58 protein-coding genes (1 of these 58 only partly in view) are annotated in these 56,187 nt (G+C 58.9%); 23 read left to right on the forward strand and 35 right to left on the reverse strand.

What is annotated here, in order from left to right; all coding sequences use genetic code 11:
* Positions 1 to 671, forward strand: a 671-nt coding sequence (locus tag AK821_RS29590; RefSeq protein WP_161806664.1) for an RHS repeat-associated core domain-containing protein, incomplete at its 5' end; no start/stop codon positions are given.
* A gap of 2 nt (positions 672 to 673) precedes the next feature.
* Positions 674 to 1,030 carry a hypothetical protein gene (locus tag AK821_RS19505; protein ID WP_064391175.1) on the forward strand — a complete coding sequence of 119 codons (357 nt, stop codon included), beginning with the start codon at positions 674 to 676 and terminating at the stop codon, positions 1,028 to 1,030.
* 75 nt (positions 1,031 to 1,105) lie between these two features.
* Here the strand turns inward: AK821_RS19505 and AK821_RS19510 are convergent, their stop codons facing one another.
* Together AK821_RS19510 and AK821_RS19515 are read right to left on the reverse strand one after the other, a co-directional pair.
* Entirely contained in the window at positions 1,106 to 2,896 is a 1,791-nt protein-coding gene (locus tag AK821_RS19510) for a bifunctional diguanylate cyclase/phosphodiesterase (protein WP_064391176.1), read from the reverse strand.
* A 133-nt stretch (positions 2,897 to 3,029) separates the two neighbouring features.
* On the reverse strand, positions 3,030 to 5,114 hold the full coding sequence (locus AK821_RS19515; RefSeq protein ID WP_177330965.1) for a carboxy terminal-processing peptidase: 2,085 nt from the start codon (positions 5,112 to 5,114) through the stop codon (positions 3,030 to 3,032).
* A gap of 137 nt (positions 5,115 to 5,251) precedes the next feature.
* Here AK821_RS19515 and AK821_RS19520 point away from each other — a divergent pair, with 137 nt between their 5' ends.
* A complete protein-coding gene (locus AK821_RS19520) occupies positions 5,252 to 6,214 on the forward strand; it encodes a zinc-binding dehydrogenase (RefSeq protein WP_064391178.1) in 963 nt (320 codons plus the stop codon).
* A 144-nt stretch (positions 6,215 to 6,358) separates the two neighbouring features.
* Here AK821_RS19520 and AK821_RS19525 read toward each other — a convergent pair whose 3' ends face one another.
* The 6 genes from AK821_RS19525 to AK821_RS19550 form a co-directional block, all read right to left on the reverse strand.
* The gene (locus AK821_RS19525; protein WP_064391179.1) at positions 6,359 to 7,012 is read right to left on the reverse strand and encodes an HAD family hydrolase; all 654 of its coding nucleotides are present in this window, start codon (positions 7,010 to 7,012) and stop codon (positions 6,359 to 6,361) included.
* 34 nt (positions 7,013 to 7,046) lie between these two features.
* Positions 7,047 to 8,036, reverse strand: a complete 990-nt coding sequence (locus tag AK821_RS19530) for an ABC transporter ATP-binding protein (protein WP_064391180.1) — start codon at positions 8,034 to 8,036, stop codon at positions 7,047 to 7,049.
* Positions 8,033 to 8,833 carry an ABC transporter permease gene (locus tag AK821_RS19535; protein ID WP_064391181.1) on the reverse strand — a complete coding sequence of 267 codons (801 nt, stop codon included), beginning with the start codon at positions 8,831 to 8,833 and terminating at the stop codon, positions 8,033 to 8,035. The genes AK821_RS19530 and AK821_RS19535 overlap by 4 nt, the downstream gene beginning before the upstream one ends.
* On the reverse strand, positions 8,820 to 9,656 hold the full coding sequence (locus AK821_RS19540; RefSeq protein WP_161806665.1) for an ABC transporter permease: 837 nt from the start codon (positions 9,654 to 9,656) through the stop codon (positions 8,820 to 8,822). The genes AK821_RS19535 and AK821_RS19540 overlap by 14 nt, the downstream gene beginning before the upstream one ends.
* A 5-nt stretch (positions 9,657 to 9,661) precedes the next feature.
* Positions 9,662 to 10,468 (reverse strand): alkaline phosphatase family protein, encoded by an 807-nt coding sequence (locus AK821_RS19545; protein WP_064391183.1) that lies wholly within the window; start codon positions 10,466 to 10,468, stop codon positions 9,662 to 9,664.
* Positions 10,469 to 10,648: 180 nt separating this feature from the next.
* The gene (locus tag AK821_RS19550) at positions 10,649 to 11,716 is read right to left on the reverse strand and encodes an ABC transporter substrate-binding protein (protein WP_064391184.1); all 1,068 of its coding nucleotides are present in this window, start codon (positions 11,714 to 11,716) and stop codon (positions 10,649 to 10,651) included.
* A 349-nt stretch (positions 11,717 to 12,065) separates the two neighbouring features.
* Between AK821_RS19550 and AK821_RS19555 the strand changes: the two genes are divergently transcribed.
* Positions 12,066 to 12,779, forward strand: a complete 714-nt coding sequence (locus AK821_RS19555; protein ID WP_064391185.1) for a UTRA domain-containing protein — start codon at positions 12,066 to 12,068, stop codon at positions 12,777 to 12,779.
* 566 nt (positions 12,780 to 13,345) lie between these two features.
* Here AK821_RS19555 and AK821_RS19560 read toward each other — a convergent pair.
* From AK821_RS19560 to minC, 8 genes are all read right to left on the reverse strand, one after another.
* Positions 13,346 to 14,680, reverse strand: a complete 1,335-nt coding sequence (locus tag AK821_RS19560; protein WP_064391186.1) for an amidohydrolase — start codon at positions 14,678 to 14,680, stop codon at positions 13,346 to 13,348.
* Between the two features lie 66 nt (positions 14,681 to 14,746).
* On the reverse strand, positions 14,747 to 16,900 hold the full coding sequence (locus AK821_RS19565; RefSeq protein WP_064391187.1) for a mechanosensitive ion channel family protein: 2,154 nt from the start codon (positions 16,898 to 16,900) through the stop codon (positions 14,747 to 14,749).
* A gap of 77 nt (positions 16,901 to 16,977) precedes the next feature.
* A complete protein-coding gene (locus AK821_RS30940) occupies positions 16,978 to 17,154 on the reverse strand; it encodes a hypothetical protein (protein WP_163004785.1) in 177 nt (58 codons plus the stop codon).
* Between the two features lie 166 nt (positions 17,155 to 17,320).
* Positions 17,321 to 18,610: a M18 family aminopeptidase gene (locus AK821_RS19570; RefSeq protein WP_007919200.1), complete on the reverse strand. Its 1,290-nt coding sequence runs from the start codon at positions 18,608 to 18,610 to the stop codon at positions 17,321 to 17,323.
* Between the two features lie 176 nt (positions 18,611 to 18,786).
* Entirely contained in the window at positions 18,787 to 19,422 is a 636-nt protein-coding gene (locus tag AK821_RS19575) for an RluA family pseudouridine synthase (RefSeq protein WP_007960625.1), read from the reverse strand.
* Between the two features lie 169 nt (positions 19,423 to 19,591).
* A complete protein-coding gene (gene minE / locus AK821_RS19580; protein ID WP_003223146.1) occupies positions 19,592 to 19,846 on the reverse strand; it encodes a cell division topological specificity factor MinE in 255 nt (84 codons plus the stop codon).
* Positions 19,846 to 20,658 (reverse strand): septum site-determining protein MinD, encoded by an 813-nt coding sequence (minD, locus tag AK821_RS19585; RefSeq protein ID WP_007913953.1) that lies wholly within the window; start codon positions 20,656 to 20,658, stop codon positions 19,846 to 19,848. Before minD ends, minE begins: the two co-directional genes overlap by 1 nt.
* A gap of 169 nt (positions 20,659 to 20,827) precedes the next feature.
* Positions 20,828 to 21,565 (reverse strand): septum site-determining protein MinC, encoded by a 738-nt coding sequence (gene minC, locus AK821_RS19590; RefSeq protein WP_064391243.1) that lies wholly within the window; start codon positions 21,563 to 21,565, stop codon positions 20,828 to 20,830.
* A 117-nt stretch (positions 21,566 to 21,682) separates the two neighbouring features.
* Here minC and AK821_RS19595 point away from each other — a divergent pair, with 117 nt between their 5' ends.
* Positions 21,683 to 22,615, forward strand: coding sequence for a lipid A biosynthesis lauroyl acyltransferase (locus AK821_RS19595; protein WP_064391188.1), 933 nt, complete (start codon positions 21,683 to 21,685; stop codon positions 22,613 to 22,615).
* 35 nt (positions 22,616 to 22,650) lie between these two features.
* On the forward strand, positions 22,651 to 23,808 hold the full coding sequence (locus AK821_RS19600; protein WP_064391189.1) for a patatin-like phospholipase family protein: 1,158 nt from the start codon (positions 22,651 to 22,653) through the stop codon (positions 23,806 to 23,808).
* An 88-nt stretch (positions 23,809 to 23,896) separates the two neighbouring features.
* Here AK821_RS19600 and AK821_RS19605 read toward each other — a convergent pair whose 3' ends face one another.
* The 8 genes from AK821_RS19605 to puuE all read right to left on the reverse strand — a co-directional run bounded on the left by AK821_RS19605 (position 23,897) and on the right by puuE (position 32,064).
* The gene (locus AK821_RS19605; RefSeq protein WP_064391190.1) at positions 23,897 to 24,682 is read right to left on the reverse strand and encodes an outer membrane protein OmpK; all 786 of its coding nucleotides are present in this window, start codon (positions 24,680 to 24,682) and stop codon (positions 23,897 to 23,899) included.
* A 373-nt stretch (positions 24,683 to 25,055) separates the two neighbouring features.
* Positions 25,056 to 25,841, reverse strand: coding sequence for an outer membrane protein OmpK (locus tag AK821_RS19610; protein ID WP_064391191.1), 786 nt, complete (start codon positions 25,839 to 25,841; stop codon positions 25,056 to 25,058).
* 163 nt (positions 25,842 to 26,004) lie between these two features.
* Positions 26,005 to 27,363 (reverse strand): nucleobase:cation symporter-2 family protein, encoded by a 1,359-nt coding sequence (locus AK821_RS19615; RefSeq protein WP_064391192.1) that lies wholly within the window; start codon positions 27,361 to 27,363, stop codon positions 26,005 to 26,007.
* Between the two features lie 166 nt (positions 27,364 to 27,529).
* Complete coding sequence (locus AK821_RS19620; protein ID WP_064391193.1) at positions 27,530 to 28,846, reverse strand: urate hydroxylase PuuD; 1,317 nt, start codon at positions 28,844 to 28,846, stop codon at positions 27,530 to 27,532.
* Between the two features lie 51 nt (positions 28,847 to 28,897).
* A complete protein-coding gene (locus tag AK821_RS19625; RefSeq protein WP_034151759.1) occupies positions 28,898 to 29,401 on the reverse strand; it encodes an ureidoglycolate lyase in 504 nt (167 codons plus the stop codon).
* A 141-nt stretch (positions 29,402 to 29,542) separates the two neighbouring features.
* Positions 29,543 to 30,538, reverse strand: coding sequence for an allantoicase (gene alc, locus AK821_RS19630; protein ID WP_064391194.1), 996 nt, complete (start codon positions 30,536 to 30,538; stop codon positions 29,543 to 29,545).
* 87 nt (positions 30,539 to 30,625) lie between these two features.
* Positions 30,626 to 31,141, reverse strand: coding sequence for a 2-oxo-4-hydroxy-4-carboxy-5-ureidoimidazoline decarboxylase (gene uraD, locus AK821_RS19635; protein ID WP_064391195.1), 516 nt, complete (start codon positions 31,139 to 31,141; stop codon positions 30,626 to 30,628).
* A complete protein-coding gene (gene puuE / locus AK821_RS19640; protein WP_064391196.1) occupies positions 31,138 to 32,064 on the reverse strand; it encodes an allantoinase PuuE in 927 nt (308 codons plus the stop codon). Before puuE ends, uraD begins: the two co-directional genes overlap by 4 nt.
* Before the next feature lie 421 nt (positions 32,065 to 32,485).
* On the opposite strand from puuE, the gene uraH reads away from it, so the two are divergent.
* Positions 32,486 to 32,839, forward strand: coding sequence for a hydroxyisourate hydrolase (gene uraH, locus AK821_RS19650; RefSeq protein WP_008080901.1), 354 nt, complete (start codon positions 32,486 to 32,488; stop codon positions 32,837 to 32,839).
* 182 nt (positions 32,840 to 33,021) lie between these two features.
* Here the strand turns inward: uraH and AK821_RS19655 are convergent, their stop codons facing one another.
* The 3 genes from AK821_RS19655 to AK821_RS19665 form a co-directional block, all read right to left on the reverse strand.
* Positions 33,022 to 33,648 carry a LysE family translocator gene (locus tag AK821_RS19655; protein ID WP_064391198.1) on the reverse strand — a complete coding sequence of 209 codons (627 nt, stop codon included), beginning with the start codon at positions 33,646 to 33,648 and terminating at the stop codon, positions 33,022 to 33,024.
* A gap of 88 nt (positions 33,649 to 33,736) precedes the next feature.
* Positions 33,737 to 35,086 carry an NCS2 family permease gene (locus AK821_RS19660; RefSeq protein ID WP_064391199.1) on the reverse strand — a complete coding sequence of 450 codons (1,350 nt, stop codon included), beginning with the start codon at positions 35,084 to 35,086 and terminating at the stop codon, positions 33,737 to 33,739.
* 298 nt (positions 35,087 to 35,384) lie between these two features.
* A complete protein-coding gene (locus tag AK821_RS19665; RefSeq protein WP_064391200.1) occupies positions 35,385 to 35,831 on the reverse strand; it encodes a MarR family winged helix-turn-helix transcriptional regulator in 447 nt (148 codons plus the stop codon).
* Between the two features lie 82 nt (positions 35,832 to 35,913).
* On the opposite strand from AK821_RS19665, the gene AK821_RS19670 reads away from it, so the two are divergent.
* A complete protein-coding gene (locus tag AK821_RS19670) occupies positions 35,914 to 37,080 on the forward strand; it encodes an aminotransferase-like domain-containing protein (RefSeq protein ID WP_064391201.1) in 1,167 nt (388 codons plus the stop codon).
* A 158-nt stretch (positions 37,081 to 37,238) separates the two neighbouring features.
* Here the strand turns inward: AK821_RS19670 and AK821_RS19675 are convergent, their stop codons facing one another.
* From AK821_RS19675 to AK821_RS19695, 5 genes are all read right to left on the reverse strand, one after another.
* Positions 37,239 to 37,610 (reverse strand): glutaredoxin family protein, encoded by a 372-nt coding sequence (locus tag AK821_RS19675; protein WP_064391244.1) that lies wholly within the window; start codon positions 37,608 to 37,610, stop codon positions 37,239 to 37,241.
* Positions 37,611 to 37,714: 104 nt separating this feature from the next.
* A complete protein-coding gene (gene folE / locus AK821_RS19680; RefSeq protein WP_003204506.1) occupies positions 37,715 to 38,260 on the reverse strand; it encodes a GTP cyclohydrolase I FolE in 546 nt (181 codons plus the stop codon).
* A gap of 77 nt (positions 38,261 to 38,337) precedes the next feature.
* A complete protein-coding gene (locus AK821_RS19685) occupies positions 38,338 to 38,895 on the reverse strand; it encodes a Smr/MutS family protein (protein ID WP_064391202.1) in 558 nt (185 codons plus the stop codon).
* 74 nt (positions 38,896 to 38,969) lie between these two features.
* A complete protein-coding gene (locus AK821_RS19690; protein WP_007914024.1) occupies positions 38,970 to 39,290 on the reverse strand; it encodes a hypothetical protein in 321 nt (106 codons plus the stop codon).
* 130 nt (positions 39,291 to 39,420) lie between these two features.
* Complete coding sequence (locus AK821_RS19695) at positions 39,421 to 40,011, reverse strand: cysteine hydrolase family protein (protein WP_007914026.1); 591 nt, start codon at positions 40,009 to 40,011, stop codon at positions 39,421 to 39,423.
* Between the two features lie 238 nt (positions 40,012 to 40,249).
* Here AK821_RS19695 and prmB point away from each other — a divergent pair, with 238 nt between their 5' ends.
* Positions 40,250 to 41,158 (forward strand): 50S ribosomal protein L3 N(5)-glutamine methyltransferase, encoded by a 909-nt coding sequence (gene prmB / locus AK821_RS19700; protein WP_064391203.1) that lies wholly within the window; start codon positions 40,250 to 40,252, stop codon positions 41,156 to 41,158.
* Positions 41,159 to 41,278: 120 nt separating this feature from the next.
* Here prmB and AK821_RS19705 read toward each other — a convergent pair whose 3' ends face one another.
* Positions 41,279 to 42,070, reverse strand: coding sequence for a hypothetical protein (locus AK821_RS19705; RefSeq protein WP_064391204.1), 792 nt, complete (start codon positions 42,068 to 42,070; stop codon positions 41,279 to 41,281).
* A 102-nt stretch (positions 42,071 to 42,172) separates the two neighbouring features.
* Positions 42,173 to 43,123, reverse strand: coding sequence for an alpha/beta hydrolase (locus tag AK821_RS19710; protein ID WP_064391245.1), 951 nt, complete (start codon positions 43,121 to 43,123; stop codon positions 42,173 to 42,175).
* 130 nt (positions 43,124 to 43,253) lie between these two features.
* On the opposite strand from AK821_RS19710, the gene aroC reads away from it, so the two are divergent.
* The 5 genes from aroC (at position 43,254) to mtnC (ending at position 47,473) form a co-directional block, all read left to right on the forward strand.
* Positions 43,254 to 44,345 carry a chorismate synthase gene (gene aroC / locus AK821_RS19715; RefSeq protein WP_008080929.1) on the forward strand — a complete coding sequence of 364 codons (1,092 nt, stop codon included), beginning with the start codon at positions 43,254 to 43,256 and terminating at the stop codon, positions 44,343 to 44,345.
* A gap of 31 nt (positions 44,346 to 44,376) precedes the next feature.
* Positions 44,377 to 45,522, forward strand: coding sequence for an MFS transporter (locus tag AK821_RS19720; protein ID WP_064391205.1), 1,146 nt, complete (start codon positions 44,377 to 44,379; stop codon positions 45,520 to 45,522).
* Positions 45,519 to 46,145, forward strand: a complete 627-nt coding sequence (locus AK821_RS19725; RefSeq protein ID WP_034151739.1) for a methylthioribulose 1-phosphate dehydratase — start codon at positions 45,519 to 45,521, stop codon at positions 46,143 to 46,145. The genes AK821_RS19720 and AK821_RS19725 overlap by 4 nt, the downstream gene beginning before the upstream one ends.
* Positions 46,146 to 46,239: 94 nt before the next feature.
* Complete coding sequence (locus AK821_RS19730) at positions 46,240 to 46,785, forward strand: 1,2-dihydroxy-3-keto-5-methylthiopentene dioxygenase (protein WP_064391206.1); 546 nt, start codon at positions 46,240 to 46,242, stop codon at positions 46,783 to 46,785.
* A 4-nt stretch (positions 46,786 to 46,789) separates the two neighbouring features.
* Positions 46,790 to 47,473: an acireductone synthase gene (gene mtnC, locus AK821_RS19735; RefSeq protein WP_064391207.1), complete on the forward strand. Its 684-nt coding sequence runs from the start codon at positions 46,790 to 46,792 to the stop codon at positions 47,471 to 47,473.
* A gap of 190 nt (positions 47,474 to 47,663) precedes the next feature.
* Here mtnC and AK821_RS19740 read toward each other — a convergent pair whose 3' ends face one another.
* A complete protein-coding gene (locus AK821_RS19740) occupies positions 47,664 to 47,942 on the reverse strand; it encodes a DUF3509 domain-containing protein (RefSeq protein WP_008080936.1) in 279 nt (92 codons plus the stop codon).
* Positions 47,943 to 48,332: 390 nt separating this feature from the next.
* Between AK821_RS19740 and AK821_RS19745 the strand changes: the two genes are divergently transcribed.
* The 9 genes from AK821_RS19745 to AK821_RS19785 all read left to right on the forward strand — a co-directional run.
* On the forward strand, positions 48,333 to 50,171 hold the full coding sequence (locus AK821_RS19745; RefSeq protein ID WP_064391208.1) for a long-chain-acyl-CoA synthetase: 1,839 nt from the start codon (positions 48,333 to 48,335) through the stop codon (positions 50,169 to 50,171).
* 97 nt (positions 50,172 to 50,268) lie between these two features.
* Positions 50,269 to 50,787: an ankyrin repeat domain-containing protein gene (locus AK821_RS19750; protein WP_064391209.1), complete on the forward strand. Its 519-nt coding sequence runs from the start codon at positions 50,269 to 50,271 to the stop codon at positions 50,785 to 50,787.
* A 131-nt stretch (positions 50,788 to 50,918) separates the two neighbouring features.
* Entirely contained in the window at positions 50,919 to 51,449 is a 531-nt protein-coding gene (locus AK821_RS19755; protein WP_064391210.1) for a hypothetical protein, read from the forward strand.
* A 71-nt stretch (positions 51,450 to 51,520) separates the two neighbouring features.
* On the forward strand, positions 51,521 to 51,712 hold the full coding sequence (locus AK821_RS19760) for a PLDc N-terminal domain-containing protein (RefSeq protein WP_007914053.1): 192 nt from the start codon (positions 51,521 to 51,523) through the stop codon (positions 51,710 to 51,712).
* 230 nt (positions 51,713 to 51,942) lie between these two features.
* Positions 51,943 to 52,818, forward strand: a complete 876-nt coding sequence (gene speE / locus AK821_RS19765) for a polyamine aminopropyltransferase (protein ID WP_016982904.1) — start codon at positions 51,943 to 51,945, stop codon at positions 52,816 to 52,818.
* Between the two features lie 207 nt (positions 52,819 to 53,025).
* A complete protein-coding gene (locus AK821_RS19770; protein ID WP_064391211.1) occupies positions 53,026 to 53,259 on the forward strand; it encodes a hypothetical protein in 234 nt (77 codons plus the stop codon).
* 210 nt (positions 53,260 to 53,469) lie between these two features.
* Positions 53,470 to 53,817, forward strand: coding sequence for a ribonuclease E inhibitor RraB (locus AK821_RS19775; RefSeq protein WP_008080948.1), 348 nt, complete (start codon positions 53,470 to 53,472; stop codon positions 53,815 to 53,817).
* A 501-nt stretch (positions 53,818 to 54,318) separates the two neighbouring features.
* Positions 54,319 to 55,728 (forward strand): circularly permuted type 2 ATP-grasp protein, encoded by a 1,410-nt coding sequence (locus AK821_RS19780; protein WP_007914061.1) that lies wholly within the window; start codon positions 54,319 to 54,321, stop codon positions 55,726 to 55,728.
* Between the two features lie 12 nt (positions 55,729 to 55,740).
* A protein-coding gene (locus AK821_RS19785; protein WP_007914063.1) for an alpha-E domain-containing protein crosses the window boundary here: on the forward strand, positions 55,741 to 56,187 show its start. The gene runs 504 nt beyond the window's last position; the window shows 447 of its 951 coding nt (coding positions 1-447); the start codon lies at positions 55,741 to 55,743; its stop codon lies off the right edge, out of view.

The following is a 56,187-nucleotide window of genomic DNA, read 5'->3' on the forward strand; positions in this document are numbered from 1 at the left end:
GGTATTACGACCCGCGGTTGGGAAGGTATCTGACGCCGGATCCCATCAAGTTGGCCGGTGGGTTGAATCAGTACCAGTACGTGCCGAATCCGACGGGGTGGGTGGATCCGTTGGGGTTGAGTTCCAATTGTCCGCCGCCGAAACAACCATGTCGTCCAATGCAGTATGGAGCTGGTAGTGCAATTGCGGACGAGGGTGGCCCTCCAGTGCCTAAGATGACAGTGCAAGAACGGAGGGGCAGAATTGATGAGCTGGCTGAAGAAAACGCATACCGACGTTTACATGAAATGGAGAATCCACAAAATGGAGAGCATTTTTTAGAAAAACACGGCGCCCAAACAACTCTGCAATCTCAATTTGAAAGAATTTCGTCAGCGAAGAATCCAACGACTGGTGTCGTAGAGAAATATATCGGTGGATCAAAAGACGGAGAGCTTAAAATTCCAAGTGCGGCTACTCATTTTCTCAGTCATAGGGATCAATTGAATGCTATTTATAGAGCGAAACTAATACTTCGTCAGACCAATCTTCAAACCTCGAGAAGGCCTATGGATATGGGGAGTATAATTGGGGAAGGTTATACGAAAGAGGGAGTTTATGGGCAGCAGAGGAAAGCTGTTGTTATTCTCAAGGCAAACGGTCGCACCGTAACTTCTTATGCGGATTTTTAATAATGAAAAATTTATATGAAATTGTAGATATAAAGAATCTGCTGTTTGTTTTTGATATCGAAAATACGTTTGATGTCGAGCGAGAGCGATTGATAGTTGAAAAAAACGTAAACGACTCTCAACAGTTAACGGCACTGTTCGATGTTTTGTTAAAGCCTGAATTTTATGAGTATACCGATGCCGAGCAAGAGTCTCTCATATGTACAATCGATCATTTTTTGAAGGCGGATGATAATTTTGATCGTGTATTTAATCGAATGACGACATATTTTGATGATGAGATCGTGGATAGGCCCAGCTTTATGAGGGTTTTGCTGGAGTGTTTGAAAAAATATCGAAATGGAAAAGACTCTGGCTAATCAAAATGTGAGATGAGAGAGCGGGCCCCTTCGCGGGCAAGCCCGCTCTCTCAGGGATTTGTGTCGCTCCAGAAATCAGCGTTGGCCCATTAGCTGCGACTGGCACAGGTCGGGCGCGGTGAGACTATCAATCACATGCACGCTATACCCCGGAACATTCTTCGCATGATGCTTCGCCTGCGATGCCATCTCAGCGAGCTGACTGGCGTCCAGTTGTGCGCAGGCCTCGGGGTGTAGATGCACGACGCCAATGGACAGCGACAACAGCGCAAACTCCTGGCGCACCCCTTGGCGATTCGGGGCGATGAAGCAGCCCGCGTCGAGGTGTTCAGTGCGATAGAAGCGCCGGCATTGGCTCTGGAAATCATCAAGCAATTGGTTGAGGCGTTTGCGCCAGTCTTCGGGGCCGAGGACCAGGAGAAAGTCGTCGCCACCAATGTGGCCAACGAAGTCGCGGGTAGGGTCTACGCGTTCGTTGAGACAGTGCGCCAGACACAGCAACACTTCATCGCCGCGACCGTAGCCGTAGATGTCGTTGAAGGGTTTGAAGCTGTCGATGTCGACGTAGCAGATGACCGACTCGCGGCCTTGTTGCAGCAACCGCGTCAGGCATTGCTGAATCGGCACATTGCCCGGCAACAAGGTCAGCGGGTTGGCGTAGCGAGCCTGCTGGATTTTCAGTTCGGTAATCAGTTTGAGCACATCGATCACCCGGCCGAGGCCGAGGTAGCTGCCGTTGAGGGTGATGATGAAGTCTTCTTCGATGCGTTGTCGGGCGCGGCTGGTGATCAGGCGGCTGACTTGTTGCAGCGACTGGCTCATTTCCACGGCGAGGAAGTCGTCGTTCATCAGGCGGCTGATCGGTTTGCGTGCGAACAGGTCGGTGGCGAAGGGTTTGAGCAGTGCGTCGGACAGCGAATGGCGGTGGACGATGCCACAGGGCTGGCCTTGTTCGTCGAGCACCGCCAGTGAGTTGAGGTTGGCCTGACGACGGAAGGCTTCGAGCACGGTGGCGGTCGGTGTATCGCGATGGACCGCCGGTTGGTCGTTGAGCAAGGCGCTGAGGTCGCTGCCTTCGTCGTTGAGCGCCACCGCGCTGCTGTCATGTTTCGGCATCAAGGCGCGGGCATCGCGCGGTGGATGCTCTTGTGGACGGCCGAGCAGATAACCTTGCACCAGGTCGACGCCCATTTCCGTCAGTACGGCGAGTTCTTCTGGCAGTTCGATGCCTTCAGCGATGACTTGTGCGCGAGAGGCTTTGGCGATTTGCAGGATCGAGCCGACGAATTCGCGCTTCAATGCGTCCTGATGAATACCGTCGATGAAGTGTCGGTCGATCTTCACGTAATCCGGACGAAGCTCCGACCACAGTCGCAGGCTCGAATAGCCAGCGCCAAGATCATCCAGCGCAATCGAAAATCCCATCGCCCGATAGTGATGCAGCGCGGTTTGCAGTAACTGGAAGTCGTCGATTGGCGTTTGTTCCGTCAGTTCGATAACGACCTGACTGGGTGGAATGCCGAAGTCCTGCAGCAGTTGCAGCGTGCGTCCCGGTTGATGTGCGGCTTCGAGCAAAGATTCGGGCGAGACGTTGAGAAACAGCTTGCCCGGCAGTTGCTGTTCGTTAAAACGACGGCAGGCGCTTTGCCGGCAGGCGATTTCCAGTTCATTCAAGCGCCCGGCTTGTCGCGCAACAGCAAACAACGCAATCGGTGAGTGAAGAGGGCTGTTGGAAGGTCCGCGTGTCAGGGCTTCGTAACCGAGAATACGTCGCTCCGAGAGGCTGATGATCGGCTGGAACAGGCTGTGCAATCCGCTTTGAGTCAGGATCGAGCTCAAGGCACTCAGCTGTTCGGTCGTGGTCATGGCAATCTCTGGCGATAAAAAAAGGACTGGGAGCGCTCTCGTTGAAGAGAGTGGCTCCCAGTCCTTTATTGCACGACAGAATGATGACTGTTTGATGACGATCCGGGGATCGTCAGCATTAAATTGCCATCACTTACTTCTTGGCCACCTGATTGCTCAGCTTCAGGTAATCCAGCAGCACGCGCCCGGTTTCGCTCAGGTAGGCATCGTCTTCCGGTTTGACCTTGTCCGGCTCGGCGGCGGAGAGGGCGTCGTCGTCTTCTTTCTTCAGCTCTTTGAGCGGCTCTTCGCCTTTGGCCTTGCGACGGATGTTTTCCATCGTCAGCTGTTTGGCGTCGATGTCGGCGTGCTGGGCACGACGATCGGCTTCGTTGAGGCTGACGGTTTTTTCTTCCATCAGTTTCTGCGCCAGGGCCAGCTTGTCGCGGATGAACACGAACTCGGCATCCTTGGCGGTGCGGGTGTCATGTTCGGACTTGAGCTGGGCCAGGAACGGTTTGAACGGATCGGCCGCCGGTTTGATTGCCGCGCGGATGGGGTCCCACGGCATGGCTTCCGGCAGTGCGCTCTCACCGATTTCCTTGGTATCGATCAGCGACGGATAGTCGATGTCCGGCAGCACGCCCTGATGCTGGGTGCTCTGACCGGACACCCGGTAGAACTTGGCCAGGGTCAGTTTCAGTTCGCCATGGTTCAACGGCTGAATGGTCTGCACGGTGCCTTTGCCGAAGGTCTGGCCGCCGATGATCAGCGCGCGGTGGTAGTCCTGCATCGCGCCGGCGAAGATCTCCGAAGCCGAGGCGGACAGGCGGTTGACCAAAAGTGCCATCGGGCCTTTGTAGAACGCGCCCGGGTTCTCATCTTCCAGCACGTCGACACGGCCATCGGCATTACGCACGAGGACGGTCGGGCCCTTGTCGATGAACAGGCTGGTCAGCTCGGTGGCTTCCTGCAGGGAACCGCCGCCGTTGTTGCGCAGGTCGATGACCACGCCGTCGACTTTGTCTTTCTGCAGCTCGGTCAACAGCTTCTTGACGTCGCGGGTGGTGCTCTTGTAGTCCGGATCGCCGGCACGGAACGCCTTGAAGTCGAGGTAGAAGGCCGGGATCTCGATGACGCCGAGCTTGTAGTCCTTGCCGTCCTGTTTCAGGTTAAGAACCGACTTCTTCACGGCCTGGTCTTCGAGCTTCACCGCTTCACGGGTGATCGGCACGATCTTGGTGGTCTGGTCGTTCGGCGCATTGCTGGCCGGAATCACTTCCAGGCGCACCACGGTGCCTTTCGGACCGCGAATCAGCTTGACCACTTCGTCCAGACGCCAGCCGACCACGTCGACCATCTCTTTGTTGCCTTGGGCAACGCCGATGATCTTGTCGGCCGGGGCGACTTGTTTGGTTTTGTCGGCCGGGCCTGCCGGCACCAGACGCACGACTTTCACCTGGTCGTTGTCGCTCTGCAACACGGCACCGATGCCCTCGAGGGACAGGCTCATGTTGATGTCGAAGTTTTCCGCGTTATCCGGCGACAGATAGTTGGTGTGCGGATCGTAAGACATGGCGAAGGTGTTGATGTACGCCTGGAAGATGTCTTCCGGACGGGTCTGATCCAGGCGCGCCAACTGGTTCTTGTAGCGCTTGGTCAGGGTTTCCTGAATCTGCTTCGGCTCTTTGCCGGCGATCTTCTGACGCAGGACTTCGTCCTTGACGCGTTTGCGCCACAGGTCATCAAGCTCTGCCGTGGATTTCAGCCAAGGGGCGTCCTTGCGATCGATCAGCAAGGTTTCCCTGGTGGTGAAGTCCATCTTGTCGACGCCCTTGTTCAGCTCCGCAATGGCGAAGTCCAGACGCGCCTTGACGCGGTCCAGGTAGCGCTTGTAGATGGTGAACCCGGCGTTGAGATCGCCGCTTTTGAGGAAGTCGTCGAACTGGGTCTTCCACTTGTCGAATTCGGCGATGTCGCTGGCCATGAAGTAGCTGCGCGACGGATCCAGCAGCTTGATGTAGCTGTCGTAGATGATCACCGAGCGCGCATCGTCGAGTGGCGGCTTGCTGTAGTGGTGACGCTTGAGCAATTCGACGACGTTCAGGCTGGCGATGACTTCATCGCGATCAGGCTGCAACTTGTCCCAGCTGTTGGCTGCGAATGTACTGCCCGACACCGGCAACAGGCCGATACCGATGAAAAGAGCGAGGGCGGTGCTGGGGAGCAAATGCTTCATGCTGATTCGACGCGGGGACAATTGATAACGCATATTAGGCCGTCTTTGAAGTCGCCGGTCTACGAGAGCCGGTCGCATAATGCAAAAAGCCCGGCGCTACAGCTTCGGGCTCAGTCCAGACTCACTATGGAGGCACTGTGAAGGCATTGCAAGGCGTTGAAGGTCAAGTGGCATGGGTTGAGGAGCCGAGTCCTACGTGTGATGTAGGACAAGTCCGCATTCGAGTGGCGGCAGCCGGCCTAAATCGCGCCGATTTATTACAGAAAGCGGGGCTCTATCCGCCACCGCCGGGGGCCAGCCAAGTGCTCGGTCTTGAGTGCTCCGGGGTCATCAGTGAGGTCGGTGCGGGCAGTTCGTGGCAGGTCGGCGATCGCGTTTGCGCCTTGCTGGCCGGGGGCGGCATGGCCGAAGAGGTGGTGGTCGACGGGCGGCATGTGCTGCCGGTGCCCGAAGGCGTTTCGCTGATCGAGGCGGCGGCATTGCCCGAGGTTTACGCAACAGTCTGGCTGAATGTGTTTCAACTTGCGGCGCTCAAACCGGGTGAGAAAGTTCTCTTGTACGCCGGGGCAAGTGGAATCGGTTCAGCCGCCATTCAGTTGTGCAAGGCGTTTGGCAATCCTTGCGGGGTCAGCGTCGGTTCAGCCGAGCGTTTGGCGTATTGCGAGGCGCTGGGCGCGCAGGGCGGGGTGGTGCGCACCGATGATCTGGAGAGCCTGCGTGATTTCGGGCCCTTCGATGTGATCCTCGATCCGGTGGGTGGTAATTATTCGGCGTTGAATCTCAAGCTGATCGCGCTGGACGGGCGTTGGGTGTTGATTGGTTTGATGGGCGGCCGTGAGGCGAAGCTGGACCTGGCGCAGGTGTTAGGCAAGCGCGTGCAATTGCTCGGCTCGACCTTGCGCAGCCGTGACGATCAATTCAAGGCGGATCTGTTGAGTGATCTGGGCCAGCACGTGTGGCCGTTGTTTGCCGAAGGGCGATTGCGTCCGCAGTTGGCCAAGGCGTTTGCGGTGAAGGATGCCGAGGCGGCGTTTGCGGAGCTGGCGAGCAACACTGTTGCTGGAAAACTGGTTTTGGTGATCGACGACAGTCTGAGCTGAGAACAGGGAAAAAGCCCCTCACCCTAACCCTCTCCCAAAGGGAGAGGGGACTGACCGGGTTGTTCTGTCGGGCTACATCGACCTGATGCATCGGGTCGAACTCAGGTTTGGAATATCAGCCTGCCTGTGCAGATTAAATCTTTGTCATTTCCAGAGGTGGATTGGCCAGCCGGCTTTTTCGGCGTGCTCCAGCAGCACTGGGTCCGGGTTGACCACGTGCGGAAAATCCACCTTCAGCAACAACGGCAGATCATTGCGTGAGTCGGAATAGAAACTCGCGCCTTCGAGATTCTCTTCTTCGGCATCCAGCCACTCCAGCAACCGGGTGATCTTGCCTTCGCGGTAGGTCAGGGTGCCGACGGTGTGGCCGCTGTACACGCCATGGGCGACTTCCAGTTCGATGCCGAGAATCTCATCTATACCCAAGCGATCGGCAATCGGTTTTACCAAGTGTGTGCCCGACGCCGAAATCACCAGAATGCGGTCGCCGGCCTTGCGGTGGGCAGCGATGGTTTTGGTGGCGTCGCTGAAGATGATCGGTTCGATGAAGTCTTCAACCCATGGCCCGACCAGGTGCTCGACTTCTTCCGGCGTACGCCCGATCAACGGCTCCAGGCTGAATTCCATGTAGTCTTCCATGCGCAATTTGCCATGGCTGTAGGCGTCCATCAGTTCGTTGTTCTTGCGCATGAACGATTCAGGATCGACCCAGCCCAGGCGCCCCATCTGCTCGCTCCAGAGGGTGGCGCAGTCGCCGTGGATCAACGTTTCGTCCAGATCAAAAATTGCCAGAGCCATCAGTGCAGTTCTCTCTTCAACGTCAGCAAAGTCATCAGGCTACCTCACACAGGGCCGTCGGATCGATGGAAAGCGCCAGACGCTGACCGTCGGGATGCAGATCGGCGGCCGAGCGGTTGAGCACATCCACCACCAGTTCTACGCCACGCGCTTCGATCCGGTAACGGATGACGTTGCCAAGAAGGCTGTGGCTGCGGATCTGCGCGTCGAGTTCGCCGTTGAGGCTCAGTTCGATGGCTTCCGGGCGAATGGCGATGCGATGGTTGATCGGGCGCTGCAACAGTTTCGAAGCGGCTTGCGCGTCGAGCAGGTTGTAATTGCCGATAAAGCCGGCGGCGAACACATCGACCGGCGCAGTGTAGAGGGTTTCGGCATCGCCGCTTTGTACGATTTTTCCCTGATTCATCAGAAAAATCCGGTCAGACATGGTCAGCGCTTCCTCCTGATCGTGGGTGACAAAAATCGTCGTCAGGCCGAGTTCGCGTTGAATCTGGCGGATCTGTTCGCGCAGGTGTTTACGAATCCGTGCGTCGAGCGCCGACAGCGGCTCGTCCAGCAGCAACAAGCGCGGACGCGTGACCAGCGAACGGGCGAGGGCAACCCGCTGGCATTGACCACCGGACAGCTGATGCGGATAGCGGCTGGCGAAGTCGTTCAGTTCAACCAGTTTCAACACCTCGGAAACACGTTTGTGGCTGTCGTCGGCATTGACCTTTTGCATGCGCAAACCGAACGCAACGTTTTGTTCGACAGTCATGTTGGGGAACAGCGCATAACTCTGAAACACCATGCCGATCCCGCGCTTCTGCGGGCTCAACGGCACGATATCGACGCCATCGAGGAGGATCTTGCCGCCATCGACTGGCGTCAGGCCGGCGATGCAACGCAGCAGGGTGGATTTTCCGCAACCGGACGGGCCGAGCAGGGTGACGAATTCGCCTTTGTTGATTTCGCAGTCGATGTCGCTGAACACCGTGGTGCCGGCGTAGCTTTTCTGCAGGTGTTGGACGCTGACATAGCTCATTCGCTTTTGTCCTTGTTCAAGATGTTGGCGATCCAGGTCAGGACCAGCACGAAAAAGAAATACGAGATGACCAGGGCACTGGTGAAGTGGCCGCTGCTGTTGCGCATGTTGTTCAGGTAAACCTGCAGGGTTTCGTAACGCGTGCCGACGAGGATGTTGGCAAAGACGAACTCCCCGAAGAGGAACGAGAACGACAGCAGCAACGCGACCATCAGGCCTTTGCGCAGGTTGGGCAGCACCACCAGAAACGCCGCCTGAAAGGTGCTGGCGCCGAGCAGCTGCGCGGCGTCCATCAGGTCACGCAGGTTGATCGCTTGCAGGTTGTTGGTGATCGCCCGGTACATGAACGGCAGCGCCACGGTGAAGTAACAACCGATCAGGATCCACGGCGTGCCGACCATCGCCATCGGCCCGGAACCGTAGAGCTGCAACAGACCCACCGAGGACACCACCGGCGGCACCGCGAAGGGCAGCAGAATCAGGATATTCATCAGCGCATCGAGTTTCGGAAAGTGGTAATGCACCACGAACAGCAGCGGCAGAATCAACACCACCGAAAGCACCAGTGCGCCGACACACACAATCAATGATTGGCCGAAAGCGTGAAGGAAGCGCGGGTCGCTCCACAGCTGGATGTACCACTTGAAGGTGAAGCCGCTGGGCAGAATGGTCGCCGACCAACTGCTGGCAATCGAATAGACCAGGGTGCCCACCAGTGGCAGCAAGAGGATGGCGAACAGCAGATAAACCACGACGCGGTGGTAGAGGCCGGCCGGGCCGGATTCAGCGCGAGACATGGTAGCTCCTCTTCAACAGCAGTTGATGCACGACGGTGACGATGGTCATCAGCGCCACCAGCACCACGGCCAGGGCGCTGGCCAGGTTCGGATCGAGGGAAATATCGCCCGAGACCATCGCCGCGATACGAATCGGCAGGACGTTGAAGTTGCCCGTCGTCAGCGCATACACCGTGGCGTAGGCGCCGAGGGCGTTGGCCAGCAGAATAACGAACGTACCCAGCAGCGCTGGTGTCAGCACCGGCAAACCGATGTGCCGCCAGAACTGCCAGCCGTTGGCGCCGAGCAACGCGGCCGACTCGCGCCAGTCTTCACGCAATGCGTCGAAGGCGGGGTAGAGCAACAACACGCCAAGGGGAATCTGGAAGTAGGTGTAGAGGATGATCAGCCCGGTTTTCGAGTACAGATTGAAGTCCTGAATGATCCCCGACTGCTTCAGCATGATGGTGATGCTGCCGTTGAACCCGAGCAGGATGATGAACGCAAATGCCAGGGGCACACCGGCGAAGTTGCTGGTCATGTTGGCGAAGGCGTTGACGAAATTGCGCAGCTTCGAATCGACCCGGCGCAGGGAATACGCACCGAGTACGGCAATGATGATGCCGAATACACTCGACCAGAAACTGATCTCGAGGCTGTACTGGATCGCCTGCAAATAGAACTTCGAGCTGAAGATCTTGCTGAAGTTGGCCAAGCCCCAACCGAACTCTTCCGATTGCAGGCTGTTGATCATCACCCAGGCCAGCGGGGCGATTTCGAAGACGATAAAGAACAGCGTGAACGGCACCAGGCACAACGCCGCCAGCCATTTGCCGCGAGTCATTGAGTTCACTTGAGCAGCTCCCGGCACACAGGTTTGTCGTGGGGTACGCCGAGCAATTCGCAGACCGTGCCGCAGATGTCGGTCTGCTTCGGTGCGGCGCCAGCATCAAGGCTGAACGCATCGCCGAGGACGAACAGCGGCACCTGGCGCTCTTCCGGCAGCAAGCCGTTGTGCGAGCGGTCGTTGTTCATGCCGTGGTCGGCGGTCACCAGTACTTGGAAGCCGGCCTCGAGCCAGTTCTGCAAATAGTCGGCGAGGATGATGTCCGCCGAACGCGCGCTGTTGCGGTACTGCGACGAATCGAGGCCGTGCTTGTGCCCGGCGTCGTCAATGTTCATCGGGTGGATCAGCAGAAAGTTCGGATCGTGGCGCAGGCGCAGGTTTTCCGCGTCGGCGAACAGGTGCGAATCCGGGTAGTGATCGTTCCAGTAGAAATGCCCGTGCTGGATCGGCAGCGACAGATTGTCGGTGTGCCGATCGCGGGCAGCCACGAACGGTGAGCGGTTGTACAACTCGCTGACCCAGTGATACGCCGCTGCAGCGGTTTTCAGACCGGCCTCGCGGGCGTAGTGGTAAATGCTGCGCTGGTTGGACAGGCGCGAGACGTTGTTGTGGACGATGCCGCTGTCGATCGGCGGCACGCCGGTGAGGATGCATTCATAAAGCGGTCGGGACAGGGCCGGCAGCTCGCACTCCAACTGATAGAGCGCGGCGCGTCCTGCGCCAACATAAGCCTGCAGATGCCCCATGGCGTGACGCGCGACCTCGTAGTTGAGGCCGTCGAGCACGACAAGGATGACGTTGTGCTTCATAGGGGCAAAAACTCCGCGAAACAGGAAATTTCAGATTCACCTGGATCCCTTGTAGGAGTGAGCCTGCTCGCGATAGCGATTGAACATTCAACGACAATGTTGACTGAACTACCGCTATCGCGAGCAGGCTCACTCCTACATGGGGATTTGTTTCGGATCACAAAAATGGTGATCAGCCGCTTATTTCATCTCGACGATGACTTCTTCGTTCCACGCCTGTGGCAGGGCTTTCGAAGTCTTTTCCCACGCGTCGGCATCTTTGATCGGGGTGACTTTCTTGTACTGCTCGTTTGGCAGCAGTTTGGCCTTCACGTCTTCCGGCAGTTGCAGGTGCTCGGCGCGGATCGGGCGGGCGTTGCCGCGCGCGAGATTGGTCTGGCCGGCGTCGCTGAAGATGTATTCGCGAGTCAGCTTGGCGGCGTTAGGATTTTTTGCGTATTTGTTGATGATCGTGGTGTAGCCGGAAATCACCGAACCGTCGGACGGGATGAGCACGACGTAGTCATCCGGGTTGGCCATCTTGGCCTTGTAGCTCAGGCCGTTGAAGTCCCAGACCACGCCGACTTCGATCTCGCCTTTTTCCATGGTGGCGATGGTCGGGTTGGCCATCGACAGGCGACCTTGCCTGGCAATGTCGGCAAACAGCAGCAGCGCAGGCTTGATGTTTTTCTCGTCGCCACCGTTGGCCAGTGCCGCAGCGAGAACGCCGTTGGCAGCTTGTGCGGCGGTGCTCACGTCACCGATCGAGACTTTGTATTTGCCGCCCTTGAGGTCAGCCCATTTGGTCGGTACTTCGGAACCGTGCAGCAGCTTCTTGTTGACGATAAAAGCAATGGTACCGGTGTAGGCCAGCGCCCAGTTGCCGTCCTTGTCCTTGGCCCAGTCCGGGACTTGATCCCAGGTGCTTGGCTTGTACGGCTGCACCACGCCTTGCTTGACCGCGATCGGGCCGAAGGCGGCGCCGACGTCGCCGATGTCGGCGGTCGCGTTGTCTTTCTCGGCGGCGAACTTGGCGATTTCCTGGGCCGAGCTCATGTCGGTGTCGATGTGTTTCAGGCCGTAGGTCTTGGCCAGGTCTTCCCAGGTGCCTTTCCAGTTGGCCCAGTCATCCGGCATGCCGACGCTGTTGACGGCGCCTTCCGCTTTCGCAGCGGCTTCGAGGGTTTTCAGATCGGTGCCGGCCGCCATGGCGGAGGTGCACATTGCAATGGTCGAGCCTAACAGTGTTGCCAGGAAAAGCTGTTTCATTCCGAAGCTCCTTGGTCGTGTTCAACGCTGCGATTGCGGTGTGGGTTGGTCTAGGTCAGCAATACCTGAGCCAATTTAGGCGGGCTGGATGACACTTTGATGTCGGTGGCCCTGCGGCAGGTCTTTTGTGTGCCTGGTATCGGCGGTTGCCAGTTAAGCGTAGACCATGCTCAGGCCCCAGCGGACAAGGGACTTGGCCGATGTATTGCAAGTCATGAGGACGACCGTTCGGTAGTTTTGTCATCTCCCGGTCATCTGCACTGCCTAGGCTTGCACACACGGAAACGGTTCGTTGGCCGTGGGTTTTTTGCCCCGAAACAGTGCTGGTCTAGTCCAGATAGGTAACTTGATGCGTGATGAGGCAACAAAAGCGGTGACAGCCATTGGCCAAGTGCTGCAGGAGCAGCTCGATCATGGTCTGTTGGCGGCGGGCAGCAAGTTGCCGGCCGAGCGCAAGCTCAGTGAGTTGTTCGGCACGACGCGGATTACCGTGCGCGAGGCGTTGTTGCAACTGGAAGCGCAGGGGCAGATTTATCGCGAAGAACGGCGCGGCTGGTTCGTGTCGCCGCCGCGTCTGGCCTACAACCTGATGCAGCGCAGTCATTTTCACGCAATGGTCAGTGCGCAGGGGCGGGTGCCGTCGACCGAGGTGATTTCGGCGCGGGTGCAGCCAGCTTCGGCGGCGGGGTGTGCGTGGTTGCAGCTGCCGGCGTTGTCGAGCGTGATTCAGATTTGCCGGTCGCGGCGCATTGATGGGCGTTTGGTGTTGTATGTGGAGCACTATTTGAATCCGCAGTTTTTTCCGGGGATTCTTGAGTTTGATTTGAATCAGTCGATGACCGAGTTGTATGCGCGACATTACGATTTGCACTATGGGCGGGTGCGCTTTGAGATTGTGCCTACGTCGTTGTCGGTGGATGCGGCGGCGGCTTTACGGGTTTCTGTGGGGAGCCCGGGGTTGCGGATTGCTCGGGTCAATTATGATCAGCATGAGCGGTTGATTGATTGTGATCTGGAGTTTTGGCGGCATGATGCGATTCACGTATCGGTTGATGTGGTTTGATCGTTTTGGGGGCATATCCGTTGCTTCGGGTGTTGCTGATTAGGGTTCCGCCCTTACGGCGAGTCACCTTTTCCAAACGCCGAAAAGGTAACCCAAAAGGCTTGCTCCTACGTGCGGCCCGCTCGCTGGGGCTCGGGGTTCCTTCGCTCCGGGATCGATCCGGGCGCAGCGCCTACGGTTTGCTTCGCTGCACCTCCTCTCGCTGTGTTTGGCTGCGCCAAACGGTCGCTGCGCTCCCACGCCCGGATCAATCCCTCCACTCAGCCTTCCGACGTCGCCCGTGGATCAAGATCAAAAGCGGTACTCGAGCTAACGCTCATTGTGTTGAGTGGTGAGAAGCAGAAGCGATATTGGTTTGCCGGTTGGACTCAATCCTTGTGAGAGCTGGCTTGCCAGCGATGGCGGCCTGACAGCCGACCTGTTTCCTGCGGATGTACTCGATCCCTTGTAGGAGTGAGCCTGCTCGCGATGGCGGCCTGACAGCCGACCTGTTTCTGACAGGCTGCACACGTTCCAAATGTGGGAGCGAGCCTGCTCGCGAAAGCGCCCCCACAGTCACCTCATCTCTACTTGCCTGTCCGCGCATTGGCATATAAATAATCCGTCGCCAACGAGGCCAATGTCCTCACTCCCACCACCAGCGCCGATTCATCCACAAAGAACCCGGGATTATGATTTGGCGCAGCCTTGCTCATGTCTTGATCCCGCGGCGTCACGCCCAGAAACACAAACAGTCCCGGTACTTCCTTGGCAAAAAACGAGAAGTCTTCCGCGCCCCCCACCAGCGGTGCATTCACCACATCATCCTTCGCCGCCCACTTCAAAGTCGGCAGCATTTTTTCGGTGAGCGCCGGGTTGTTTATCGTCGGGTCGTATTTTTCGATGATGGTGACGTCAGCTTTCGCGCCGCCACTTTCGGCGATTTTTTCCACGGTCTGGCGGACATCGGCATGCAGTTTCTGGCGAATGCCGTAGTCGTAGGAGCGGATCGTTCCGCTCATGTCGACGGATTCGGGAATGATGTTGTAGCGGGTGCCACCGTTGATGGTGCCGATGCTGACCACTGACGGATAAGACGAGATGTCGGTGCGGCGGCTGACCACTGTTTGCAGGCCGACGATGGTTTGTGCGCCGACGGTGATCGGGTCGATGCCGTCCCAAGGGCGGCCGGCGTGGGTTTGCTTGCCGAGGATTTTGATGCGCAGGTCGTCGGAGCTGGCCAGGGTGGCGCCGGGGCGGTAGGCGATCTGGCCGGCGGGGACGCCGGCCCAGACGTGCAGGCCGAAGACCGCGTCCGGTTTGGGTGATTTCATCACGCCTTCCTCGACCATCATTTTCGCGCCCCAGGTGTTTTTGCCGTCGGGGATGAAGTCGCTCGGGCCTTCTTCGGCGGGCTGGAAGTAGAACACCACGGTGCCGGGTAATGTGTCGCGCATGCCTGTGAGAATTTTCGCCGTGCTCAGCAGGATCGCGGTGTGGGCGTCGTGGCCGCAGGCGTGCATGACGTCGACTTCCTTGTCGAGGTAGGTGCCTTTGGCTTTCGAGGCGAACGGCAGGTCGGCGACCTCCTTGACCGGCAGCGCATCCATGTCGGCGCGCAGGGCCACGGTAGGACCGGGCAGGGCGCCTTTGAGAACGGCGACCACGCCGGTGCGGGCGACGCCGGTTTTCACTTCCAGGCCCATGGCCGTGAGTTGTTTGGCGACCAGTTCCGCAGTGCGTTTTTCCGTGTTGCCGAGTTCCGGGTGGGCGTGGATGTCGCGGCGGGGTTCCAGCAGTTGCGGTTCAAGCTTTTGCGCTTGTTCGGCGATTTCAGCGCGGGTGCTGTCCATCGTCGCGGCGCCGGCGTGGCTGGCGACCAGGGTGAGCAAAACGGTCTGGGCAATGCGCGTCAGTTGCATCGGGTTTCTCCTTGATTATTGTTGTCGGGCTTCCCTGCCTGTGACTGCAACCGCGCGCCTGAGTGCCTATTCCTTCGGCTCGCCACCGCCGGCAGTGATCACTTGCACGCTCATGCGCGGCGTTGCCAGATCGAGTCCAGCCTCGTCGAGGTGGCGTTTGAGTGACAGGTTGAAGGCTCGGGACACTTCCCATTGTTTGATCGGCGCGGTCTTGAATCGCGCGCGCAGAATCGCGCTGCCGGATTCGAAACTTTCGACCCCCTGAATCTCCAGCGGCGACCAGATGTTGCGTCGCTGCAACGGATCGGTACGCATCTTCTGCCCGACTTCGCGCATCAGTTTGATCGCGTCGTCGATTTCCATGTTGTACGGCACGGCGACGCGGAAGATTGCGTAGCCGAATTCCCGCGAGTAGTTCTTGATGCTTTTGATTTCGCTGAACGGGATGGTGTGGACGATGCCGTCGATATCGCGCAGGCGCACGGTGCGGATGGTCAGGCCTTCGACGGTGCCGAGGTGGCCGCCGACGTCGACGTAGTCATCGATGGCCAGCGAGTCTTCGATGATGATGAACAGGCCGGTGATCAAGTCGGCAACCAGCGACTGCGCACCGAAACCGATGGCCAGACCGATTACACCGGCACCGGCCAGCAATGGCGTGACGTTCATGCCCATGTTCGCCAGTGCGACGATCAGCGCGATGATGAAAATCGCCACGAACAGCACGTTGCGGATCAGCGGCATCATCGTTTGCGCGCGGGCGTTGGCCAGGCCTTTACGCGAGCGGGTGAGGGCGTGATGCACGGCGGTGTCGGCGAGAATCCAGATCAGCCAGGAAAAAATCAACGTACCGGCCAGGCTGAACAGTTTGACGCTGACGTCATGCCCATCGCCTTCGGCGAAACCGATCAACGATTTGCCCCAGACGCGCAGGCCCAACTCGATGAATGCCAGCCACACCAGCAGATGCGCGAGGGTGTAGAAGAAGTTTTTCAGGCGCTCCGAGTACAAGGCGTGACGTCTCGCCCCGCGTTGCGGTTTCAGTGAATGGCGACGCACGAGGCCGTTGATCACCATGCACAACACCAGCAGCACGGTGCAGATCAGCGACTGACGCAGGGCGGTGCTGGTGTCGCCGGCGGAGACAAAAGTTGCGAACAGCGAGATGCCGACCAGCACCAGCGCCGGCACGTACCAGAACGTTCCGAGGATTTCGATGGTGTCGCTGAGGGCGCGGCGGGTCAGGCGTCGGGACAGCGGCTGGTTGCGGATCAGGTGCGCAATCGGGCGGCGGAAACGCAGGATAAACAGACCGGTAGAGAGTGCCGCGAGGACATTGGCGATAGTGGCGGCGGAGTGCGCCAGGTGCACGCCGAGGCTTTCGATCAGGCGTGGGTCGTTCAGCGCTTCACCAAACGCGGCGAAGCTGCCGATCAGCCACAGCGGTCGAAATGCCTGATGACGCAGGATATACAGCGCGCGATGGCGGTGCGGGCCATCGAGCAGGGAAAACGCGATCACGCAGATCGCCGAGAAACACGTTCCGACCACCAGTGCGTAGGCCAGTACCATCGCCAGGCTTTTGCCCAGCGAAGATGGCAAAGCGTAGGACATGTAAACGGTCATCACCAGCGCGATCAACCATGGCCCGAGCTTGCGCAAAGCGAAGCGCAGCATGTCGAGGGCTTTGGGGTGTTGTGGCAGCTCTTCGGTCAGGCCGAAGCGCATGCGCACTCGATGGCCGAGCCAGATCAGGGCAGCGGCGAGCAGGCTCCACACCGCGAGGATCATGGCGAAACCGAAGATGATCGGCAGCCATTCGTTAGCCGGCAGCATCATGCCGCTGAGTTCCTCCTTGGCCAGGTCGAACTCGTTGGACCAACGGGTAATCGGGCTGTCGGCACCGGAAAACTGTTTTTCGAAATTGGCCAGGGTGCCGCCGATCAGGCCGAGCACGCCTTCTTCCGGTGTGGTCTGGGCTTTTTTCGTAGCGTCGCGCAGCTTTTTCAGATCGGTCAGCAACTGTGCGCGTTGCTTGTCGTTTTCCAGCGACTTGATGACTTCGTCGAGGGACTGGCCGAGCGGTTCCTGGGCTTCGGGCTGCGCCTTGTTGGTGTTGAGCAGACCGGGCAAACCGACCGCATGGGCGGGCGCCAGCGGCAGCAGCGTCATCAGGCAGACGAGGAACAGACTGGGCAAAGCAAAAAGACGAGCGAACACTAGGCGGTCAACCTCGCAAGGGGCGGATTCGCTGGAGTGTACGAGGCCAACCCCGTCAATGCGAGCCGGGCGCGGATTTATTCGTTGAGTTTGGCGAGGATCTTGTACACCACGGTGGCGAGGATCGTGAGCATGCCGATCCACATGGCGAACACACCGGCGTTCTTGTCGCGGAAGTTGAAGCCGATGGCCAGCAGGATCATTCCGCTCAGAATCGGAATGAGCATGGCGTGAAACGAAGACATCGAGATCATGGGGACTGCCTTGTCGAAATGAATGATGTAAGTCTAGGTCGGTTTCTGCCGGCCGGTATTGATCTGAGTAGGAGTTGCCGCAGGCTGCGATCTTTTGATTTTGTTTTCAAGATCAAAAGATCGCAGCCTTCGGCAGCTCCTACAGCGAACAAGTGGTCCCGAATGGTTAAGGCAACTCGCGGCAGGCGTAGAACGCGCTCAGCACTTTGACCAGGTGTGCCAGGTCATGGCTGCCGCACAGTTCGCGGATCGAGTGCATGGCGAAGGTCGGCAGGCCGATGTCGACGGTGCGCACGCCCAGGTGGCTGGCGGTGATCGGGCCGATGGTCGAGCCACAGCCCATGTCGCTGCGCACCACGAAACTTTGCACAGGGACTTCTTCGGCCATGCACAGATGGCGGAAGAAGCCGGCGGTTTCGCTGTTGGTGGCGTAGCGCTGGTTGCTGTTGACCTTGATCACCGGGCCGGCATTGAGTTTCGGGCCGTGGTTGGCGTCGTGCTTTTCTGCATAGTTGGGGTGCACGCCGTGGGCGTTGTCGGCCGAGACCAGCAGGGACTTCTGGATGGTGCGGACGAATTCATCACCTTCCGGCAGCAGGCGGCGCAGGGTTTGTTCGAGCATCGGGCCGTCGGCACCGCAAGCCGAGCAGGAGCCGACTTCTTCGTGGTCGTTGCACACCAGCACGCAGGTTTCGTCGGTTTCGGCAGTCAGCAATGCTTGCAGACCGGCGTAGCACGACAGCAGGTTGTCGAGGCGCGCGCCGGCAATGAAGTCGCCATTCAAACCGATGACGGCGGCACTTTGCGTATCGTAGAAACTCAACTCGTAATCCAGCACGACGTCGGCATTCAAGCCGTGTTCGCGGGCCAGTTGATCGGTGAGCACAGCGCGGAAATCGACGCGCTCGTCGCCGGCGAATTGCGCGAGGATCGGCGGCAGTTCGGTCTGCGCATTGATCGCCCAGCCTTGATTGGCTTCACGGTTAAGGTGAATGGCCAGGTTGGGAATGATCGCGATCGGTGCCTTGAAGTCGATCAACTGGCTCTCGACCTTGCCGTCGCGGCGGAAGGTCACGCGGCCGGCCAGCGACAGATCGCGGTCGAACCACGGTGCCAGCAGCGCGCCGCCGTAGACTTCAACGCCCAGTTGCCAGAAGCCTTGACGCTGCAGTTCCGGTTGCGGCTTGACCCGCAGGCACGGGCTGTCGGTGTGCGCGCCGACCAGGCGGATACCGCCGTGCAGGGGCGAAGTGCGGCCCATTTTGATCGCGACAATCGAGGAGTCGTTGCGGGTGACGTAATAGCGGCCGTTCGGCTCGGTGGTCCATGGCTCACGCTCGTCGAGGCGCACGAAACCGGCAGCCTCCAGACGCTGAACAAGACTGGCGGTGGCGTGGAACGGGGTAGGGGAGGCCTTGAGGAAGTCGATCAGGCCTTGGTTCAACTCTTCGCGCATAAGAAACTCCAGACAGCAATGGGCGGGAGTTTAACGCATCGGCCGGGGAATTGAATCTGCACCGGATCCGTGTAGGAGTGAGCCTGCTCGCGATAGCGGTATGTCAGACAAGACTTACTTGAATGACACACCGCTATCGCGAGCAGGCTCACTCCTACAAGGGGCTACGGTGTCGGTCAGAACGGGGCGGGGCACTCGAAACGCAGGCGTTCGCCGGTTTGCGGGTGGGTGAAGCTGAGCATGCTCGCGTGCAGGCACAGCCGTGGCCAGGCTGCGAGGGCTTGTTCATGGGCATAGAGCCCGTCACCCAGCAGCGGATGCCCGATCGACAGCATGTGCACGCGTAACTGGTGCGAACGCCCGGTGATCGGTGTCAGCTCGACGCGGCACCAGTCGCCGCAACGTTCGAGCACGCGCCAGAAGGTCAGCGCATGTTTGCCGAATTCGTGATCGACCACGTGACGCGGTTTGGTCGGCGGATCGTAGCGCAGGGGCAAGTCGATGCTGCCGCTGTCCAGTTCCGGTTGACCCCAAGCCAGGGCAGTGTAGGCCTTCTCTGTTTCACGGTCGTGAAACTGGCGCGACAGTTCGCGGTGAGTGTCGGCGTCACGCGCGAGCAGAATGATGCCGGAGGTTTCCCAGTCCAGACGATGGACGATGCGCGCTTCCGGGTAGCCGTTTTCCTGCAAACGGGTAATCAGGCAATCCTTGTTGTCGTCGGCGCGACCGGGCACCGAGAGCAGCAACGTCGGTTTGTCGACCACCAGTACGGCGGCGTCCTGATGGATGATGCGGATGTTGGACAACGGCATTAAAACAGCCTCGTAACAAATGCCAACGGCGGCTCGGAACTGCTGATAACCCTGTAGGAGCTGCCGAAGGCTGCGATCTTTTGACGTTGAAGATCAAAAGATCGCAGCCTTCGGCAGCTCCTACACAAGCATCAATAGTCCGAGCCGCCGTAGCGACTGCCAAATCGACTCAGCGATCAGGCAGGGTGATGTTGAGTTCCAGAATCGAGCAACTGCCCTGGCTTTCCAGTGCAACATGTACGTCGTCGTTGCCGATGTTGACGTACTTGCGGATCACGTCGACCAGTTCCTTCTGCAAGGCTGGCAAGTAATCCGGCGTGCTGCGCTGGCCGCGCTCATGCGCCACGATGATCTGTAGACGCTCTTTCGCTACCGAGGCGGTACTTGGCTTTTTGTTGGCACGAAAGAAGTCAAAAAGGTTCATTACCTACCTCCAAACAGGCGCTCGAAGAATCCCTTCTTCTCGACATCGAGGAAACGGTGGGCTTTTTCTTTGCCCAGCAAGCGGTCGACGGTATCGCTGTAAGCCTGACCGGCATCGCTCTGGTCGTCGAGAATCACCGGGACGCCCTGGTTGGATGCCTTGAGCACCGCCTGGGATTCCGGGATCACGCCGAGCAGGGTGACCGAGAGGATTTCCTTGACGTCTTCAACGCCCAGCATCTCGCCTTTTTCAACACGCTCTGGATGGTAGCGGGTGATCAACAGGTGTTCCTTGATCGGGTCTTCGCCACGTTCGGCGCGACGCGATTTGCTCGCCAGCAGGCCGAGCATACGGTCCGAATCTCGTACCGAGGACACTTCCGGGTTGGTCACGACGATCGCTTCGTCAGCGAAGTACATGGCCAGGTGCGCACCTTTCTCGATGCCTGCCGGGGAGTCGCAGACGACGAACTCGAATTGTTCCTTGAGCTCCATCAGGACTTTTTCCACGCCTTCGACGGTCAGCGCGTCTTTGTCGCGGGTCTGACTGGCGGCCAGTACGTAGAGGTTTTCCAGGCGCTTGTCTTTGATCAGTGCCTGTTGCAGGTTGGCTTCGCCGTTGACCACGTTGACGAAGTCATACACCACGCGGCGCTCGCAACCCATGATCAGGTCAAGGTTACGCAAGCCCACGTCGAAGTCGACGATCACTGTTTTGTGGCCGCGCAGAGCGAGACCGGTACCGATAGCGGCGCTGGTGGTGGTCTTACCCACACCACCCTTGCCGGATGTAACCACGAGAATCTTGGCCAAGGTGTTTCACCCCTAAGGAAGAAGGACTTTTTAGCCCCTGAAAAACATCTCTTGAAAACTACTGCAGTCGGACAGCCTTGGCTGGAATTTGGCTTTAGGCCTTTTTCCTACTTCGTTTGAGCCGTTTTCGCTACGTTTTAGAGATGCTTGGAAAATGCGGCAGTATCCGTTAAAGCCGAATGATGTTCAACACGTCGCCCGACAGGCTGACCTGTACGCCCGAGCCCCACATTGGGTCGCGACGCAAATCTTCGGAAACCTTGTAATGACCGGCGATGGAGATCAGTTCAGCGCTCAATTGCTGACAGAAAATCCGTGCCTTGGTATCACCCTTCACGCCGGCCAGCGCCCGACCACGCATCGGGCCGTATACATGGATGTTGCCATCGGCGAGAAGTTCCGCCCCCGGACTGACCGAAGACACCACCACCAAATCGCCACCCTGGGCATATATCTGTTGGCCACCACGTACTGGCGTGGTGATGACGCGGGTCTGTTTGACGGTCGGTTCAGGCGGCTTTTCCGGCTTCTTTTTGACTTCGGCTTCGGCCATTTCCAGCGGTCGTTCGCGGGCGCCGGAGGGCGGCAACACCGGGATGTCGATGGCGATGGCGGCGGCGATGTCTTCGATGCGGCTGGCGCGAATCGCCAGGGTGCGCAGGCCATGTTGACGGCACACGCGCATCAGGCCCGGCAGATCGACAGCGCCTTCGCCCGGCGGCAATTTGTCCAGCGCCAGAACCAGCGGCGCGTTGCTGAAGAAATTCGGCGCCTGCGCAACTTTGGCGGCCAATTGCCGATCGAGGCTGTCGAGGTCGTTACGGGCCAGTTCCAGCACGGTAATGGCCAGCATGCTGCCCTTCAACTGGAACACGGGATCTTGGTCTAACGGTTCGGTTTTGCTCATGTCGGCATACAACGGCTTGTCACTAAAAGTGCCGAGACTTATAACGAGAACGCCCGCAGGCCGCAAGCCGGGTCGAACGATGTAGAATGCGCGGCCACTGTATTTACGGAAGCTTTAATGGATCGCCCGCGTTTTCGAAAAGCATTTCTTGCTCCGCGCTTCTGGCCGCTCTGGTGCGGCTTGGGGCTTTTATGGCTGATCGTGCAGCTGCCGTATCCGGCCTTGCTGACCATCGGTCGAGTTTTGGGTGCGTTGATGTATCGCCTCGCTGGCGACCGACGGCGCATCGCCAAGCGCAATCTTGAACTGTGCTTCCCGGAAAAATCCGCCGCCGAACGCAAACGCCTGCTCAAGGAAAACTTCGCCTCCACCGGTATCGCGTTTTTTGAAATGGCGATGAGCTGGTGGTGGTCGCGTGAGCGCCTGGCGAAGCTGGCCCATGTGGAAGGCCTTGAGCATTTGCAAAAAGCCCAGCGCGAAGGCAAAGGCGTGATTCTGATGGCAGTGCATTTCACCACCCTGGAGATCGGCGCAGCGTTGCTCGGCCAACAGCACACCATCGACGGCATGTACCGCGAACACAAAAACCCGTTGTTCGACTTCATCCAGCGTCAGGGCCGCGAGCGGCACAATCTCGATTCGCTGGCGGTGGAACGTGACGACGTGCGCGGCATGCTCAAATTGCTGCGTTCCGGTCGGGCGATCTGGTACGCGCCGGATCAGGATTACGGCGCCAAGCAAAGTATCTTCGTGCCGCTGTTCGGCATTCAGGCCGCGACCGTGACCGCGACCACCAAATTTGCCCGTTTGGGTAAAGCACTGGTGGTGCCGTTCACGCAGGAGCGTCTGGCCGACGGCAGCGGCTATCGTCTGGTCGTGCATCCGCCGCTGGAGGATTTCCCGGGCGAGACCGAAGAAGCTGACTGCATCCGCATCAACCAGTGGGTCGAAGGCGTTTTGCGCGATTGCCCGGAGCAATATCTGTGGGCGCATCGACGCTTCAAGAGCCGGCCACCCGGCGAGCCGAAGCTGTACGCCAAACGTGGTTGATTGATCGATCCCCTTGAGCACCATGGAGTGTTGCGATGAGCCCAGCTGAACCGGTCACAGGTTTGATTCTTTCCGGCGGCGGGGCTCGGGCGGCGTATCAGGTGGGCGTGCTGGCCGCGATTGCCGAATTGTTGCCGGTGGGCGCGGACAATCCGTTTCCGGTGATCGTCGGCACTTCCGCAGGCGCGATCAACGCGGTGAGCCTCGCCAGCGGTGCCACCGATTTTCGCGCCGCCATCGAACGGCTGACGCTGTTCTGGCAGGGCTTTCGCAGCCACCGGGTGTTGCGCAGCGACTGGTCCGGCGTTATTCACCAGGCCAGTCGTTTTGTCAGCCACAGCCTGCTCGGTATGGGGCGACAAATGCCGGTCGCGTTGCTCAACAGTTCGCCGCTGCGCGAACTGCTCAATGAAAAGCTGCACATGCCCGGCATCGCCGAATCCATCGCGCGCAAGCAATTGCACGCAGTGGCGGTGACCGCGTTCGGGTATGAATCGGGGCAAGCGGTGACGTTCTATCAAGGGGGCGGCACGATTGATTCGTGGCTGCGCCATCGGCGCATTGGCGTGCCGACGCAATTGTCGGTCGATCACTTGCTGGCCAGTTCGGCGATTCCGTTGCTGTTTGCGCCGGTGAAGATCGGTGATGAATATTTCGGTGACGGCGCGGTGCGGCAATCAGCGCCGATCAGTCCGGCGTTGCACCTGGGCGCCAGTCGCGTGCTGGTGGTGGGTGTCAGTGGCAACCCGCGCGGCTTTGATCCGCAGCAGCCGCTGGAGCGCACTTACACGGGGCAGCAACCGACACTCGCGCAGATCGGCGGGCACATGCTCAACAGCACGTTCATTGACAGTCTGGAGAGCGATATCGAGTTGCTGCAGCGTCTCAACCAGTTCAGCCATCTGATGCCTGCTGGCACGCCGACCCGCGAGCTGGGTGTGGCGCCGGTGGACGTCTTGGTGATTTCGCCGAGTCAGCCGATCGACGAGATCGCGGCGCGGCATCGTCAGGAATTGCCGGCGGCGTTGCGTTTGTTTCCGCGCGGACCGGGGGCGACCAAGACCAGTGGGGCGGGGGGGGTGGGGTATTTGCTGTTCGAGGCGGGTTATTGCAGCGAGTTGATTGATCTCGGACGGCGCGATGCGTTGGCCAAGCGCGAGGAGTTGTGCCGGTTTTTGGGATTGCCATTTTAAAGCAAAAGATCGCAGCCTGCGGCAGCTCCTACATTGGAATGCGCTATCCCTGTAGGAGCTGGCGAAGCCTGCGATCTTTTGATTTTTATCAGAAGTGGAACTTCACCAGGAAGTTGGTCACGCTCTGATTGGTCTTGAAGGCACCGGTGTCGTCGATGCCGTACTTGTCTTTCCAGTAGTCGTATTCAACACCGACATACAACTGCTTCTCGCCAAAACTCAGCGCCTTGCCCAGGTCGTATTTGACCTGTGGGTTGAAGTGCAGGTTGGCGTGGTAATCGCCTTTGGAGTTGGAATCGTTGTCGGTCACCCAGTCCATGTAGCCGTCGATCAGGATGTTCGAGTTGCCCACGGGAATGGTGTAGGACCAGACCGGGGTGATCTGCCAGACGTTGTCACCGGCACGCGAACCTTCGGTGTGGCGCTGGTAGAAGTTCAACTGGAAGTAGTCGAAGCCCGGGATGGCCAGGTCGAAGCCAGGGCCGATCAGGTAGGACTCGGTATCACCTTCGCCGAACTCGTAGGTCATCGCCAGCAGAACGTCTTTGATCGGGCCGAATTCGATCTTCTGGTTGAGCACCTTGCCCAGCGAGATGCGTGGCTGGAACTCGCCGTAATAGGTGTTCGGACCGTTGTTGAAGTCCTTGTCACCGTTGTAGAAGATCTTGTCGATGAAGAAGAAGTTGTCGCCGTACGTCCACGCATCGGCGTGTTCGAAGGTGACGGTCTGCTGGATGCGCGGGTTGACCTGGAAGTCCTTGCCATAGAGGTAGGTCAGGCTGTTGTTCTGCCATTGCAGCAGGCCTTCGGCCATGGCCTGGCCCCCGGCTAACATTGATCCCGCAAGCATCAGGCTGGTGCACATACGTTTCATTCGGTTGCTCCCAAAGTAGGTGTTCCACGTTTATTTTTTTAAGATCGGCGCTCTGGTGTGGCGCCTTTTTTCGTTGCTGCAAAAGTCATCCGATTGGTCAGCTTTCATGCTGTTAGCAAGAGCTGGGCCAAGGCTTTTCGAAAAGCAAAAAAACGCCCGTCGGCTGCTGAAAAACAGTCGATTGAGCGTGTTTTCGGGATGCCTCGGTACTGACCGGGGCCGGGATAAGTTGGCCTGTCGGTCAGGAATTAAATCCGGGCTTTTTTTTAGACCGAATTCAAGAGGCCGCGGAGAATACTGACTCCTCGGCCAGCTCTCAAGTGCCCCGCAACAGAGCACCGACGACAGGTATGGGGCACGGTTGCGGGCCATCTTAAAAGTGCACCTTCACCAGCAGGCTGGCGGTGTTCTGATTGGTGTCGAAGTTGTGCGTATTTTCGACACCGTACTTGTTCTTCCAGTAGCTGTATTCGGTGCCGACATACAACTGCTTCTGGCTCCAGCCCAGGGCTTTGCCGAGGTCATATTTGATCTGTGGGTTGATGTGCAGGTTGGCGTGATAGGTGCCACGCGCGTTCTCGTCGTTGTCGACGACCCAGTCGAGGTAGCCGTCGATCAGCACATCGGAATTGCCCAGGGGAAAGCTGTACGACCAGCCGGGGGTGATCTGCCAGACGCCGTCGCCGGGACGCGGGCCTTCGGTCTGGCGGCGGAAAATGTTCAGGGTGACGTAGTTGAAGCCGGGCACCTTGAGGTCGAAGCCGGGGCCGATCAGGTAGGCCTCACTGTCGCCTTCACCGTATTCGTAGGTCATGGCGAGCAAGACGTCTTTGATCGGGCCGAATTCGAGCTTCTGGTCGAAGATCTTGCCGAAGGAGAAGCGCGGGGTGAATTCGCCGTAGAAGGCGTGCGGGCCTTTGTTCGCATCTTCTTTGCCGTTGTAGAAGATCTTGTCGACGAACAGGAAGTTGTCGCCGTATTTCCACTTGTCGGCGTGCTCGAAGGTGAGCGTTTGCTGGATCGACGGGTTGATCGCGAAATTCTTGCCGTACAGATAGCTGAGGCTATTGGTCTGCCACAGCAGGAGATCGCCGGCCATGGCCTGACTCGCGGCCAGCAGGCCGCCGCTCAACAGTACATTTGTCTGTGTACGAATCATCTATTGCTCCCTCTTGTTTTTATTGTTTGAGGCGCAGAGCTTTTTTTACCCTTTGTAGGAGTGAGCCTGCTCGCGATCGCGGTGTGACATTCAACACATCAGTTGACTGAAAAAACGCTATCGCGAGCAGGCTCACTCCTACAGGGGGGCATCGGTGTTGCTGTCAGTGCTGGTGTGCGTGGCAGTCGTTGATCGCTGCGCGCTCTTTACCGCCGAGAATGTTGAACAGCAGGTTCAGCGTCAGCGCGCTGAGCGTTGCCATGGCGATGCCACTGTGGGTAATCGGGCTCATCCACAGCGGCAGATGCGCGAAGAATTCCGGGCGAACCACCGGGATCAGGCCCATGCCGATGCTCACCGCGACCAGCAACTGGTTGCGACGGTCGCCGATGTCGGCTTCCTGCAAAATCTTGATCCCGGTCGCCGCGACCATGCCGAACATCGCAATCGCCGCGCCACCCAGTACGGCTGGCGGAATCGAGGCGACGAGGAATGCCGCTTTCGGCAGCAGGCTCAGGACGATCAGCAAACCACCGGCAACGATGGTCACCGAACGGCAGCGCACGCCGGTCATCTGCACCAGACCGATGTTCTGCGCGAACGAGGAGTGGGTGAAGGTGTTGAAGAAACCGGCGACAAACGAGGCGCCGGCATCACACAGCAAACCGCGACGCAGCATGCGCGGGCAGACTTCCTGATCGGTGATTTTGCCCAGCGCGAGGAACATACCGGTGGACTCGACGAAGATGATCACCACCACCAGACACATCGACAGGATCGGCGCCAGTTCGAATTTCGGCATGCCGAAATGCAGCGGGGTGACGAACTGAATCCATGGCGCGTTGGCCATGCCGCTCAGATCGACCATGCCGATCGCGCCGCACAGCACGTAGCCGATGCACATGCCGATCAGTACGGAGATGTTGACCCAGAAACCGCGCATGAAGCGGTGGATCAGCAGAATGGTGCCCAACACCAGCGCGGCGATGGCCAGATAAATCGGTGAGCCGAATTGTGCGGCGGCGGCACCGCCACCGGCCCAATTCACGGCCACGGGGAACAGCGACAAACCGATCGAGGTGATGACCGTGCCGGTCACCAGGGGCGGGAAGAAGCGTACGACCTTGGACATGAACGGCGCGATGAGCATGCCGAAGAAACCGGCGGCGATCGTTGCGCCGAAGATCCCTTGCAGGCCGATACCGGGCATGCCAGCCATGGCGACCATGCTGCCGACTGCGGCAAAACTGGCGCCCATCATCACCGGCATGCGAATGCCCATCGGACCAATGCCCATGGACTGCACGATGGTGGCGACACCGGCGACCAGCAGGTCGGCGTTGATCAGGAAGGCAATTTCTTCACGACTCAGGCCAGCGGCCTGTCCAATGATCAGCGGCACCGCGATGGCGCCACCGTACATCAGCAGAACATGTTGCAAACCGACCAGGATCAGTTGCAAAAGGGGCAATCGCTGAATGGCGGGTGCGTCGGGGATGCGCGCTTTGGACAGCTCGGACATGCAACACCTCGGATCTTTTTATTCTTGTGATTAACAGCTGCCGGGTTGCTCACAGCTGTTTCTTTGCATCAGGTAAAACCGCGCTAAGGCGATTCGCGAGCAGGCTCGCTCCCACAGGAAATGCGCGATCTCTGTGGGAGCGAGCCTGCTCGCGAAGCTTTGTTGCTTAGTTGGTCTGTGCTCCCTGGGCGATCCATGCACCGATCAGGTCACGTTCCTGCTGGGTCATCTGCGTGATGTTGCCCAGTGGCATGATCTGCGTGGTGATGGCTTGCGCCTGGATGCGCGCCGCGTTCTGACGGATCTGCTCAGGGGTGTCGAGCATCACACCCGCCGGAGCTGCGCTGAACAACGGACTGGTCGGTTTGGCCGAGTGGCAAACTGCGCAGCGTTCTTGAATCACGTTGTGCACTTTGTCGAAGGCCGGACCTGCGTTGGAGGCTTGCGCCGGCGCTGCTGCAGGTGCGTCTGCGGGTGCAGCAGGTGCCGCCGCTTCAGCCGGTTTCGCGCCACCGCCCAGTGCCGTCTCCGGCAGCGGTTGGTACTCGATTTTGGCTGGCGCCTTGGCCACTTCCGGAGCGGTCGACATCGGCGTTGGGCCGGTGACGTACGCCAGCGTGATCATGCCTACCGCTGCCACTGGCAGGGTCCAGGCAAACTTGTGGCTGTCGTGACGGGTGTTGAAGTAGTGACGCACCAACACCGCCAACACTGCAATCCCGGCCAGGATCAACCAGTTGTACTGGCTGCCATAGGTGCTCGGGAAGTGGTTGCTGATCATGATGAACAGCACCGGCAGGGTGAAGTAGTTGTTGTGACGCGAACGCAGCAAGCCTTTGGCCGGCAGCGCCGGATCCGGCGTGCGGTTCTCGGCAATCGCCGCCACCAGTGCACGCTGCGCCGGCATGATGATGCGGAACACGTTACCGACCATGATGGTGCCGATGATCGCGCCAACGTGCAGGTACGCACCACGACCGCTGAACACTTTGCTGAAGCCATACGCCGCGCCGATGATCAGCACGAACAGAATGAAGCCGAGCAGAGCAGGGCGTTTGCCCAAGGCCGAATCACAGAGGAAGGAGTAGATGAACCAGCCGAGGAACAGCGAGCCGATACCGATGGCCACGCCTTCAGGGCCGCTCAGTGTGCTGCCCGGAGCCAGCAGGTAGAGCGTTGGGTTGGAGTAGAACACCACGCACAGCAGCGCAATACCCGACATCCAGGTGAAGTAGGCTTCCCATTTGAACCAGTGCAGGTTCTCCGGCATTGCCGGCGGGGCCAGTTTGTATTTTTCCAGGTGATAGATACCGCCACCGTGGATCGCCCACAGGTCACCGGCCAGACCGGTTTTCGGGTTGACGCGGTTGAGGTTGTTCTCCAGCCAGACGAAGTAGAACGACGCGCCGATCCAGGCCACGCCAGTAATCATGTGAACCCAGCGCACGCTCAGGTTCAGCCATTCCAACAGATGTGCTTCCACAGTCTTTACCTCTCGCCTGTCACTCTTGTTGTCGAGTGATCAGACCTTCTCTTATTGGTGGGGGGCGAGGATCAAACGCTCATCCTCTTTGAAAAAATGCTCATCGCAGTTATTGCCTGTGCCACTGCGATCAACCACCAGGAAGTCATCCCGCTTTTCGATCGTCAGCACCGGATGGTGCCAAACGCCGCGATGGTAATTGATGCCCTGCCTGCCGTTGGTGACGAAGGCGCGGACCAAGCCTGATACAGGTTCATCGCCAACTGGCGCGACCACGATCAGAAAGGGGTTGCCGAGCAGCGGTATGAAAGCCTGGCTGCCCAGCGGATGGCGTTCCAGCATGCAAACGGTCAACGGCATGTCCTGCGCGTCGGCGCGGAAGATGCTGATGATCGCGTTGTCCTCAGGCTGAGCGGTTTCGACCGTCGCCAGTTTGTGGAAGCGCATGGTCGAACCGTTGTTGATCATGAAGTGATCGCTGCCGTCGGTTTCGATGACGTCACCGAAAGGGGCGAAGGCTTCTTTGCTCAGCGGTTCAATCGTTAGTGTGCGCATGCTGTTCTTCTTTTCGTTGAGTGATCGTTCCCACGCTCCGCGTGGAAATGCAGCCCGTGACGCTCCGCGTCACATCCAGAACGGACGCAGAGCGTCCAGTGATGCGTTCCCACGCAGAGCGTGGGAACGATCATTGCGGTGTTATTTAGCGACCTTGCCGAGAACGCGCAGGCGGCTCACACCACCGTCCGGGAACACGTTCAGGCGGATGTGGGTGATCGGGCCCAGTGCCTTTATCTGCTCGACGAAGGTGTGTTCGGCGTGCATTTCCAGCTTCTGGCTTGGCAGCAGTTCACGCCAGAACAGCGACTGGGTTTCGATCTGGCTGTCAGTACCGCCTTTCACGAAAGCGCCCTGGATCGAGCAAGTGTCCGGGTAGTTGCCTTTGAAGTGCAGGGTGTCGACGACGATCTTCTCGATCTCGCCCGGATGACCCAGCGCGACGATCACCCAGTCATTGCCCGGCGTGCGGCGACGTGCAGTTTCCCAGCCGTCGCCCATGTTGATGCCGCGGCCCGGGTTGAGGATGTTGCTCATGCGGCCGAAGTGTTCGTCGGAGCAGGCGAGGGCGCGGCCCCCATTGAGGGCTGCTGCCAGATCGACTTGCTCGTTGTCGCCACCCGCCGACCAGTCGCGGAACGGAATGCCGTACACGCGCAGACGGGCCACACCACCGTCCGGGTAGATGTTGAAGCGCAGGTGGCTGAACGCTTGGTCGTTGCTGATTTCGTGGTAGTGGTGGCTGTTGCCCTGCAGCTCGACGGCCGACAGCACTTCAGTCCACTGGGTGTTTTCGTCAGGCTCGCCCGAGGCCAGGAAGCACGCTTCCAGAGAGGCCGATGGCGGGAAGTTGCCGGTGAAGAATGAAGTGTCGATGTCCACGCCTTTGATCGAGCCCGGTACGCCCAGACGGATCACTGCGCTGTCGAAGCCTTCGAAGCGCTTGCGGCGCGATTCCCAGCCGTCCATCCACTTGCCGTTGTCATCGAACACGCCCTCCTTCCATACGGCCGGGGTCGGTTGGAACAGACGATTGGCGTCTGCGAACCAGTCATCGGTGACCGAGATGATTTTGGTGCCCAGACGGGCATCGGCCAGGTTGACGAATTTTTCGAAAGGTACGGCGTAAGCTTTCATTCTTCTTGTCTGCCTTTAAATAAGTGGCTGGGGATGCTTGCGAGGCCCTGGGCATTCTCCGCGTCTGACATGCTCGGGCCAGGCTTGCTAAAGAGTCAGTAAACGGAACAGGGCGATCTTGTTGATCTCCGCCAGCGCGCATTTGAACTCGGTGTCTTGCGAGTTGTGAATGCGCGTTTCGAACGCCGCGAGGATCTGATGCCGGTTGCTGCCTTTTACCGCCATGATGAAGGGAAACTTGAACTTGGCTTTGTAGGCGTCGTTCAGCTCGGTGAAGCGCTGGAACTCTTCGGCCGTGCATTGGTGAATACCGGCGCCAGCTTGTTCATTAGTGCTGGCTTCGGTCAGTTGGCCCTGGACGGCCGCTTTGCCGGCCAGGTCCGGGTGAGCGTTGATCAGTGCCAGTTGACTGGCGTGATCGGCGCTCAACAGGATGTCGCTCATGCGCTGGTGCAGGGTTTCGATCTCGTCGATCGAAGCGTCCGCGCCCAGGTCATAGGCCTTCTCGGCTACCCATGGCGAATGTTCGTAGATGTCGGCGAAAGCGTTGACGAAAGCGTCGCGGCTCAGGGTCGACGGTTGCAGGGTTTGAAAGCGGCTCATTGGGCGGCCCCTTGGTACGGCTGGGTTTCGTGCCAGTGACGCGCGATGTCGACGCGACGGCTGAACCACACCTGTTCATGACTTTTGGCGTATTCGATAAAGCGTTTGAGCGAGGCGATGCGACCCGGACGGCCGATCAGGCGGCAGTGCAGACCGATCGAGAGCATTTTCGGTGCGTCAGCGCCTTCGGCGTAGAGCACGTCGAACGCGTCTTTGAGGTATTCGAAGAAGTCGTCACCCTTGTTGAAACCTTGCACTTGCGTGAAGCGCATATCGTTGGTGTCGAGGGTGTACGGGATCACCAGATGCGGCTTGCCGGTCGGGTTGTTCGGTTCCCAGTAGGGCAGGTCGTCGTCGTAGGTGTCGCAGTCGTAGAGGAAACCACCTTCTTCCATGACCAGGCGACGGGTGTTCGGCCCGGTGCGGCCGGTATACCAGCCCAGTGGGCGCTCGCCGGTGATTTCGGTGAGGATGCGGATCGCTTCGAGCATGTGCTCGCGTTCCTGCGCTTCGTCCATGTACTGGTAGTCGATCCAGCGGTAACCGTGGCTGCAGATCTCGTGGCCGGCATCGACCATCGCACGGATCACATCCGGGTGGCGCTGAGCGGCCATGGCGACGGCGAAGATGGTCAACGGGATGTCGAATTCCTTGAACAGTTTCAGGATCCGCCAGACGCCGGCACGGCTGCCATACTCGTAAAGCGATTCCATGCTCATGTTGCGCGCGCCTTGCAGCGGCTGAGCAGCAACCATTTCAGACAGGAACGCTTCGGATTCTTTGTCGCCGTGCAGAATGTTGCGCTCGCCGCCTTCTTCGTAATTGAGCACGAAGGACAGGGCGATGCGGGCATTGCCCGGCCAGTGTGGGTGAGGAGGGTTACTGCCGTAACCGATCAGGTCGCGTGGGTAGTCAGCGCTCACTGCAGTCTTCCTTCTTGTTCGTTGACAGATGGGTGTGGCGGCCTGGCAGGCTTGCGTCACAGCGATGGGCTGATTGTATACAACTTTAATCGCAATTTGTAAGCCTGAATTTTCGCATTTTTCACCGACTGTCATCTTTTGCTGTTAATGGCGTGAGCCTGCAAGAAACCTGCCTGATCAGTCAGCTAATGGATTGAAAGTTCAATGTTCAGGCACTGTGCTGGCAGATCGGGGGTAAAGGCCCGGATAGCGGGGGTACAGGAAAAAATGTCGTTTTTATTGTGTACAATTTTTTTGAAAAGTGTCTTAATCAATCGCTCGCCGCAGCTTTTCGTGCTCCGAATCGGTGCGGTCTCCTTTTCAACTGACTTCGGGAGGCGCGAGGTCTGACTGCTTCCACGCAGGCAGGCGCGCAGAATCAATGGGACGTTTGACAACACACGTTTTGGACGCTGCACACGGTTGCCCGGGCAGTTCGATCAAGGTCGAGCTGTACCGCGTTGAAGGTTCGCAACTGGAATTGGTCGCCAGTGCCGTCACCAACAGCGATGGCCGGGTCGATGCACCGCTGCTGCAAGGCGATGACTATCGAACCGGCGTTTATCAGGTTCAGTTCCACGCGGGCGATTACTACCGCGCCCGTGGCGTGCAGTTGCCGGAACCGGCATTTCTGGACGTGGTTGTGCTGCGCTTCGGCATCTCTGCCGAACAGGATCACTACCACGTGCCTTTGCTGATTTCGCCTTACAGCTACTCCACGTACCGGGGCAGCTGACCCCCAAGCAGCTGCCCCCACCGGGAAGCGACTGCGCATATAGCTTCTTTGGTCTTTCGCCCGCTCACACTGCGGGCTTTTTTTTGCCTGTCTTAAAGTCAAAAGATCGCAGCCTGCGGCAGCTCCTACAGATTGACGTGCAATCCCATGTAGGAGCTGCCGCAGGCTGCGATCTTTTGCTCTTAACGGCTCAACAGGGACGCAGCACCCGCACCACTGAACAACCCGGCACTTACCCGGTTGAACCAACTCTGCCCCTTGCCACTGCGCAAATACCGCGCCGCGCCATGCGCACCCAGCCCGTACGCCAGTTTGCAGCACAGATCGAGCACCACCCACGTCGCAATCATGATCAACAACTGCGGCAGGAACGGCTGCTGCGCACTGAGAAACTGCGGCAGAAACGCAGCAAAGAAGAGGATGTCTTTCGGATTGCTCGCGCCCAACACAAACGCGCGCCCGAACAGCGTACGAAAGCGCGGTGTCGGTGCAGCCTGAGGCACTTCTGCGCCCACCGACGGCTGACGCGATTGCTGCCAGCTCTGCCAGGCGAGATAGAACAGATACAGCGCACCAACGATTTTCAGCGCGCTGAACAACTGCTCAGATGCCAGTAGCAGGGCGCCAAGCCCCAATGCCGACGCACTGAGCAAACAGATCGATGCAATCACGCCACCGAGAAACGCCGGGTACGACCGGCGCAGACCGAAGTTCAGACTGTTGCTGATCATCAGCAGCGACAGTGGCCCCGGAATGAGGATCACCACCAATGCAGCGCCGCTGAACAGCAACCAGGTTTCCAGACTCATCATTTTCCTCCTTTTTGTTGTACTGAAAAATGCACAAAAGCCCCACCCGTGAGGGTGAGGCCGTTTTGAAGCCTGAACCGCGTAGCGCTTACAGGAAGATGAACTTGGCGATGAAGATCGCGCAGAGCACCCACAGGCTCACGGAGATTTCCTTGTACTTGCCCGTACCGGCCTTCAGCGCCACGTAGGTGATGAAGCCCAGTGCGATACCGTCGGCGACCGAGAAGGTCAGCGGCATCATGATGGCGGTGACGATTGCCGGGATGGCATCAGTGGCTTCGTCCCACTCGATGTGGGCCATGCCGCCCATCATCAGCATCGCTACGTAGATCAGTGCGCCGGCGGTGGCGTAAGCCGGAATCATGCCGGCCAGCGGTGCGAAAAACATTGCCGCTATAAATAGCACACCTACGGTCACTGCGGTAAGACCAGTCCGACCACCAGCGGCCACACCGGCGGCACTTTCTACATAGCTGGTGACAGGTGGAACACCGACCACAGCACCGAAAACGCTGGACGCACTGTCGGCTTTCATCGCGCGGGAAAGGTTTTCGATACGACCGTCAGCGTTGACCAGATTGGCGCGCTGGGCAACGCCCATCAGGGTGCCGGCGGTATCGAACATGTGCACAAAGAGGAACGCCAGGACCACGCTGATCATGCTGACGTTGAATACGCCAGCCACGTTCATCGCCATCCAGGTCGGTGCCAAACTTGGCGGCGCGGACATGATGCCTTCGTAGTGAACGAGGCCGAGGCCCCAACCCGCCAGCGTCACGGTGATGATGCTGATCAGGATCGCGCCGAACACGCGGTGGTAGCTGAGGATCGCAATCATCAGGAAGCAGATGGCGGCGAGCAGCGGGCCGGGTTCTCGCAGAGAACCGAGTTTGATCAGGGTTGCCGGGCTATCGACGACGATGCCCGCAGTTTTGAGACCGATCAGGCCAAGGAACAGGCCGACACCGGCACCCATCGCAAAACGCAGGCTGACGGGAATACTGTTAAGCAGCCACTCGCGAATCCGCGAGAAGGTCAGGATCATGAACAACACACCGGACACAAACACCGCACCGAGCGCGGTTTCCCAGTTGTAGCCCATGGTGCCGACCACGGTGTAGGTGAAGAACGCATTGAGGCCCATGCCCGGCGCCAGACCCACCGGCCAGTTGGCGTACAGACCCATCAACAGGCAGCCCAGCGCAGCGGCGATACAGGTGGCGACGAAGGCTGCACCGTGATCGATCCCGGCATCGGCCATGATGTTCGGGTTGACGAAGATGATGTAAGCCATGGTGATGAAGGTTGTCAGACCGGCAATCAGCTCGGTCTTCACCGTGGTGCCATGCAAGCTGAGTTTGAACAGACGTTCCAGCAAGCCACTGCGTAACGGTGGCGAGAGATCCAGCGGCGATGCTTCGGATTTGCGGCTTTCCACAGCGAGTACTCCTCAAGAGTTTTATTGTTATTTCCAGGGCCGGACCCATGAGGGGTGGCAGCGGCCCTTTGAGGCACTTGCGAATTTGTTGACCATGCGGTCAGGAACTCGCACGCTGTGGATTATGCTTTTGTGTACAAATAAAGCAAATATTGTTTTTGGTTTTGTTTACGAAAGTTCCGTCGATAGCGATATATCGCCCTTCAGGGCCCCATCGCTGGCAAGCCAGCTCCCACATTGATCTGTGGCGTACACAAAACATGTGGGAGCTGGCTTGCCAGCGATGGGGCCCGAACAGTCAATCGAGAACTGCCTGACTGTTCCCCAACGCCAGATTCACCGCCAACCAGCCATTCACCGCCGCCTCCCCAGCCTCGGCGAACACCCGCTCCAGCAACTTCACCTGCTCACGCCGCAACGCCTGCTCGAACTTCGCGCCTTCGGCCGTCAACGCAAGCAGCCGCTTTCGCTTGTCAGTTTCAGACGCGACGCTGTCCACCAGATGCATTTCCTGCAACTGCCGCAACGGCATGTTCAGCGCCTGCTTGCTCACACCGAGCAAGCCGAGCAATTCCTTCACACTCAAATTCGGATACCGCGCGATGAAAAACACAATGCGCTGATGCACCCGCGAGAGGCCCCGGCGTTCGAGCATTTCGTCAGCCTTGGCGGTGAACGCCTGATAGCCAAAGAAAAACGCTTCCATCGCCTGTTGTTGGCTTGCAGGGTTTTTAAGGTCAAGCATGTTGACGTACTCGCTCAAGCTGTCGTAATTTAAGTCAACTAGTTTGACTCATTTTTCGTCCGCCTCGCTACCGGTGACCCCCATGGCTTTTTCCGAACGTGTCTCGCGCCTTAAAAGTTCTTTGATCCGTGAAATCCTTGCCGCCGCCCAGCGCCCGGAGGTGATGTCGTTCGCTGGCGGCTTGCCTGCTGAAGCCATGTTGCCCAAGGTTGAGTGGGCCGACATGCCGCTGTCGCTCGGTCAATACGGCATGAGCGAAGGCGAGCCGGCATTGCGCGAGGCTCTGGCGGCGGAGGCGAGGGCACTGGGGCTGGAATGTCAGGCGAGTCAGGTGCTGGTGGTCAGCGGCTCCCAGCAAACCCTCGATCTGGCGGCCAAGCTGTACATCGACAAGGGCACGGAAATCCTGCTCGAAGCGCCGACCTATCTCGCCGCCCTGCAAATTTTCCAATTGTTCGGCGCCGATTGCCTGACCGTTCCGCAAGAGTCCGATGGTCCGAACCTGGTGCAGTTGCGCAGTCGTCTGGAGCAGCATCGTCCGGCGTTTATCTATCTGATCCCGACGTTCCAGAACCCGTCAGCCGTGCGCTACAGCGAAGCCAAACGCGCCGCCGTTGCGGCATTGCTCGATGAATTCGGCGTCACCCTGATCGAAGACGAGCCTTACCGCGAACTGACTTTCGATGGCGGCAGCGCCAAGCCGATTGCCGGACGCCTGCAGAAATCCAGCTGGATCTACACCGGTACGGTGTCGAAAACCTTGCTGCCGGGTTTGCGCGTCGGCTACCTGATCGCCAGCCCGGACCTGTTTCCGCATTTGCTCAAACTCAAGCAATCAGCGGATCTGCACACCAACCGCATCGGGCAGTGGCAGGCGTTGCAGTGGATCGGCACTGAGAAATATCAGCAGCATTTGAGCGAATTGCGTGGCTTCTACCGCCAGCGTCGGGATGCGTTTCAAGCGGCGCTGGAAACGCATTTTGCTGATCTGGCCGACTGGAACATGCCCCAGGGTGGGCTGTTTTTCTGGCTGACGTTGAAGCAACCGCTGGATACGCGAACATTACTCAATGGAGCGTTGGCCAATGATGTGGCGTTTATGCCGGGGGAGCCGTTTTTTCCCGAGCCGGATAATCATCATGGGCATTTGCGCTTGAATTTCAGCCATATCGATCCGGCGCGGCTGGATGAAGGGCTCAAGCGATTGGCGGCAGTGATACGACAGGCGCAGCTGGATAAAGCGGCGTGAAAAAAATAAACCGGCTCATGGGCCGGTTTATTTTTGTCTGGGATTTTTGGTGCCTGGATTGGCCTCATCGCGAGCAGGCTCACTCCTACAAGGGAACGCATTCCAAATGTAGGAGTGAGCCTGCTCGCGAAGGGGCCATCAGCCCCAATACAGAATCATCAGACCGCCGCGAAGCGCTTATCCAGATAATCAATAATCACCTTGGACTCATACATCCAGGTCGTCTGGCCATTCTCTTCAATGCGCAAGCAAGGCACCTTGATCCGGCCACCCTGTTCCAGCAGTGCCTGACGATCCTGCTCGTTATTCTTCGCATCCTTCAGCGCCACCGGCACATTCAGGCGACGCAGCGTGCGGCGGGTTTTCACGCAGAACGGGCAGGCGTGGAACTGATACAAGGTCAGGTCTTTTGCAGCGGCATCCACCTGAGCCTGAGCAGCGGCGGAGCGTTTTTTCTTGCCCGGACGGGTGATGAAGTCGATGAAGATAACCAGTTGGCCGAGGCCGACACGAAGCGCTTTGACGAACACGTTGAAAGCCTCACGGTGCAAATAAAGAAAGGCGCGCAGCTTACCCGATTTTTCACGGACGAAAAAAAACCGGCGATGAATGCCGGTTTTCTTCGTGCTGCAGATTACTTGATCAGGCTGAGAAACTCGCTGCGAGTCGCGGCATTTTCGCGGAACTCACCGAGCATCACCGAAGTGATCATCGACGAATTCTGTTTCTCGACACCGCGCATCATCATGCACATGTGCTTGGCCTCGATCACCACCGCCACGCCCAGCGCGCCGGTAACTTGTTGCACAGCATCGGCGATCTGACGGCTGAGGTTTTCCTGAATCTGCAGGCGACGGGCGTACATGTCGACGATCCGCGCGACCTTGGACAGGCCCAGCACTTTGCCGCTCGGGATGTACGCAACGTGCGCCTTGCCGATAAACGGCAGCAGGTGGTGTTCGCACAACGAGTACAACTCGATGTCCTTGACCAGCACCATTTCGCTGTTGTCGGAGCTGAACAGGGCACCGTTGGTGACCTCTTCGAGCGTCTGTTCATAACCGCGGCAGAGGTACTGCATGGCTTTGGCGGCACGCTTTGGCGTGTCGAGCAGGCCCTCGCGGGACACGTCCTCGCCCAATTGGCCGAGAATCGCGGTGTAATTCTGTTCCAGGGACATGAAACTACCTGTGGGGATTTTCGCAAAGGGCAAGGGTACGGTGGCGGACACAACCCTGCAAGTTCGGTGTAACGGGATTATTCGTCGCGACCTTCCATCATCGTGCGTTTAAGCATCACGTAAACCGCACCGGCCCCGCCGTGTTTGGCCTGGCACGAGCAGAACCCGAGTACCTGCGCATGTTGACGCAGCCAGGTGTTGACGTGGCTTTTGATCATCGGCCGCTTGCCGTCCAGGCGCACAGCCTTGCCGTGGGTGACGCGCACGCAGCGGATTTCGAATCGGGTCGCTTCAGCGAGAAAGGCCCAGAGGGTTTCGCGGGCTTTCTCGACGCTCATGCCATGCAGGTCGAGGCTGCCTTCGAACGGGATCTGGCCGACCTTGAGCTTGCGCATCTGACTTTCCTGCACGCCGTCACGCGCCCACATCAACTCGTCTTCCGGGCCGACGTCGATCACGAACTGATCGGACAGACCATCAACGGTAGCGGTGTCAGTGCGCACGGTGGCGGACTGGCGCAGCTTGGCGATCTGCGCGCGGTCAGCCTTGGGTTTGCCGGTGTCGGCGCGGTCGTGTTTGATCGGCTTGACGCCGCGCAACTCGTTTTTGAACAGTGAAAAATCGTCGTCTTGCATGTCAGCCTCCGCGAAGGGCGGCCAGTTTACCCAAGTCGAAACAAAACGGCCCGGCAAAAAGCCAGGCCGGTGAGTCAGTCGTGTTTTTTCATCAGGTGCGGGGACATGTTCAGTTCCCGCGATTGCCGTGCGCGACGGCGGCAGCGGCGCCACAAGGCAACACCGAAATACAGAAACAGCAAACCGACCGCCAGAATGATCGCCGAGCCCATCGGCGTGGCGTTCAAGTCACCGAGTGCCGGTGGGCGCCCGAGCAGGCTGGCCGCCCCGGCCATCGCCAGCAGCACACCGAACGTCGCCAGAATGGCGGCGATCGCTGCGCCGAATCGAAAACGCCAGTTGCTTTGGCCTTTGGGCCGCAAGCGGCGTGCGTCAAATCCATCGGATAACTTCATTCCGACCTTCCTCAATGGGTATCGGCCCTTCGACCGGGAGTTGACCGGGTTGTTCCTGAGGCTATGGCATTTGCGGCAAATGAGAGGGTTTTGCGGATGAGCGGCGCCGTGAGCCGCTCATCAAAGCAGATCAGATCAGGTCCTGAGTCAGCGCGAGGGTGGCGAAGTTGTCCGCCATGATCGCCATTTCGGCTTCCTGCACCACGGCGGCGCTGAGCACGCGGCCCTTGAATGGCAGATCACGGGTGGCGCAGGCGTCTTCCACCAGGGTGCAGCGGAAACCCAGGTTCTTCGCCGCACGCACGGTGGTGCTGACGCTGGAATGGCTCATGAAACCGCAGACGATCAGGTCCAGCGAGCCAAGGTTTTGCAGACGATCGAGTAATTCGGTGCCATGGAAGGCGCTCGGCAGCAGTTTGCCGATAATGGTTTCATCACCTTGTGGCTCCAGGCCCGGGATGAATTCGCCGCGTTCGCCCTGCGGGTCGAACAGGCCACCGACGGTGCCGAGATGACGCACGTGCACGATCGGCCGACCGGCTGCACGGGCTGCGGCAACCACTTGTTTGATGTTCGCGACGGCCGCGTCCATGCCGCTCAGTGCCAGCGGGCCACTGAGATATTCTTTCTGGGCATCGATGATGACCACGGTGGCATGGCTCAGTGTGGCCGCTGCGTAACCGCGACCGCTGAGTTGAAACATCGTTTTTGGAACGGACATTCTGGGGCTCCTTGGGGTGGGGCTTTTGCGACATTGTCCTCTGGCTGAGCGGTTCTGTGAATCGCTACCATCGTAGGCACCGTCGTTATTGGCCTGCAGCGTTGTCAAGTTACACGTTCTGTTCAACGGCTGGTGCAAAAAACAGAAAACTCCTACCGTCGCCCGGATGATTTTCCTGCGTCGTCGTCATGCGTTTTGGCTGGTAGAATCGCCAGTCGTTTTTTCAGGAGTTTTGCCCGTGATCACTTCCCGACTTCGTACCCTGCGCGACCACATCCGTTGGGCCGTCAGCCGCTTCCATGGGGAGGATCTGTTTTTCGGCCATGGTACCGACAACGCCTGGGACGAAGCCCGGCAGCTCGTGCTGGGAGCGTTGCACCTGCCATGGGAAATCGCCGACAGCTACCTCGACTGCGCACTGGAAGACGATGAGTTGGTCAATCTGCAACGCCTGCTCAAGCGTCGTATCGAGGAACGCATTCCGACCGCTTACCTGTTGGGCGAGGCGTGGTTCTGCGGCATGTCGTTCATCGTCGATGAGCGCGTGTTGATCCCGCGTTCACCTATCGGCGAACTGATCGAAAACCATTTTGCCCCGTGGATCGGCACCGAACCGGCGCGGATTCTCGACCTGTGCACCGGTTCCGGTTGCATCGGCATCGCCTGCGCCTACGAGTTCCAGAACGCCGAAGTGGTGCTGGCGGACCTTTCGTTCGAAGCGCTGGAAGTGGCCAACCAGAACATTGAGCGTCATGGCGTCGATGAGCGCGTGTACACCGTGCAGGGCGATGGTTTCGATGGCTTGCCGGGTCAGCGTTTCGATTTGATCGTGTCGAACCCGCCTTATGTGGATGCGGAAGATTTCGCCGACATGCCCGACGAATATCAGCACGAGCCCGAGCTGGGCCTGGCGTGTGGCGATGATGGTTTGAATCTGGTTCGACGCATGCTTGCCGAAGCGGCGGATCACTTGACCGAGAAGGGGTTGTTGATCGTTGAGGTGGGCAACAGCCAGGTGCACGTTGAAGCGCTGTACCCGGAAGTCGATTTTGCCTGGCTCGACTTCGAGCGCGGCGGGCATGGTGTGTTCATGTTGACAGCGGAGCAGTGCCGCGATCATCAGGCCTTGTTCGCTTCCCGCGTCTAATCAAGACTGATCATTCCCACGCTCTGCGTGGGAATGCCTCAATGGACGCTCTGCGTCCGCTGTTGGGACGCGGAGCGTCCGGGGCTGCATTCCCACGCGGAGCGTGGGAACGATCAGCCATCAGCGGTGCGTGGCAATCCAGATCAACAGCCCTGCCTGAAACACCGCAAACGCCACCAGACAGGTAATGGTGAAACGCAAGCCAGCGTCTTCACGCTTGAACTTGCTGACCTTGTCTTCCTGCTTCTTCAGCTTCACTTCCTGCTCGGCCAGATTCTGCTCGGCCTGTTGAAGCATTTGCGCCGCTTCAAGAATCTCGACGATCTGCAGCTTTTCGCTGTTCCAGTCGCCGAGCAAATCGCCAACCTGCACTTCCTTGACGCTGCCCTTCAAATGCTGGGCATCGGCATAGACCACATCAAAACCATGCACACGCAGGAAATGATCGCGACGCAGACGGGTGTCTTCGTTCAGCGCGTCCTTGTTGTTCAGGTCCATGCCGTCGACGGTGTAGGTCGGCCAACGCTTTTTCACCCAATTGATGCCTTGGGCGGCCATGTAGCGGCCGATGCCACGGTTCATCGGTTCGATCTGCAAGCCGCTGTCGGGGCCGAAGTGAACACGCTTGGTTGTGTGATCCACCCACACGTCCAATTGATTCTGCTCTTTGCGTACGCGCTGGCCCGGCAGTTTGATCGCCATGCGCATCAGGCTTTTTTCTTTGCTGTTGCGCTCGGCGTAACCGAATTCGACGAAGCGCAACGGCCTCCCGCCCGTGTTGCGATCGGTCTGCAGCGGGGCCAGGCGGAGCATCTTGTGGTGCTCGACGTGGACATCCGCCCACGGCAGCTCGACCGCTGGCGGTGCGTCTTTTTCCGCGGTGGTGTCGGGTGAAGTCTGGGTATCAGTCATAACGGCGAGATCCTGTCCAAGCCCTGCTTGTCGCTAGCCATTGCGCTGGCGACAAAGGCTTATCGGCCGTTTCTTTCAGGACTAGAGGGTAAACGGCGCTTATCAGGTGCGAAGTCCGTCAATAAACTCGATGATCTTCGCGCCGAGCTCTGCGGCCAGTGGCAAATTCGCATCCTTGTAGGAGGCCAGTTGCCGCTTCATATCGTTGTGCACAATGCGCATGACATGGTTCATGCCTTCGATCACCACCAGTTCGGCGTCCGGTTTGGCAGCCTTGAGCAGCTTCGCGTCATCCACGCCGACCTGAATGTCGTTACTGCCTTGAACAATCAGCGCTGGCATCTTCAGTTGCGCGAAAGCCTTGGCCGGATCCTGACGGAACAGCGAAATCAGATACGGCTGCACACTCGGGCGGAAAATCACCTGCAATGGTTGCGGCACATTGTCATCGGTGTGGCCGGCCTTGAGGCTGTCGAGCAGTTCGTTGCTGCGCAGCATCAAGGGTGGCGGCAGGCTGCGGGCCAGTTGTTCGCGGATCACCTGATCGACCGGACGGGCGCTGCCAGAGAGGGAAATTACTGCTGCAGCATCTGCCGTCGGTGCCGCCAGCGTGGCAATCATCGCGCCTTCGCTGTGGCCCAGCAGAATCAACTTGCCGAAACGCGGATCAGCCTTGAGCTTGCGCGCCCAGGCCTGCGCATCGGCGACATAGGCTTCGACCGACAAATTGCGCTCATCCGGCGTCGCCGCCAGGCTCGCGGCCACGCCGCGCTTGTCGTAGCGCACGCTGGCGATATTGTGTTTGGCCAGCACCCAGGCCAGGCGCTTGAGGCTGTCGTTGCGCCCGCCGTCGGGGTTGTTTCCGTCACGATCCGTAGGACCCGAGCCAGAAATGATCAGGACAACCGGCACCGGGTTGTCGGACTTTGGCAGCAACAGCGAGCCGAAAAGCTCGCCGGTGCCGGTATCCAAAGTTACCGGGCGTTGTAGGACCGTCGCTTGGGCAAAGCCCGTAAAGAGGGTAAGACTCAAGAGCAAAACTCGCAGCATCATCACGCCATCATTGGTCAAGGTGCCGGTTGGACTCGCCAACACCGCTAAGGTTCGAGGATGAACTACTCGGTTAGCCTGCGTATACTGGCGCGCATCACGAATTTGGGTTTGATTTCACGGAGCGTCCTGCATGTCCGGCAATACCTACGGCAAGTTGTTCACTGTCACCACCGCGGGCGAAAGCCATGGTCCGGCGTTGGTCGCCATTGTCGACGGCTGCCCGCCGGGCCTGGAGATTTCCCTCGAAGACCTGCAGCGCGACCTCGATCGCCGCAAGCCCGGCACCAGCCGCCACACCACCCAGCGTCAGGAAGCCGACGAAGTCGAAATCCTCTCCGGCGTGTTCGAAGGGCGCACCACCGGTTGCTCGATCGGCCTGCTGATCCGCAACACCGACCAGAAGTCCAAGGACTACTCGGCGATCAAGGATCTGTTCCGCCCGGCCCACGCCGACTACACCTACCACCACAAATACGGTGAGCGCGACTACCGTGGTGGTGGCCGCAGCTCGGCGCGCGAAACCGCGATGCGCGTGGCCGCCGGTGCAATCGCCAAGAAATACCTGGCCAGCCAAGGCATCGTCATTCGTGGCTACATGAGCCAGCTCGGCCCGATCGAGATCCCGTTCAAGACCTGGGATTCGGTGGAAGAGAACGCCTTCTTCAGCCCCGATCCGGACAAAGTTCCGGAGCTGGAGGCTTACATGGACCAGTTGCGCCGCGATCAAGACTCGGTCGGTGCGAAAATCACTGTCGTTGCCGAAGGCGTGATGCCAGGTCTCGGCGAGCCGATTTTTGACCGCCTCGACGCCGAACTGGCCCATGCGCTGATGAGCATCAACGCGGTCAAAGGCGTGGAAATCGGTGCCGGATTCGCCTCGGTTGCCCAGCGCGGCACCGAACACCGCGATGAAATGACCCCGCAAGGTTTCCTCAGCAATAACGCCGGCGGCATCCTCGGCGGCATCTCGTCCGGTCAGCCGATCGTTGCCCATCTGGCGCTGAAGCCAACGTCGAGCATCACCACGCCGGGCCGTTCGATCGACATCCACGGCAACCCTGTGGACGTCATCACCAAGGGCCGTCACGACCCGTGCGTCGGCATCCGCGCCACGCCGATTGCCGAAGCGATGATGGCCATCGTGTTGATGGATCACCTGCTGCGTCACCGTGGCCAGAACGCCGATGTGCGCGTGAGCACCCCGGTGCTGGGTCAGCTTTGATGGCGGGCCCTGAAGCCGTCGCGGCATAACCGTGGCGGCGCTCCCTTACTGGCGGCTGTCCAGTTTCTATCTGTTCTATTTCGCCTTGCTCGGTTCGACAGCGCCGTTTCTGGCGCTGTACTTCGATCATCTCGGCTTCACTCCGGCGCGGATCGGTGAACTGGTCGCGATCCCGATGCTGATGCGCTGCGTGGCGCCGAACATCTGGGGCTGGCTCGGTGATTACACCGGCAAACGCCTGGCCATCGTGCGCTTCGGCGCGGTGTGCACGCTGCTGACCTTCTCGTTGATTTTCGTCAGCAAGACCTATGCCTGGCTGGCGATGGTCATGGCGCTGCACGCGTTTTTCTGGCACGCGGTATTGCCGCAATTTGAAGTGATTACGCTGGCGCATTTGCAAGGGCAGACCTCGCGTTACAGCCAGATTCGTTTGTGGGGCTCGATCGGTTTCATCATCACCGTGGTCGCGCTCGGTCGTCTGTTCGAATGGCTCAGCCTCGACATCTACCCGGCGGCGCTGGTGTTGATCATGGCCGGCATCGTTCTCAGCAGTCTGTGGGTGCCGAGCGCGCAACCGCCGCAAGGCAATCGACCGACCGGCGAGGGCTTCCTCAAGCAACTGCGCAATCCCGGCGTGCTGGCGTTTTACGGCTGCGTCGCGCTGATGCAAATGAGCCACGGCCCGTATTACACCTTTCTGACCTTGCACCTGGAACGACTTGGCTACACACGCGGCACCATCGGCATGCTCTGGGCCGTGGGTGTCGTTGCCGAAGTGCTGATGTTCATGGCGATGAGCCGGATTCTTGCGCGGTTTTCCCTGCGCCGGGTGTTGATGGCGAGTTTTCTGCTGGCGGCGCTGCGCTGGTTGCTGCTAGGTTCGTTCGCCGAGTTCCTGTGGGTGCTGTTGTTCGCGCAGGTGCTGCACGCGGCGACCTTCGGCAGTTTTCACGCCGCCGCCATCGCCTTCGTGCACCGTGGCTTCGGCGCCCGCCAGCAAGGGCAGGGCCAGGCTTTGTATGCAGCACTGGCCGGCACCGGCGGCGCCATGGGCGCGTTGTATTCCGGTTACAGCTGGAATGCCCTCGGCGCGACATTGACCTTTAGTATTGCCAGTCTCGCGGCGCTCGCTGCTGCCGTTATCATTGCCACACGTATGCAAGAGGACAGGCCATGAGCCTTACGCGTGAACAACTCGCCCAGCAAATCGTCGATGCCGGGCGCTTTCTTTATGGTCGCGGCTGGTCGCCGGCCACCAGCAGCAATTACTCGACACGCCTGTCGCCGAGCGAAGCGCTGCTGACCGTATCGGGCAAGCACAAGGGCCAATTGGGCCTGGACGATGTGCTCGCCACCGACCTGTCGGGCAACAGCCTGGAACCGGGCAAAAAACCGTCCGCCGAAACCCTGCTGCACACCCAGCTGTATAGCTGGCGGCCGGAGATCGGCGCGGTGCTGCACACCCATTCGGTCAACGCCACGGTGCTGTCGCGCCTGACCCCGGAAGACTTTATCGAGTTCGAAGATTACGAACTGCAGAAAGCCTTCAGCGGCATCTCCACCCACGAATCGCGAGTGCGCGTGCCGATTTTCGACAACGATCAGGACATTGCACGCCTCGCCGCCAAGGTGCAGCCTTGGCTCGACGCCCACCCCGATTGCGTCGGTTATCTGATTCGCGGCCACGGCCTCTACACCTGGGGCGCGCAGATGAATGACGCGCTGCGGCAGATCGAGGCTTTTGAATTTCTGTTTGAATGCGAGTTGAAAACCCGCAGCGTCATGAACCGCCAAGGCTGACTTCACCCGAAGTAGCCCATTTGCCTGATGAAATGCTGTGCCCGACCGGTCTGCAAGAACCGGACGGCAAGGCCGATACCGAGGAATTGCCCCAATGAGCAGCCTGTCCGTCTATCACGTTTCCAGCCCCGATATTCCCAACAAGGTGCTGACCCACTTTGAAGACATCGCCTCGACCCTGGCCGAGCAGGGCGTGAGCTTCGACCGCTGGCAAGCCGCCGCAAAGATCCAGCCCGGTGCTACCCAGGAAGAAGTGATCAGTGCTTATAAAGAACAGATCGACCAACTGATGACCGAACGCGGTTACATCACCGTCGACGTCATCAGCCTGAACAGCGACCACCCGCAAAAAGCCGAACTGCGCGCCAAGTTCCTCGAAGAACATCGGCATGGCGAAGACGAGGTACGCTTTTTCGTCGCCGGCCGTGGCCTGTTTACCCTGCACATCGACGATTACGTCTACGCCGTACTCTGCGAGAAGAACGATTTGATCTCGGTACCGGCCGGCACCAAGCACTGGTTCGACATGGGCGAGCATCCGCACTTCGTCGCGATCCGCCTGTTCAACAACCCTGAAGGCTGGGTTGCCAATTTCACCGGCGAAGACATCGCCGGTCGTTTCCCGCGTCTGGAGGACTGATTCGATGTCGATCAAAGCCATTGTCACTGACATCGAAGGCACCACCAGCGCGGTGAGCTTCGTCTTCGACGTGCTGTTTCCGTATGCGGCCAAACACCTGCCGGACTTCGTGCGCCAAAACGCCGAACGCGCCGATGTTGCCGAGCAACTCGACGCCGTACGCCGTGACAGCAATGCGCCGCAGGCCGATGTTGAGCGGGTCGTCGAGATTCTCTTGAGCTGGATCGAGGAAGATCGCAAAGCCACGCCGCTCAAAGCCTTGCAAGGCATGGTCTGGGCCCAGGGTTATCACGCCGGGCAGTTGAAAGGGCATGTTTACCCGGATGCCGTGGAAGCGCTGCGACGCTGGCATGCTGCCGGTTATCAATTGTTTGTGTATTCGTCGGGATCTATTCAGGCGCAGAAGCTGATTTTCGGCTGCTCCGAGGCGGGGGATCTGACGCCGCTGTTCAACGGTTACTTCGACACCACGTCGGGGCCCAAGCGTGAGGCGCAGTCGTACATCAATATCCAGAAAGCCATTGGCGTCGAACCCGAAAAAATCCTGTTCCTCTCGGATATCGTCGAAGAACTCGACGCCGCGCAAGCAGCCGGCCTGCAAACCTGCGGCCTCGCCCGTGAAGGCGGCGAACTGGGCAGCCACATCACCGTCGACACCTTCACCGGCATAGAACCCGAAGCCTTCTAACCCACACTATCCCGGTAGGAGCTGCGGAACGCTGCGATCTTTTGATCCTGATCTTCAAAAACAAGATCAAAAGATCGCAGCGTTCCGCAGCTCCTGCAAAGAGTTCGCGATCACGATAGAGATCGCGCACAAAAAAACAGGCCGTGAAGCGCATGCTCCACGGCCTGTTTCGTTTAAAGCGGTTTAAGCGTTACAGCGAGTGATAAGTCGGCAGCGCAAAACGCTGCTGGCTCTGCAGCATGGCAATTTGCGGCAGTTCACTGGCTTGTTCAGCCAGGTCACGGCGAATTGCACTGATCGCCCACGACAGTTGGTCGCCGGCATGCAGTTGTTGATAAGTCAGTGCGCGCTTGAACACTTTGCCGTCGCTGCTGCGCAGAGTCAGCAGAATCCCGCCATCGGGACGTGGCGCAGTGGTGACGTCGAAGTTGGAGAACAGCGAGGTAAATTTTTCTTGGATCAGGCTCATGTCTTTCAGCTCCGTATGCACTTGAATGGCAAGCATGCAGAGGAGGTTGCAGCGATTGTGCCAGCATTTAAAAATAAAATTATCGTTATAAATCAACGGTTTAAAAACTATTAAAATTCAGGGTGTCGTGCAATCTGCATGAATGGCCATCGTGCATCCTGCATTTTGAGGGATTGTGGTCGATCCTGCGGAACCAATCGTTCTGTTGAGGATCACCGCGAGTCCCGGCAGGTCGGCGGATACAAAACATTGCAAAAACCGCGTGTACAGCCCGAGAAGCGCTGACGTATTTTCGATCTCGACCTGCGCTCGGATGCGTCGGTTGCTTCAAGCCAAAGCCCGAAAAATAAAAACATCGGCCTGCACGCCAAGGTCGAACGGGGAGCTTCCATGCGTCACGCGCCAAGCGACACGATTACCTGGAGCATGATGCTCCGCAAACTGCCGATGATTGCCAAAGCCATCCCGCGGGTGGTCAAGGGCATGAAGGTGGCCAACGTCACGGATCCGACCCAAAGCTGTGGCCTTGGCTTTACATTCGAGCAAGCGACGCTGCGCAATCCCGACGGGCCGGCGTTATTGCACGGTGACGTGGCGCTGACCTATTCGCAGGTCAACCAATGGGCGAACCGCATTGCCCACTATCTGAACGGGCAGGGCATCGGCAAGGGCGATGTGGTCGCGGTGTTCATCGAAAACCGCCCGGAATTGCTGGTGACCATCCTGGCGCTGGCCAAGGTCGGTGCGGTCAGCGCGCTACTCAATACCTCACAAACCCGCGACACATTGATCCACAGTGTGAATCTGGTGGCGCCGGTAGCGATTGTCGTTGGCGAAGAATTGGTTCCGGCTTATGCGGCAATTCGCGATCAAGTGGCGATCACGGCAGCGCGCACCTGGTTTGTCGCCGATCAGGACACCTACAGTCATCCGGGCATTGCGCCCGAAGGCTACGTCAATCTGATCAGCGTCAGCGCCGACGCATCCAGTGAGAATCCGTCGAGCAGCCAACAGGTATTTTTCGACGATCCGTGTTTCTACATTTACACCTCCGGCACCACCGGCCTGCCCAAGGCCGGAGTATTCAAGCACGGGCGCTGGATGCGCAGTTCCGCCAGTTTCGGCATGATCGCCCTCAATATGGGACCCGAAGACGTCGTCTACTGCACCTTGCCGCTGTATCACGCCACCGGTCTGTGCGTGTGTTGGGGCTCGGCGGTTAACGGCGCTTCGGGCTTCGCGATCCGCCGCAAGTTCAGCGCCAGCCAGCTCTGGGACGACGTGCGCCGCTATCGCGCGACGACCACCGGCTACGTCGGCGCGTTGTGCCGGTATCTGGTCGATCAACCGGCCAGTGCCGACGACAACCGCCACGACGTGCGCAAGATGAGCGGCAACGGCTTGCGCCCCGGTGCGTGGGCGCAGTTCAAGACGCGCTTCGCGGTGGATCACATCTGTGAGCTGTACGCGGCGAGCGACGGCAACATCGGTTTCACCAACATCCTCAACTTCGACAACACCATCGGTTTCTCGCTGATGGCCTGGGAGCTGGTGGCTTACGATCACGACAGCGGCGAGCCGCTGCGTAGCGAGGACGGCTTCATGCGCAAGGTCGGCAAGGGCGAACAGGGCCTGTTGCTGGCGCGGATCGATGAGAAAGCGCCGCTGGATGGCTACACCGATCCACAGAAAACCGCCAAGGTTGTCCTTCACGACGTGTTTAGCAAAGGCGACCGTTTCTTCAACACCGGCGATCTGTTGCGCAACATTGGTTTCGGTCATGCGCAATTTGTTGATCGCCTTGGCGATACCTACCGCTGGAAAGGCGAGAACGTCTCCACCACGGAAGTGGAAAACCTGCTGCTGCAACACCCGCTCATTTCCGAGGCCGTGGCTTACGGCGTGGAAGTGCACAATACCAACGGGCGCGCAGGCATGGCCGCGATCACGCCGGCGGAATCTCTGGCCACCCTGGATTTTGCCGAATTGTTGAGTTTTGCGCGCCAGCGTATGCCGGCTTACGCGGTGCCGTTGTTTCTGCGGGTCAAGGTGAAGATGGAAACCACCGGCACCTTCAAGTATCAGAAAACCCGCCTGAAAAACGAAGGTTTCGACCCCGGCCAGACGGGGGATGATCCGATCTTCGCCTGGCTGCCGGGCAGCGAAACCTACGTGCAGGTCACCGATGAGGTGTTGGCCGACATTCATCAAGGCAAATACCGTTATTGATTCTGGCTATGGCTGGACTTGAGAGAAAGGGGGTGACAGCGTCCGTCGCGCTCGGGAAACTGTCGGCTTTCCGATTGACCGAAAGTGGAGTTGCCCCATGTCCGACCAAAGCCGCCAGATGACCCCTGAGGAAGCTGCTGAATTCACCGAGCAGGTTTTCAACAAGGCGCGTGACGGTGATGCCGAGATGCTCGATCGCCTGGTCACGGCCGGTTTGCCGGTGAACTTGAAGAACAGCAAAGGCGACACGCTGCTGATGCTCGCCAGCTACTATGGCCATGTCGATGCGGTGCAGGTACTGCTCAAGCACAACGCCGACCCGGAAATGCGCAATGGCAACGGCCAGAGCCCGATTGCCGGTGCGGCGTTCAAAGGCGATCTGGCGGTGGTCAAGGCGCTGGTCGAGGCGGGCGCCGAGATTGAAGGCTCGTCTTTCGATGGCCGGACTGCGCTGATGATGGCGGCGATGTTCAACCGTGTTGAAATCGTTGATTACCTGATCAGCAAGGGTGCCAACGCTCAAGCCAAGGACGCCAATGGCGTGACCGCACTGGATGCGGCGCGCACCATGGGTGCCGTCGATACCACCGCTCAACTGGAAAAACTCCAGGCCTGATAAGGTCAAAAGATCGCGGCCTGCGGCAGCTCCTGCACTGATCCCTTGTAGGAGCTGCCGCAGGCTGCGATCTTTTGCTTTGTGCGCTATCCTCCGCGCCCTCAAAATTCAAATCCACAGGATCTGCCCTCATGAAAGCCGCACTCGTCGAACTCATCAGCAAAATCAGCTCCGGCTGCATGGGCGAGGACGAGATCCTGAACGTGGCCGACGAAGCGGCGCAGGCCTACGCCGATACCGACGCCTTTCTGACCGCCAATCCGGACATCAACTACGACGACAGCTTCCCGATTCCGCTGGGCGAGTGGGTCGTGGTCGGTAGCCTGCCGGAAACCGTGCTGTTCCAGGCCGACACCTACGTCGATCTGTTTGCGCAGATCGTTGCCTCGTTCGGCCCTGTCGTGGATTTCAACCTCAAGCCCAAGCAACTGGCCAAGACCGAAGCGCTGACCGCGCTCAACCGCATCCAGGTGCAGATGAGCAGCATGAACAAGGAAAACGGCGGCTACACGCTGATGAACTTCAGCCAATTGCTCGACGACGAATTGCAAATGGTGCTGGTTTACGGCAACGACGTCCCACGCGTGCTGGAACTGTGCGCCGAAGTCGGCATCGCCGCCGCGCCATCGCTGGAAGCCTTGAAGATCGCCGTGCACGTCTGAGCGCAATAAAAGGGAACCCTGCGCCCGACCGTCTATCCTAAAAGTGCATGCCACTATTCTGGAGCGACACCATGGGTTCCACGTTCAACGGTCTGATCGGCCTGATCATCCTCGCCCTCGACATCTGGGCCATCATCAATGTGCTGAAAAGCGGCGCCACCACCGGGATGAAAATCGTCTGGGTGCTGCTGATCATCCTCCTGCCGGTGTTGGGCCTGATCATCTGGGCGATTGCCGGACCACGGGGCAACGTGCGGATCTGAATCAGCTAACACCGCAATACCCCTGTAGGAGCTGCCGAAGGCTGCGATCTTTTGATCTTGCTTTTAAAAATCAACGTCAAAAGATCGCAGCCTTCGGCAGCTCCTACAAGGATTGTGGTTTGCCGATGAAGTGAGGTTCGACCTGTCATCTTCGGCAACGTAGAATGCGCGCCTTTCCCGGGCAATCGTCCCCACGATTGACGCCCGCGCATTCATCGGAGCACTTCACCATGACCGTCACCAAGACCAGCGAGTACCTGGAAACCCTCTACGAAGGCTACGGCCAGCGTTTTCGCATGGAAAAACTGCTGCACGAAGTGCGCACCGAACACCAGCATCTGGTGATCTTCCAGAACCCGCGCATGGGCCGTGTCATGGCGCTGGACGGCGTGATCCAGACCACCGAAGCCGACGAATTCATCTACCACGAAATGCTCACCCACGTGCCGATCCTCGCCCACGGCAGCGCCAAGCGCGTGCTGATCATCGGTGGCGGTGACGGCGGCATGCTCCGTGAAGTGACCAAGCATGCTGGTGTCGAGCACATCACCATGGTCGAGATCGACGGCACCGTGGTCGACATGTGCAAAGAATTTTTGCCGAACCACTCCAGCGGCGCCTACGACGACCCGCGTCTGAACCTGGTGATCGACGACGGCATGCGTTTCGTCGCCACCACCACGGAAAAATTCGACGTGATCATCTCCGACTCCACCGACCCGATCGGCCCGGGCGAAGTGCTGTTCTCGGAGAACTTCTATCAGGCGTGCCATCGCTGCCTGAATGAAGGCGGCATCCTCGTGACCCAGAACGGCACGCCGTTCATGCAGATCGACGAAGTGAAAACCACCGCTGGTCGCCTCAATAGCCTGTTCCCGGACTGGCACTTTTACCAGGCAGCCGTGCCGACCTACATCGGCGGTTCGATGACTTTCGCCTGGGGCTCGACCAACCCGGCCTACCGCAAGCTCAGCCGTGAAACCCTGCAACAACGCTTCATCGGCAGCGGCATCGTCACCCGTTACTACAACCCGGAAATCCACATCGGCGCGTTCGCCTTGCCTCAGTACGTGCTGCAGGCGATCAACAAACCAAGCAACGACTGATATCAAACCTGTAGGAGCTGCCGCAGGCTGCGATCTTTTGATTCTGATCTTAAAAACAAGATCAAAAGATCGCAGCCTGCGGCAGCTCCTACAGTGACAGATGTCGTTTTTTTCATCTTCGTCCGCTGTAATCCTTTTGAACCAACCCCCGGCGTATAAGTCGAGATAGGTGTAAGCCCATTTGCGGGTTTGATCGAGGAGGCACCGATGCAAAAGTGGAAAGTCACTTTCGTGGACGATCATGGTGAAATTGTCGATGAGGTGTTCGAGCGCGCGGAATGCCCCAGCGACGATGAGGCCGCTCGATTGATCAAGGCACGGCTTCTGCCCGTTGCCGCCGAACTGGACCTGAACGATCTGGAGGGGCGCACCGCCGATGCTGGCGTGAAAAGCCTGAAAACCCAGAACAGCATCGAAATCCGCAGCATCACTCCCGTCTGACATTCTTCCTGTCACCTTTCACACCAGACCTTGGCAGCGGCTCTAACTTGGGGCTACTCTGCAAGCGAGATCAGCGAACGGATCGCTAAGGTCTGGTCTTGTCAGCTACATGCTTGTTTCCCGCGTGCAACCACGTTGCCGTAGTACTTAGGCCAAAGGCCCGGGGCGGGAATACGGAAAGTCTATCCATCTATGCGAGGGGGACGATTCATGAGCACAGCCTATCAAGAAGACATCAGCAGCAATGTTCTGCGCCGCATGAAAGAAGGCGGTTTCGATTTTTCCCGGTTCCACCCCATCGAGTTCTACGCCATTTTCCCGGACGAGGAGCGGGCGCGCAGGGCGGCAGGCAAATTTCGCGGTGAATCCATCAATGCCCAGGTCAGCGTGCGTGATGACGGTGCGTGGGCGCTGGAATTAAGCAAAGTGATGTACGCGACGTATGACGATATTGGCGATTTCGAGCAGGGCTTTTCGGCAGTGGTCGAGCCCTTGGGCGGGATAATCGAGGGGTGGGGGGTGAAACAGGAGGTGCGTAGCCGCCACCGGTTGAATTGAATTTTTACAGATAGAAGATCAAAAGATCGCAGCCTTCGGCAGCTCCTACAGGTGATCGGTGTAGGCGCTGTCGGGGGCTGCGATCTTTTGCTTTTGCTTTCAAAACATTTCCAAAAGACAAAAAAAAGCCACCGGAGAGGGTGGCTAAAAGGGAAGACCGATAAGGAGAGGAAACCGGCCAGGGTTACAGCGGGGCGGGCTGCGAGGGCAGTCCAGATCGGTTGAGCTGGCGACTTCGCGGCGCTGAGCGCGGCGAAGTTTTGCAGCGAATGCGCGGATTATCCGCAGATGCCGCCGGGCAGTGAAATCAACTCTGACTATGCTGGTGATAGGCGATGCCGTGCGTCGCAATGAAGCGGGGGCAATCCGGTTGGGGCATTTGCCGCACAGGAATGGTGCGGCGCCTGTGGCGTGAATATCCAACCGATTGAAATCAAAGCGTTTATGCCGATGGCACGGGCCTTGCGAAGGCCTGTATGTCCGGGTGACAAGGAGTACGGCATGATCCGCACCTATTTTGATGAGATGTACGATGCCGGCGGCCAGGTTCGCCCGCATTATCGGGAGTTCGCCCGCTGGCTGGCCGACACGCCTGACGAGCTGCTGGCCCAACGGCGACGCGAGGCTGACTTGCTGTTCCATCGCGCCGGGATCACCTTCACGCTCTATGGCGACGAGCAGGGCACCGAGCGCCTGATTCCTTTCGACACCATCCCGCGCAGCATTCCCGCCAGCGAGTGGCGAATCGTCGAGCGCGGCTGCATCCAGCGGGTCAAGGCGTTGAACATGTTCCTCGCCGACCTCTATCACGAGCAGCGCATCATCAAGGCCGGGATCATTCCTGCCGAACAGGTGCTGGCCAACGAGCAATATCAGTTGGCGATGCAAGGTCTGGATCTGCACCGCGATATCTATTCGCACATCTCTGGCGTCGATCTGGTGCGCGATGGCGACGGCACCTATTACGTGCTCGAAGACAACCTGCGTACGCCGAGCGGCGTCAGCTACATGCTCGAAGACCGCAAGATGATGATGCGTCTGTTCCCGGAGCTGTTCGCCGCCCAGCGTATCGCGCCGATCGATCACTACCCCAACCTGCTGCTCGACACCCTGAAAAGCTCCAGCCCGATAGATGACCCGAGCGTGGTGGTACTGACGCCCGGGCGCTTCAACAGTGCGTTTTTCGAACACGCGTTTCTTGCCCGGGAAATGGGCGTGGAACTGGTCGAAGGCGCGGATCTGTTCGTGCGTGACGACAAAGTCTTCATGCGCACCACCGACGGGCCGAAAGCGGTGGACGTGATCTACCGCCGGCTCGACGACGCATTCCTCGACCCGCTGGCGTTCAACCCGGACTCGATGCTCGGCGTGCCGGGGCTGTTGTCGTCCTATCGCTCCGGCAATGTGGTACTGGCCAATGCCATCGGCACCGGCGTGGCGGACGACAAGTCGGTCTATCCGTTTGTCACCGACATGATCCGGTTTTATCTCGACGAAGAACCGATTCTGAAAAACGTGCCGACCTGGCAATGCCGCAACCCGTCTGAACTTTCCCACGTGCTCGCCAATCTTCCAGATCTGGTGGTCAAGGAAACCCAGGGTTCCGGCGGTTACGGAATGCTGGTGGGGCCGGCGTCGACGAAGGCGGAAATCGACGCCTTCCGCGAGCGCATCAAGGCCAAGCCGCACGCGTACATCGCGCAACCGACGCTGTCACTGTCGACCTGTCCGACCTTTGTCGAAAACGGCATCGCGCCGCGCCATATCGACCTGCGCCCGTTTGTCTTGTCCGGGCGCGAAACCCGTGTGGTGCCTGGTGGTTTGACCCGTGTGGCGCTGCGTGAGGGCTCTCTGGTGGTGAACTCATCACAGGGCGGCGGAACCAAGGACACCTGGGTGGTCGAGGATTGAAGGAAGCTTGCCATGTTAAGTAGAACTGCCTCGGATCTGTATTGGATGTCGCGTTACCTGGAGCGGGCGGAAAACCTCGCGCGGATGCTCGACATCAGTTATTCGCTGTCGCTTATGCCGCAGGACGGTCGCGGCGACGGTCTGCACGAACTGGCCATGCCGCTGCTGATCACCGGCACCCTGGATGATTATCTGGAGCGTCACGGCGCGTTGCATGCCGAGCGCCTGTTGCACTTTTTTGCCCTCGACGCGGCCAATCCGGCGAGCATCTACAGCTGCCTCGGCGCCGCGCGGGCCAGTGCGCATGCAGTGCGTGGGCGCATCACCGCGGACATGTGGGAGAACATCAACGCGACGTGGCTGGAGATTCGCGGGATCGCCGAGCAGGGCCTGAGTCGCTACGGCATGAGCCGTTTCTGCGAGTGGATCAAGGAGCGTTCGCACCTGTTCCGTGGTGCG

The organism is Pseudomonas sp. RIT-PI-r (assembly GCF_001297015.1).
Lineage (GTDB): Bacteria > Pseudomonadota > Gammaproteobacteria > Pseudomonadales > Pseudomonadaceae > Aquipseudomonas.

Excerpts from the sequence above, each read along its gene's own strand:
- AK821_RS19505 (WP_064391175.1), top strand. The coding sequence starts at position 674 with ATGAAAAATTTATATGAAATTGTAGATATAAAGAATCTGCTGTTTGTT.
- AK821_RS19510 (WP_064391176.1), bottom strand. The coding sequence starts at position 2,896 with ATGACCACGACCGAACAGCTGAGTGCCTTGAGCTCGATCCTGACTCAA.
- AK821_RS19515 (WP_177330965.1), bottom strand. The coding sequence starts at position 5,114 with ATGAAGCATTTGCTCCCCAGCACCGCCCTCGCTCTTTTCATCGGTATC.
- AK821_RS19525 (WP_064391179.1), bottom strand. The coding sequence starts at position 7,012 with ATGGCTCTGGCAATTTTTGATCTGGACGAAACGTTGATCCACGGCGAC.
- AK821_RS19530 (WP_064391180.1), bottom strand. The coding sequence starts at position 8,036 with ATGAGCTATGTCAGCGTCCAACACCTGCAGAAAAGCTACGCCGGCACC.
- AK821_RS19535 (WP_064391181.1), bottom strand. The coding sequence starts at position 8,833 with ATGTCTCGCGCTGAATCCGGCCCGGCCGGCCTCTACCACCGCGTCGTG.
- AK821_RS19540 (WP_161806665.1), bottom strand. The coding sequence starts at position 9,656 with ATGACTCGCGGCAAATGGCTGGCGGCGTTGTGCCTGGTGCCGTTCACG.
- AK821_RS19545 (WP_064391183.1), bottom strand. The coding sequence starts at position 10,468 with ATGAAGCACAACGTCATCCTTGTCGTGCTCGACGGCCTCAACTACGAG.
- AK821_RS19550 (WP_064391184.1), bottom strand. The coding sequence starts at position 11,716 with ATGAAACAGCTTTTCCTGGCAACACTGTTAGGCTCGACCATTGCAATG.
- AK821_RS19555 (WP_064391185.1), top strand. The coding sequence starts at position 12,066 with ATGCGTGATGAGGCAACAAAAGCGGTGACAGCCATTGGCCAAGTGCTG.
- AK821_RS19560 (WP_064391186.1), bottom strand. The coding sequence starts at position 14,680 with ATGCAACTGACGCGCATTGCCCAGACCGTTTTGCTCACCCTGGTCGCC.
- AK821_RS30940 (WP_163004785.1), bottom strand. The coding sequence starts at position 17,154 with ATGATCTCGATGTCTTCGTTTCACGCCATGCTCATTCCGATTCTGAGC.
- AK821_RS19570 (WP_007919200.1), bottom strand. The coding sequence starts at position 18,610 with ATGCGCGAAGAGTTGAACCAAGGCCTGATCGACTTCCTCAAGGCCTCC.
- AK821_RS19575 (WP_007960625.1), bottom strand. The coding sequence starts at position 19,422 with ATGCCGTTGTCCAACATCCGCATCATCCATCAGGACGCCGCCGTACTG.
- minE (WP_003223146.1), bottom strand. The coding sequence starts at position 19,846 with ATGAACCTTTTTGACTTCTTTCGTGCCAACAAAAAGCCAAGTACCGCC.
- minC (WP_064391243.1), bottom strand. The coding sequence starts at position 21,565 with ATGAGCAAAACCGAACCGTTAGACCAAGATCCCGTGTTCCAGTTGAAG.
- AK821_RS19595 (WP_064391188.1), top strand. The coding sequence starts at position 21,683 with ATGGATCGCCCGCGTTTTCGAAAAGCATTTCTTGCTCCGCGCTTCTGG.
- AK821_RS19600 (WP_064391189.1), top strand. The coding sequence starts at position 22,651 with ATGAGCCCAGCTGAACCGGTCACAGGTTTGATTCTTTCCGGCGGCGGG.
- AK821_RS19605 (WP_064391190.1), bottom strand. The coding sequence starts at position 24,682 with ATGAAACGTATGTGCACCAGCCTGATGCTTGCGGGATCAATGTTAGCC.
- AK821_RS19610 (WP_064391191.1), bottom strand. The coding sequence starts at position 25,841 with ATGATTCGTACACAGACAAATGTACTGTTGAGCGGCGGCCTGCTGGCC.
- AK821_RS19615 (WP_064391192.1), bottom strand. The coding sequence starts at position 27,363 with ATGTCCGAGCTGTCCAAAGCGCGCATCCCCGACGCACCCGCCATTCAG.
- AK821_RS19625 (WP_034151759.1), bottom strand. The coding sequence starts at position 29,401 with ATGCGCACACTAACGATTGAACCGCTGAGCAAAGAAGCCTTCGCCCCT.
- alc (WP_064391194.1), bottom strand. The coding sequence starts at position 30,538 with ATGAAAGCTTACGCCGTACCTTTCGAAAAATTCGTCAACCTGGCCGAT.
- uraD (WP_064391195.1), bottom strand. The coding sequence starts at position 31,141 with ATGAGCCGCTTTCAAACCCTGCAACCGTCGACCCTGAGCCGCGACGCT.
- uraH (WP_008080901.1), top strand. The coding sequence starts at position 32,486 with ATGGGACGTTTGACAACACACGTTTTGGACGCTGCACACGGTTGCCCG.
- AK821_RS19655 (WP_064391198.1), bottom strand. The coding sequence starts at position 33,648 with ATGAGTCTGGAAACCTGGTTGCTGTTCAGCGGCGCTGCATTGGTGGTG.
- AK821_RS19665 (WP_064391200.1), bottom strand. The coding sequence starts at position 35,831 with ATGCTTGACCTTAAAAACCCTGCAAGCCAACAACAGGCGATGGAAGCG.
- AK821_RS19670 (WP_064391201.1), top strand. The coding sequence starts at position 35,914 with ATGGCTTTTTCCGAACGTGTCTCGCGCCTTAAAAGTTCTTTGATCCGT.
- folE (WP_003204506.1), bottom strand. The coding sequence starts at position 38,260 with ATGTCCCTGGAACAGAATTACACCGCGATTCTCGGCCAATTGGGCGAG.
- AK821_RS19685 (WP_064391202.1), bottom strand. The coding sequence starts at position 38,895 with ATGCAAGACGACGATTTTTCACTGTTCAAAAACGAGTTGCGCGGCGTC.
- AK821_RS19690 (WP_007914024.1), bottom strand. The coding sequence starts at position 39,290 with ATGAAGTTATCCGATGGATTTGACGCACGCCGCTTGCGGCCCAAAGGC.
- AK821_RS19695 (WP_007914026.1), bottom strand. The coding sequence starts at position 40,011 with ATGTCCGTTCCAAAAACGATGTTTCAACTCAGCGGTCGCGGTTACGCA.
- AK821_RS19705 (WP_064391204.1), bottom strand. The coding sequence starts at position 42,070 with ATGACTGATACCCAGACTTCACCCGACACCACCGCGGAAAAAGACGCA.
- AK821_RS19710 (WP_064391245.1), bottom strand. The coding sequence starts at position 43,123 with ATGATGCTGCGAGTTTTGCTCTTGAGTCTTACCCTCTTTACGGGCTTT.
- aroC (WP_008080929.1), top strand. The coding sequence starts at position 43,254 with ATGTCCGGCAATACCTACGGCAAGTTGTTCACTGTCACCACCGCGGGC.
- AK821_RS19725 (WP_034151739.1), top strand. The coding sequence starts at position 45,519 with ATGAGCCTTACGCGTGAACAACTCGCCCAGCAAATCGTCGATGCCGGG.
- AK821_RS19730 (WP_064391206.1), top strand. The coding sequence starts at position 46,240 with ATGAGCAGCCTGTCCGTCTATCACGTTTCCAGCCCCGATATTCCCAAC.
- mtnC (WP_064391207.1), top strand. The coding sequence starts at position 46,790 with ATGTCGATCAAAGCCATTGTCACTGACATCGAAGGCACCACCAGCGCG.
- AK821_RS19740 (WP_008080936.1), bottom strand. The coding sequence starts at position 47,942 with ATGAGCCTGATCCAAGAAAAATTTACCTCGCTGTTCTCCAACTTCGAC.
- AK821_RS19745 (WP_064391208.1), top strand. The coding sequence starts at position 48,333 with ATGCGTCACGCGCCAAGCGACACGATTACCTGGAGCATGATGCTCCGC.
- AK821_RS19750 (WP_064391209.1), top strand. The coding sequence starts at position 50,269 with ATGTCCGACCAAAGCCGCCAGATGACCCCTGAGGAAGCTGCTGAATTC.
- AK821_RS19755 (WP_064391210.1), top strand. The coding sequence starts at position 50,919 with ATGAAAGCCGCACTCGTCGAACTCATCAGCAAAATCAGCTCCGGCTGC.
- AK821_RS19760 (WP_007914053.1), top strand. The coding sequence starts at position 51,521 with ATGGGTTCCACGTTCAACGGTCTGATCGGCCTGATCATCCTCGCCCTC.
- speE (WP_016982904.1), top strand. The coding sequence starts at position 51,943 with ATGACCGTCACCAAGACCAGCGAGTACCTGGAAACCCTCTACGAAGGC.
- AK821_RS19770 (WP_064391211.1), top strand. The coding sequence starts at position 53,026 with ATGCAAAAGTGGAAAGTCACTTTCGTGGACGATCATGGTGAAATTGTC.
- AK821_RS19775 (WP_008080948.1), top strand. The coding sequence starts at position 53,470 with ATGAGCACAGCCTATCAAGAAGACATCAGCAGCAATGTTCTGCGCCGC.
- AK821_RS19780 (WP_007914061.1), top strand. The coding sequence starts at position 54,319 with ATGATCCGCACCTATTTTGATGAGATGTACGATGCCGGCGGCCAGGTT.